Source organism: Flagellimonas lutimaris, from assembly GCF_051494225.1.
Lineage (GTDB): Bacteria > Bacteroidota > Bacteroidia > Flavobacteriales > Flavobacteriaceae > Flagellimonas > Flagellimonas lutimaris_A.
This window is the reverse complement of record NZ_JBNPYE010000001.1, coordinates 1-57,671: the sequence shown is the minus strand read 5'-3', so window position 1 is coordinate 57,671 and position 57,671 is coordinate 1. Positions and strand designations below refer to the sequence as shown.

Sequence of the window (57,671 nt, the reverse complement as noted above, 5' to 3'; positions counted from 1 at the left end):
ATCGGCCATGCCGAACACTTTGAATTCTTGACAACTAAAACGGATATCTCATGAAAAATCACTGGATATGGATGGTCCTGGGATGTGGACTACCACTGCTGTTCATTTTTTTGGCGCCTTCAATCGGGATGGGCGATGGCGCTTCCCTTTTCATTTTCATCCTGGTCATGTTCGCCATCCACCTGTTCATACCGCACGGTTCGCATGGACATGGTGGAAATGGCCACACCCATGACAGGGAAAACGAACAGGGTTGATCGGAACAATAGCACCCATGGACTCCAAGGAACGAAATATTTTAATACAACCTTAAATCAAGTATCATGCATTATTACGACGGACATTTTGGAGGTATGCACCTTATATGGTGGATTATCTGGATCATCTTTTTGGCTTGGATATTCTTTATCCCATCGGACATTCCCTATAAAAGGCACCAAGAGGATAGCCCACTGGAAATTTTAAAAAAAAGATTTGCGAAAGGCGAAATTTCCAAGGAGGAATTTGAGGAATCAAAAAAGGTCCTTCAAACTGACAATGAATCTAAAACAGAAAAACCATGAATCGATTTAATGTAAAAAAATTAGGCTTTGCCTTTGGTCTTACTGGGGCCATAATCTATTTGGGCTGTATGATCGTAATGGCAACGGCCGGCAAAGAGGGTACGATATCCTTTTTCAACAGTCTACTGCACGGATTGGACACCACCAGCATCATACGAATGGATGTGCCCCTGTCCGAGGCTTTTTTGGGGCTTGTACAGACCTTCATCATAGGTTGGCTCATCGGGGCGTGCATAGGTGGGCTTTACAATGCCCAGATCAAACATCGAAAATAGCCTTACGTTTCGAAGATCATGCAGTACGTTTGGTTCATATGGTCCCTTATCATCCTGGCACTCTGGGCACTCCTTTTTGTGTTGAAAAAAGGGTATAGGGAAGAAATGCTCAAGATGAGTCTTATCACCATGCCCTTTGGATTGACCGAGCCCCTGTTCGTGCCGGAATATTGGCTTCCCCCCTCTTTGTTCCAATTGGCCGAAAAAACGGGTTTTGACCTGGAAAGCTTGCTGTTTTCCTTTGCGATAGGTGGGATAGGCACCGTGCTCTACAATTTGATATTTGGAAGGGTCCTTTCCAAAATCCCTTTGATCGAGCGCCATCATAAAAGGCATAATCTGCACCTATATCTTCTTTTTGTGCCCGCATTGGTCTTTGTCCCCATGGCGTTGTTCACCAAGCTTAATCCCATTTATTGTGGTGTTTTGGCCCTGCTTGCGGGTGGGTTGGCCACCCTTTATTGCAGGCCCGATCTAAAGGGAAAGGTCTGGGTGGGCGGCTTCCTGTTCACCTTGTTGTATTTTTTGTATTTCGGGAGCATACTTCCCTTCTACCCCCAATACGTCGATCTGTACTGGAACCTGGACAATCTTACCGGTATCCTTGTTTTCGGCATTCCCATGGAAGAGCTATGGTTCGCTTTCACTTTTGGAATGTACTGGTCCGGTTTGTACGAACACCTATTCTGGAGAAAAACCGTGAAATCCGAAACCCTATCCATTGACCCAAACCCTAATTGAACATGGACACAACAAATTGCGACACATCAAAGATAATCTGTCTACCAGAGCCGGGTATGCCCCGGATAGTGGTCATTGGCGGTGGTTTTGCCGGACTGGCCTTGGCAAAGGAATTGAAAAACAAGAAGGTTCAAGTGGTCCTATTGGACAAAAACAACTTTCATGCGTTTCAGCCTTTATTGTACCAAGTGGCAACGAGTGCCCTGGAACCGGACAGCATAGTTTTCCCATTCAGAAAGCAGTTCAATGGCTTCAAAAACCTAGTGTTCCGATTGGCGGAAGTATCAGAAATCCAACCTTTGTCCAATACGGTAGTGACCGACAAGGGGGCCGTTTCCTATGATTACCTGGTTTTGGCCACTGGGACAACGACCAACTTTTTTGGTATGGAAAGCGTTGCTAGGAACAGTTTGGGCATGAAGGGCATACGTGATGCCCTCAACATCCGGCATTTGATGCTGCAAAATCTGGAGCAGGCCGCCATTACCTGTGATGGGGAGGAACGCGATGCCCTCACCAATTTTGTCATCGTGGGCGGCGGTCCGGCCGGGGTTGAAATGGCAGGGGCCTTGGCCGAATTTCGTAGATACATCCTGCCAAAGGACTATCCAGAGTACCCATCCTCCACCATGGAAATCTACTTGGTGGAAGCCCTTGACGAACTATTGGGCACCATGTCGGACAAGGCCTCCACCAAGACACTGGCCTATTTAAGGGAACTTGAGGTAAACGTACTGTTCAACGAATCGGTAAGTGGGTATGACGGTAGTGTGGTCACCACAAAAAGTGGAAAGGAGATCAAGGCAAAAAACCTCATATGGACCGCAGGGGTGCAGGGGCAGTTCCCCAAAGGCATTGCCCCTGATAAAGTGGTAAAGGGCAACCGGCTCAAGACCGATCCCCATTTACATGTTGAGGGGTATGGGAATATTTTTGCCATTGGGGACATAGCCGCCTTGATCGGGGAAACGACTCCCAAAGGGCATCCCCAAGTGGCGCAGGTAGCCATCCAACAAGGCAGGTACCTTGGGCGGTCTCTTTGGGCCACCCTTCATGGAAAACCAACAAAACCCTTTTCCTACAAAGACAAGGGATCATTGGCCACAGTGGGCAAGCGCAAGGCCGTCGCCGATTTGGGCAAATTCAGGTTTGGCGGGTATCCCGCCTGGCTATTGTGGTCCATCGTTCACCTTATGTCCATCAGTGGTTTTAGAAATAGAATCCTGGTCGGTTTGAACTGGGCCGCAAGTTATTTCACCTATGAAAAGGGCAACCGTTTGATTATAAGGAATTTTAGCCCTCCAGACCAAGGCCCACCTAAAAAATCCAGAACGGGAAACTTCGGGAACCATAAAGAAAAAGTCCAATGAAGCGGAAACCAATATCCTATGATGTGATCAAAGGGAGGCTGATTTTTGAAAGAAAGGCCTTCCATGGACCCTTCAGGGGTAGCATCCAATTTTTGAACAACGTCCAATGGATATATCTGGACGACACGACCACAATTGCAGAACACATAAAACCCTATGAGCCATGAACAATATTCTAGTACCCACCGACTTTTCCAAAAACTGTGAAAAAGCAGCACAATTGGCCTTGGAAATGGCCAAGGCATACCAATCCGAGATCCATTTTTTGCACCTTATGAAAACACCCGTGGATTGGATAAAGCTGGATAAGGAAAAGGAAAAGCGCTATCCGGAGACCCTTAAACAGATCGGCAAGGCCAAAGCCGCCTTACGGGAGTTGGAAAAAACGGCCGAACGGAAGGGACTGAAGTGCCGGACCTTTCTTCAGTTTGATGCCGGACAAGCAGATATCCTGGAGCATTCGGGACATTTTCACCATGACTTCATCATTACCGGGAGCAGCGGTACCAAAGGAGTCGTCCGCGAATTGACGGGAAGCAATGTGGAACAAATTGTACGAAAGGCCCATGTCCCCGTTATCGTTGTAAAGGATGAAAAGCTACACTTTCCCTTCAAGAACATCGTGTTCGTTTCGGACTTTGAGGAAGATTGCAGCCAAGCCTTCGAGAAGGTCATCTCCATTGCCAAAAAATGCAATGCCCGGATACACTTCTTGCGCATCAATACCGAAACCGACCACAACAGTATCCGATTGGGCCTGTCCCCCATTGAAAATTTGCTGAAGAAATTCCCGGGATTGGAAAACTATGCGCTGGCGGTCTATAATGAACCTTCCGTTGAAACGGGGATCAATACCTTTGTTGCACAGCATCCCATTGATCTTATCGCCATGGTCACCCACGGCAAAACAGGGTTTTTAAGCCTGTTCCGAACCAGTATTGCCGAGGGCGTCACCAACCATGCGTCCTTGCCCGTAATGACCTTACACCTCTAAGCCATGGCCAAATCCGTTAACCTTATCAAACATTCGGGCGATGTAGTCCCGTTCGATCGTAAAAAACTGATCCATTCCTTACAACGTGCCCGCGCAAGCGATGTACTCATACAACAAATTGTGGAGCAAGTCGAGCACCAGATCCAGGATGGCATGACCACAAAAAAAGTATATCAGCTGGCCTTTACAATGCTTCGGAAAAAGTCCCGTGTGAGTGCCTCTAGATACAAGCTCAAAAAAGCATTGATGGAATTGGGCCCCTCCGGTTTTCCCTTCGAGAAATTGGTCGGTGAACTCATGGGGCGCGAAGGATTCTCCACCCAGGTAGGTGTCATAGTAGCGGGCAATTGCGTACAGCACGAAGTGGATGTCATAGCCCAAAAGGAAAATGTACATTATATGATCGAATGCAAATACCACAGTGACCAAGGCCGGTTTTGCAATGTCAAGACCCCTTTGTATATCCATTCCCGCTTTCTGGATGTGGAAAAGCAATGGGTCCGCCAAAAGGGACATGGTGCCAAACTCCATAAAGGTGGGGTGTACACCAATACCCGGTTGACCACTGACGCCATCCAATATGGGAACTGTGTTGGATTGCTCCTGTGCAGTTGGGACCATCCGAACGGAAACGGACTCAAGGATAGAATAGACAAGGCGGGTCTTCATCCCTTGACCGCCTTGACGACCCTTACCAAAGGGGAAAAAACAAAATTACTGGATAAGGGCATCGTCCTTTGCAAGGACATCCACGAAAACCCAATGTTGTTGGATGACATGGGAATCTCCAGATCCCGGCAAAAAAACATCTTGAACGATTCAAGGGAATTATGCAAAACCCATAGTCATGGACCTAGATAAAACAAACATTCATTTTTTGGGGGCGTCAGGTACGGTCACCGGCTCAAAATATCTTTTGGACACAGGAGACAGAAAAATACTGGTGGATTGTGGACTGTTCCAGGGACTGAAGGAACTGCGCCTTAAAAACTGGGAATATCCACCCGTAACGGTTTCGGAAATAGATGTGGTATTGCTCACCCATGGCCATATGGACCATACGGGATATCTTCCCCGATTGGTGAAACAGGGATTCAATGGGTCCATTTATGGAACATATCCCACCTTGGACATCACAAAGATCATTTTAAACGACACTGCCAAAATACAAGAGCAGGAAGCCGAACGTGCGAATAAGGAGGGCTATTCGAAACACCGTCCTGCCCAACCTCTCTACGACCTAAAGGATGTGGAAAAGACCCTTCCGCATTTCAAGGGGGTTCCCCAATCCCAATGGATTACCCTATTCGATGGCATAAGGGTACGGTTCCAATACAACGGACACATCCTGGGAGCCACACATATCGACTTGGATATACACGGAAAGCGCTTTGTTTTTTCAGGGGATATTGGAAGAACCAAGGACCTATTGCTTTACCCACCCCTAAAACCGAGAAAGGCCGATGTGCTTTTCATTGAATCGACCTATGGTGGAAGGTTCCATCCCGATGAGGCGGAAGCCCTCCCCTTGATCGAAAAATTGGTCCAGGACACCATAGCCAGGGGCGGTAGCCTTTTTATCCCCAGCTTCTCGGTAGAACGGGCCCAGCTCATGATGCTCATTTTTTGGAGGTTGCTGAAGGAGGGCAAAATCCCCAAGGTCCAAATGATCATGGACAGTCCGATGGGTACCGATGTATTGGAGCTTTTCCATCGAACAAGGGATTGGCACAAGTTGGAAGACCATGAATGTGATGAGATGTGTTCCCACTTCAACGTGGTAAGCAGCTATCGTGAAACCATGGAGCTGCGTATGGACCATAGCCCCAAAATCGTCATTGCGGGAAGCGGGATGCTAACCGGGGGGAGAATGCTCAACTATTTAGAGACCCAGGCCCCAAACCCGAACAATACCTTGCTTTTTGTAGGGTATCAGGCCGAGGGTACCCGGGGCAGAAAGCTGTTGGAAGGTGAAAAAGAACTAAAAGTATATGGAAAATGGGTGCCTTTCAACATGCAGGTCTGCGAGGTCGAAGGCCTATCGGCACATGCGGACCATGAGGAACTCCTGGGCTGGATGGACAGGATGGCCAATGCACCGGAACGGATATTCATCGTCCATGGGGAAAAGGATGGTGCCATCGCCCTACAAAGGGGCATCAAGGAAACCTATGGTTGGGAGGCCGAGATCCCACAATTATATCAAATCGAAGAAATCGCATAGACCATGGAACCCAATTCAAACACCTTAACATACAAACACCTTGGCATATACACCCAAAATGAAAATGTGGTGTACATGCGGTATGATTGCCACGTCTGTAAATCGGAAGGATTCGAAGCCCTTGTCCGGATAAGGGTCTCCAAGGCACCCCGTTCCATTGTGGCAAGCCTGAACGTGGTAAGTTCGAACATGCTCTTACCCGGTGAGATCGGTCTGTCCGATGCTGCGGCCCAGAAACTGGACGTTTCCGAAAACGACCTGTTGCACGTCTCCCATTTGGAGCCCATAGCGTCCCTTGGCCATGTCAGGGCAAAGATCTACAACAACAAACTCGACCGTGAGGCCTATGGGCATATCATTACGGATATCCTTGCGGGGGACTATTCCAACATCCACCTGTCGGCCTTCATCACGGCCTGTGCCGGTGACCGTATGGACTTGGATGAGATCACCGACCTGACCAAGGTCATGATCACCTCGGGCAAAACCCTGGACTGGAACCAAAGCATCATCGTCGATAAGCATTGCATCGGTGGACTTCCCGGCAACCGCACGACTCCCTTGGTGGTGGCCATGGTCACCGCATATGGGCTAACGATGCCCAAAACATCCTCAAGGGCCATCACCTCCCCGGCAGGTACTGCGGACACCATGGAGGTCATGACCAACGTTACGCTTTCATCGGATGAAATAGAGCGGGTCGTAAACCAGGAAGGAGGCTGTTTTGTGTGGGGCGGAACAGCGCAACTGAGCCCTGCGGACGATGTGCTCATCAAAATTGAAAAGGCCTTGGATATCGATAGTGAAGGGCAACTTATCGCCTCGGTCCTATCCAAAAAAGCGGCCGCAGGCTCCACCCATGTGGTCATAGACATTCCTGTGGGCGAGACCGCCAAGGTTCGAAGCATGGAGATGGCCCAAAAACTTCAGAGGGATATGGAGGCGGTCGGCAGGGCCGTTGGCCTCACGGTAAAGATTGTGATAACGGACGGTACCCAACCTGTGGGAAGGGGCATAGGACCATCCCTGGAGGCCATGGATGTGCTCAGTGTGTTGAAAAATGAGGCCAAGGCCCCACAGGACCTAAAGGAACGTGCTGTTTTATTGGCAGGCGAACTGTTGGAACTTTCAGGAAAGGTGGTGTCAGGGGAAGGCAACAGAAGAGCACTTCAAGTATTGGAATCGGGAAAGGCCTACGATAAATTCATTTCCATTTGTGAAGCCCAGGGACGTTTCTCCCTCCCCGTCCCGGCACCCCATACCTTGGAGGTCAAAGCTGAAAGATCAGGTGTCCTACACCACATTGACAACAGAAAAATTGCCAAGCTCGCCAAGCTTTCAGGGGCGCCCCGGGCCAAATCCGCAGGGATTTCACTGTACGTCCGTTTGGGGGACCGTATAACAAAGGGCCAAACCCTTTATACCCTGCATGCGGTAACAGAGGGTGAACTACGATATGCACTGGACTATAAAAACGATCATGAAGACATCATAACCATCCTATAAAACTTAAACAACACCTATGGAAACCATTTTGTTCAGTCTACCCGGAAATGAAGAGCTCACTGCCCTTATGGCCAAGCAAATGAATGCCGAAGTGGGAAGGGCCATCTTGAGGAAATTCCCCGACGGGGAATCCTACACACGCATCCTTTCAAAGGTGGAAGGCAAGTGTGTTGTCCTGGTCTGTACCCTTCACGAACCGGATGAGAAACTGTTGCCCCTCTATTTTTTAAGCCACACCGCCAAGGCACTCGGGGCAAAGTGTACCTGTTTGGTGGCCCCCTATCTCGCCTATATGCGACAGGATACGATCTTTCAGGAAGGGGAAGGTGTGAGCGCTGCATTTTTCGGAAAGTTGGTTTCGGGCTTTGCCGATAGCATGGTCACGGTGGATCCCCATCTGCACAGGATCACCTCCTTGGGCAAGGTCTATACCATCCCCAACAAGGTCATCCCCGCGGCCGACAACATATCCAAGTGGATAACGGAACATATCAAAGATCCGGTATTGATCGGCCCCGATTCAGAAAGTGAGCAGTGGGTCTCGGAGGTCGCCAAGAATGCCGGTGCCCCATTTACCGTATTGCAAAAGATTCGCCACGGCGATCGGGACGTGGAAGTTTCGGTCCCCGAAATAGATACCTACAGGGATGCCACCCCGATCTTGGTGGATGATATCATATCCACGGCACGAACCATGATCGAGACTGTCGGCCATCTTAAAAATGCGGGCATGAAACCACCAGTTTGTATCGGTGTCCACGCGGTATTCTCGGGCAATGCCTATGGTGACCTATTGGCCGCCGGGGTCGGGAATGTGGTGACCTGCAATACCATCCCCCACCCATCGAATGCCATCGATTTGAGTGGTATATTGGCAAGTGAAGTACAAAAAATGATGCATCACTTATGAAAAAACAAGGTTTTTTGTTATTGTTCCCATTCCTGATGTTCGCTCTCACCGCGAACGGACAGACGGACATGCTTATCGGCCAAATTTCAGGCCGATCCATCGTACGGGAAAATTTTGATGGCCAAGGAGCATTGCTCAACAAACAAACGTTCAAAGTCGGCGCGATCATGGAGAAAAATGGCAATTATGCCATTAAGGTGGTCGCACAAATGTTCGATAGGGACAACGAACCGACCGACACCTACTCCACCCTCTATAGCTGCAAGCCCGATCAGGCCAGTATGATGGTCATGGCCTTCCCGTTTTCCGACCCAGGTTCAAAGGAGACCGAGATCAACGCCACATCCACGGGATTCAAGGGGCTGTATGACTTGGACCACCTTGGGGACATTGAGATGAAGTTGACCTTTGATTCGGGCCTTTTGAACTTTTTTGGATCCAAGAGCCTGATACGGATCTACGGGCGGACTTGGGACAACGGGCAAAATGAACTTGATTCAAAAATCGAGATCAAGGCCTATGCCCTGGGCATACGGATAAAACAACTCCACTATACCGTCAAGGAGGAATTGAACGAGGACGGTTTATTGAAATTTCAGAAATTTACCGAAGAGGACCAAAGTTATTTCACGATGACCTATAATTGAAAGCCCATGAAAAATTACGATACCCTTTCAGAAGCCATATCCGATTTACAGGCAAAGGGCTATACCTATGATTTTAACCTCAAGCCCCATTGCCTGGAATGCGCTTCCCTTAAAATCGAAATTCGACCGGAGGACTTTAAGGTCGACCAGACCCATCGTTTTGAGGGGATGAGCAGCACCGATGACAACAGCGTGCTGTACGCCATATCCTCCAAGGATGGCATCAGGGGCATCCTGGTGGATGCCTATGGCGTCTATGCCGAAAACATTTCTGAAAAAATGAGAAAAAAATTACGATAACCCATAAAAAGGACCGATCATGGAAAAGCACCAACACCACGACCATTCACAGATGAACCACGATAAGACCGACCACTCCAAAATGGACCATGGCCCCGGGGGCCATTCGGGGCACAACCCCGCACATGGCCAAATGGGCCACGACCACCACAAAATGATGATCGCCGACTTTCGAAAGCGATTTTGGGCAACGCTGGTACTCACCATACCCATCTTGTTCCTATCGCCGATGATCCAGGATTTCTTTGGATATGAATTCCTGCTTCCCGGTAACCCTTACTTTCTTTTCGGGCTTTCCACCATTGTATATTTCTATGGGGGATGGCCTTTTTTGAAAGGTTTTTGGTCAGAAATAAAACAGGGTGCACCGGGAATGATGACCTTGATCTCCATGGCCATTTCCGTAGCCTATTTCTATAGCACGGCCACCGTATTCGGACTGAAGGGCCAAGACTTTTTCTGGGAACTGTCCACCCTTATAGCCATCATGCTACTCGGGCATTGGATAGAGATGAAGAGCGTCCTTGGTGCCTCAAAAGCCTTACAGTTGTTGGTCAGCATGATGCCTGCCGAAGCACACCGTGTCAAAGGGGAAACCATAGAGGACATACCGTTGGAAGCGGTATTGAAAGATGACATCATACTGGTCAAGCCGGGGGAAAAGGTCCCAGCCGACGGTACCATCGTCGAAGGCAGCAGTTACCTGAACGAATCCATGCTCACGGGGGAATCGAAACCTGTAAAGAAAGAGGAAAAGGACAAGGTGATCGGCGGTTCGGTCAATGGCAACAGCACCTTAAAGGTCAAAGTGGAGCACACGGGCAAGGATAGTTACCTCAACAAAGTGATCACGATGGTGGAAGAGGCCCAAAAGACCAAGTCCAAAATGCAGAACCTTTCCGATAGGGCCGCCAAATGGTTAACCTATATCGCCTTGACCATTGGTTTTGGAACCCTGGCGGTATGGCTGGCCCTGGGTTTCCCCTTTGTTTATGCCCTGGAACGCATGGTGACCGTTATGGTCATTGCCTGTCCCCATGCCCTGGGTCTTGCCATCCCTTTGGTGGTGGCCATTTCCACCGCGGTATCCGCCCAAAACGGCCTATTGATCCGCAACAGGACCGCCTTTGAGGAATCCCGGAAGATATCGGCCTTGTTATTTGATAAAACGGGGACCCTGACCAAAGGTGATTTTGGCGTTACCCGAATCCAATCGGTCGATGACAACTATTCCCAGGATGAAGTCCTTCGCCTGGCAAGTGCCTTGGAACAAAGCTCGGAACACCCCATTGCCGTGGGTATCATCAAAAGGGCCCAAGAGAAAAAGGTCACCATTCCCAATCCCTTGAACTTTCATGCGATCACTGGAAAAGGGGTCGAGGCAACCGTGGAGGACAAACCGGTAAAAGTGGTCAGTCCCGGTTTTTTAAGGGACAACAACATTCCCATTCCCAAAGACGCCTATAGCGATGCCGCCGAAACCGTGGTATTTGTGTTGATCGAGGAAAAACTGGCCGGATACATTGCACTGGCCGATGAGATACGATCGGAATCCCAAGAGGCCATTCAGGTATTCAAGAAGAACGACATCAAGGTATTGATGGCCACTGGGGACAATGAAAAAACGGCCAGGGCCGTTAGCGAAAAACTCGGTTTGGATGGCTATTATGCCGAAGTGTTGCCCCACCAAAAAGTGGAAATAGTGGAAGAACTCCAACGTAAGGGCGAGTTCGTGGCCATGACCGGGGACGGTGTGAACGATGCCCCGGCCCTTGCAAAGGCCAATGTGGGCATTGCCGTTGGTTCCGGTACGGACGTTGCGGCGGAAACCGCCGACATCATCTTAGTCAACAGTAACCCCAAGGATATAGCCAATCTCATCCTGTTCGGCAAGGCCACCTACAACAAAATGATCCAGAACCTGATTTGGGCAACGGCCTATAATGTGGTCGCCATTCCGTTGGCCGCCGGTGTACTGTATTCCTCAGGGTTTGTCATGGGCCCTGCCGTCGGTGCGGTGTTCATGAGCCTGAGCACCATCATTGTGGCCATCAATGCGCAGCTGTTAAGACGTAAGATAGGAAGGTAATCGAAGGATGATAGGCAATTAGAGCAATTTAGCATATAAAAGGGTGCATTCCCAATAGCAATACGAATTTTCAGTGTTCCCGCAATCCTATTAGGCCACTACGAAGAGAATACTGGATTCTCGTATTAATACTGCTGGAAGCCAGTTCCATTTTTCCTGAGGTGTACCATTCCTAATTTATTTCCTTTCTTGGTAACCATTATAACCTTTGGTATGGCAAAATTTTGTTTTCATGTTAAAGTGTATACCCTATAAGGGATTCCACTTCTCTTTATCGATAGGTCAATAGTTGAGCTCCAACCTTCTGCCTCCACGACTTTCCAAGAGAATCAGTCTTAGATGCTCCTTATGGGATAGGACAAATTTGGGTAGCACAAGTACAAATCGTTGGGAAGTCCCGGTTTTAATAATTTTGGGTCGTTCAAAGATAAAGTGGGGTTCCAACCTGGTTTCTTGATACGAGGATCTCCGTTTCAAGCTGCCATTTATCCTTAGGGCCTCAAGGGTGCCTACTTCAAAATCAATGCCTGATCGGTTGCGCACCTCTACGACCATAAATACTTGAGCGTTTCGGTAGACCAACCTTTTCAACCGCAATCGGATTCCCTTTCTTCGTACCGATGCCAAGGCACCATTCCCATCACTTGATAGCAATCCACTTAAAAGAGGAAATCGAGCTGTGTGGGAAGCCAAGGAATCCCCTTTTTTACCAGGTAATTGCTGTACTTGGCCAATGCTATGCGCCTTGTCCACAAAAAAATGGGTTTGTGCCAAGTGTTCCCCATAGACCACCATGAAGTCGTACGCTTGTCCGTCCATGGTGACCACCAAAAGGTTGGTAATGGTGTTGGCTGTGGACTGCAATAGCCCAAAATATTGAGCTTCTTCCCGGTTATAGGTAAAGATCGCTTTAGTGTTTCCCGTTATAGCCTGTTTGATGGGACTGGGAAAAAAGAGGGCCACGTTCATTTGTGAATTGGCTTGGATGGTGTCCAAAACCTTTTGGCCCGATACGGTGTGCCCATAGGCCATTAGCATTACTGCAATGATGACGTTTAGTGTTTTCATGATCTAGGTATTAAGAAGAATTGATAATGATCGGAAATCTGAACCTTAACGGTACGTTGATCGCGCTGAAATATGCGTTTGATCCCATTGAACTGGGGCACACCCGGCACATTGATCTCTCCAAGGCCCTCATCCAAAGACCGATCCACCACTTCACCTCGCAGATGGTTCTTCACATAAATCCCTTCCTGTCCATCCTGGGCATCATAGGCTTGCATATCCATAAGGGTTGTCCCCAATCGGGTAAGTTCCACCATCACCCGGTTGGGCCTTATCTTTACAAAGCCATAGAGGCGGGTACCTCCTGGCACTCTGTTTCCATCCACAACATAGTCATGTGTGAGTCGCAAGTCCAAACGTTGTCCGTCCCGAAGGGTCTGGTCTCCATCCACATACACCTTGGCCGCAGCGGCAGTTGGTAAATTTCCATCGGGACGGTTCCTTTTTGGATTGGAGGCAAAGAACAGTTGATGTGCAAGTCCCAGATCCGTTTCCGTCCTTGGGGAACCTATTGCCATGTTTTGGTCATCTTCCCTTACCTTTTTTACAACCTCCAACTGGGGCATTTCATCTACATCCGATACAGAAACTTTTTTCGCAGTAAAGACATTGGTATCAAAGACACTGTCTATGATCCGCTGCTTTTCATATTCCATATAATTTGGATTGAAATACCCTTTATCATCCACCATGTGGTCGGGATATACTTGGGGTGCCGTGGATTGTTTTTCCACCTTGATGGCTTCCACGGCTTCCAGTTTGGATTCAAATTCCACCGAAGTGTCCTCCAGATCCGGCATGGGGATCCTTCCCACATCAAGGCTTTCCTTTTTTGGCTTTCCAAAAGTGACGATACTATATATGGTGATAAAGAGTACCATACATACCAGTACCAGAACAAAAACTATTTTATTCTTCTGTGTTTTCATGAGTTTCAAGTTTACGAAGTGAGTTTTCAAAAAAATCAGTGATCAACAATCCATGTGGATTATGGGGGAAATTCCGTTCCACTTGGATCAGATGTCCCGAGGTCACCAGTTCATAGGTATCGGTGACGGTTCCCCGATTGATCCGTATATGCAATTGGGACCTAAAGGCAAAGGAAGTCCCATCCCAATCCAGCTCTGCATCGATTCTGATGACCTCTTGCACAAGGGAATATTGCAACAACCGGTTATAGAAACCGTCTGCCTTTTTCTGTTGAAAGACAGCACCAACGGAGGCATTGCCCAACCAAAGGGCCTTCTCCATGTTCTTCTCATAACTGCCGGCATCCACCCCATAAAACCACCTATGAAACTGTTCCAAATGGGCCAGGGCCTCCACTTCCAGATGATCTCGTTGTTCGGCCCAGGAAAGCGGTATGACCTCCCCTTCCCCATTGACCACGAAGGCCCCGTTCAACGATTCACGGTATATCCTGCCCACTAGGACCATAGCAACCATACAGACCAAACCCGAGGCGATAACCACGGCAAGAACCACAAAACGGTTGAGCCGCAGCACATGAACAATACTTTTAAAAGGTGTTTTCATAGACTTCAATTTAACCGGTGAACAATCGAAGGGTAAAACTGGTCGCCCTTCGGTACAATTTAAATTTGAGCAAGACAATAAAGCCAATGGTCCCGAGTTCAATGATGGAGGCAAAGAATTCACTCCCAAAATCGAAACCAAAGAGGTTCCCCCAGAAGTTGGTAGTGATCTCCGTATAAAGGTTGTTGACGAAGACATTGACCAAAAAGAAGGCGGGAACCAGCATATATACTGCTGCATACAACTTAAAAAACTGATAGGCCAAGGGTCGAAACTTCTCAAAGACGGCCAAGCTGATGACCAAGGGAAAAAAGGCCTGTAGGATCCCCAATAGGAAATATCGCTCTGCAAGGAACAAAGGATAGATGAACAGGTCCATCAACCAAAGAATGACCCCGATGATAAAGGCCAAGACCTTTAATCCGTACAAAGGAGTGACCAAGGCCTCATACAACAGTGCCATGGCTTTCTTGGCGGCTTCCAAGGCACCCACATCCCGTTCCAGGTCCACATCCTGCAACTGTAATGGGAGGAGTGCCGGAGCCGTGTCCCGGTATTGGGCCTCAATGGCCACCAGGATCCCATCGAACACTCCCAATACCTCAGTGGAGAAAATGACCAAGAGCACCACCAAAAAATTCTTGGCCAGTTCCGTGGGGGTCAACCCCCAGGTATGGCCATCGGTGGAAGCTATTCCCTCATTGTATTTCTTCAAAATATTGATCAAAAAAAACAGTACGGCCAGGGTCTTCATCCCCACAATGGTATATTGGGAGAAATCACTGTCCTTGATGGTCTGGAAGACGGCATCCACATATTCCAATCCTATGCCCAAAAAGATTCCCGCCATCAGTATTCCGTTTCCCGATTATTGATGATGTCCTGCATCCTCCGAAAGGAAATGATCTCCCGATAGCGTCGGGTCTTGACCTCCAACTCGGCCACCATTTCCTGGGACTGCACTTTTTTTTCCATCAAAATGGCCGTGCGCTCCGCATCGGTCATTTTCAAAAAATCACTGGACAAAATCTGGTTCACAAAATCCAGATCATCGATGGCCGTATCCATGATCTGCTCAAAGGCTCTGGATACCTGTTCCACCTCCCCTGCCTTGATATAGGGTGAGTTCAGAATATCTCGAAGATCGTTCTGTACCGTTCGAAACAAAATCTCGTTGTTCCGTGCGAGTTCCCGCACCGCCTTCAATTGCTTGATGGTATTGTTGACCTTGACAATATTGTCTTTCTGCTCTTTCAAAAACTCCACGGTCTTCAACAGTTCCGTGGTCTGCTTGGCCGATTCCAACAGGGATTTGGTCATACTGATAAAGTTCGTATTGTCATACACCGGCATCCCTTGGCAGGCAGCGCCTGCGGGCAATAACAGGGCCAAGGACAGCGCTAAGATCCATAACCGGGGATTTTTCCATAAGGTTTGTTTCCAATCTATTCTCATATTATTTTCTTTTGTTGATTTATGAATTCCGTAATGGCCCGTTCCATATCCCCAAACTGGTCAAAGAGTTCCATGATCTGACCATGTTCCACCCCATCGGTGAGATAGGCCGCATAGACCTCTGGGGGCACCTCCAGGCGAAAGACATTGCTTTCCTTCCCGATCTTGATAAAGATTTCGGTGTATTTGCGTTCCCCTGTTAGGTTGTTCCGAATAGATCGGAGTTGGTTCAAATCATGGTCGGAGAGGTTCAATCGCCTTGCCAGCTCATCATAGCCCTTTTCATTTCGTAAACTGTACACGACCTGCGTGTTCTCCAGAATACTTGCCGAAGTGGCATTTTCAGGTAACTGGTTGATGGATTGAAGGATGATCCCAATGGCCCCGTTCTGTTTTCGGATGGCCTGGTAATAAAACTCCACACTCTCCAATACATGGGGAAACTTGAGCTGCTTGGCAAACTCATCGAACAGGATAATGCCCCTTTCCGAGCGGTTTCGCCAAATGGTGCGTTGGATAGCGGACTTGATCAATTTGAGCATTACGGACAGGATTTCCTTATTATCGCGCACCTCGTCCAGCTCAAAGACAATCAGGCGCTTGTCTTCTATTTTATAGGTCTGATCTTCTGCCATATGGAACAGAAAACTGTACAGTCCCCCGTCCACATATTCGGAAAGGATGTGCAAAAAAGTGTAGACATTGAAATCGGATTCCTGCACCCGGGTCTCTTCGATCAAGGTATCTTTGTTCCTATCAACAAACTGGTATAGTGAAGCTAGGGAATGCCCTTCCCTGACCTTGCCATAGTAGTACAACAACACTTTTTTCAAGGCCACTTCCTTGGATTTGGTCACCTGGCTTTCAGCCAAGAGCTCCAAAAGAAATAGGGCCAGATCTTCCAATCGTTCAGGGGTCAAATCGGACGGAACGGCGATATAAAAGGGATTAATGCCCAAGTTCTTGCCTTGCTCATAGCGAAGGACCACGTGATGATCGGGATACAATTGGGCAAATTTGGCATAGGAACCACCAAGGTCGATAATGACCAGTCGTACATCCGCCTCAAAGTATTGGCGCAGAATGTTATTGGCCAAGAAGGATTTCCCTTCCCCTGTCGGGGCGAATATGGCAAAGTTCCGGGCCTTGATACGCCGTTTCCCCTCGTCCCATACATCCTTGACCACAGGAATATTGTACTGTCTATCATTAAAAACGATTCCTGTTACATCAGAGCGATAATTGGTATTGTTAATGTACAGACAAAGGGCCGCCTTCAGGTCCATCACAAAAAGATCTTCATTGGAAAAGTTGGAGGCATAACTGGGATAGGAGTTCAAAAAATAATTTTTGCGCTCCTCCCCGTTGGGATAATAGGGTCGTATATCCAGTTCCTTCAATTGCGCCTTGATGTTGGAGGCAATGCGCTTTAACACTCCAACTTCCGTATGCCAAAAAACAATGTTCACATGGCCACGAACAATCCGTGCGGTATCATCCCCATTGATCTTGTCCAAGATATGTTGGACCTTTTTGCGAACCACTTTGTTCTGGGAACCAAAATTGGAGCTCTTGGAGAGTTCTTCTATTTTTTTGTCCAATCGTTTACGCCATTGATGGGTATCATCCAGATATAGTATTTGGTTGATGATGTGGTTCTCGCCCAACTCCAACCCGAGACCGTCCAAAAAACCCTTGTGAAAGCTGAACCCATCCGAACTGAATTTCCCTTTGGGCACACTGCTCTGTACGGTTTCACCAAAACAATCTTCATTATTGATGGCCATCACATCAAAATAATGGTCACCAATTTCTATGGGGCCTTTTCCTAGCTGGATATCCGTATCAAAACCTAGGTTGAACCCATTGAAATGATCATGGGTATGCTCCAATATTGCTTCAGGTTCCATGGGAACCATGGACATGCTTTTGGAATTGTTGACATAGGATACCGCATCATTGATTGTAGTAATAAATTCCGCTACCTGCACATCCAATTTGCGGTGCAATCCTTTCTCCACTTTCCGAAAGGGATTGACATATTTGGTGGCATTAAGGGCCTTATCAAGAGGAAGTACAAAAAAGAGATAACTCTGATGGTCCAAATGCTCCCTACCTACAAAATAATCATGGGTGGCCTTGGCCAAAAAGGTATCCCTTGGAAAGTTCCTAGCATCATATCCTTTCTTTTGGTACATATCCTGCTTATGGATAACCGTACCCACAGGCAAGGATTTAAAGGCTTGGAACCACATCCCGTGCAGCTCCTCAAAATCCGTTTCAGAAAGGGAGTAAATCTCCGGTTGTACCACCTGATAACACAACACCACATTACCATTGCTCCCAAAGACCACATGGTTCTGGATATCCATTATGGGATGATATGCATTGAAATTGAGCTTAGACATAGTCAATGGGGTTCATTTGTTTTAGGCTTATGGTCTTGGGAAAGGTTTGCACCACCTTCAATTGGAAAGGCTTCTTCACCCACTGCAACAATGCCCCATAGAGCAGGGCATTGAAGAGCAGTAGGCCCACGATGACACCAAAATGAAACGAAAAAATGATAATCAAAAGCGAACAGATGATAGACACCATCATCAGGGCAAACAGGGAAATGGACAGTCCCATGATCATGGCCCGCTTTCGTATATTTCTATAGACCTCGAACTGTTTCATCAGACCACGATTCCGATGAGATAGGTAAAGATGCCCACAACGGCCCCGGCAATCAGCACAAAGACTAAGACCCGGGTAATGCCCCTTTTTAGGTCAGCGTTCTCCCCAAAGAAATGTCCGGCATTAAAAAGGAAGCCCACCAAAAAGATGACCCCAAGAATGATAGGGAATATGGCCCGAATGGTATCGGAAATATCGTTGACCGAATCCTCGATGCCCCCGATCTGGGCCAAAAGAGCACTAGATGTAAAAAGTAAGAACAGGGTAATGAAGAAAGATTTTCGCATATCGTAAACGTTTAAGAATTAGACGATTATTGATATGTGAAAAGTACAGGAATATCCAATTCAAATAACTGATAATCAGCAATTTGTCAGTAAAATTAAATTTCGTTTTAGATATATTCTTTTGATGTCGATTTGCATCAAATTAAAAGGCAGGTTCACAAACTAATGTTGATAAAATTTAACCATGACCTACGAATTGAGTCAAAAACGTCAACTTATTACTGTGATTGACCTACAACTTGACGAATATCCAGTTCCATATTCATATATTTGACAGGTTTTGACAAGTTAATATTTGACAAATGGACAGCCTGTGTGATTTATTAAAAACCAACAGAGAGAAAAAAGGGCTACTGCTTAGACAAGTGGCTTCCAAAATTGATGTTGATACAGCTCTGATAAGTAAAATCGAAAATAATGATAGGAGACCCACAAAGAAACAACTTCAAAAACTATCTAAAGTTTTGGAGTTGGACTTCAATAAACTTTTAACCTTATGGTATGCTGAGAAATTTTATGAAGATTTAAAGAATGAGCCTAATGCCTTTGCTATCATAAAAATCCTATCAAAAAAAGTCAAGACGAGTAACATGTAGATATTAAGAACATATAACCATCCCCAAAGTGTAATGGAACCGGAGTATTTAGACAAACCACCGAATAGAGATTCTACCCTACCGATTCGCAAGAATCAAATGGAACTTCCCATACGGGATATGGGTTGGGAAGATTTTGAAAAACTCTGTTTGAGGATGGTCGAATTCGTTGAAGGCTTTCAAAGATCCGATTGTGAAATCCTAGGAAGGAAAGGTCAAAAACAAGATGGTATCGATATCTATGCTAGAAAAGAGCCGGAAAAGTATTATACATTTCAATGTAAAAGATATAGCTCAATAACCGTCACGGACCTAAACAAAGTTATATCAGCATTTAAGGAAGGGGAATGGTTTGATAAATCCATAAAATTCTATATCTGCACTACGGCCGATTTCATGGATGTAAAGCTTCAAACGAGGTTTGAGGAAATAAAAGATGAATTTGAAAAAAAGTATACTAAACAGATTGTAAAATGGGACAGCTCCTTCCTGAATAGCGCTCTCAAGACCCATCCACAAATTGTGTGTGATTTTTTTGGTGATGAGTGGTGCAAGGCTTTTTGTGGGGAAGAGGCCTATAATCAGATAGTATCAAAAATCGATTTTGAAGTTTTTGACAAATCGTTTACCAAAGCATCATACTTCCTATCAAATTTAAAAAACTACTTTGCAATAAATCCCAATACCCATATACACAGAAAAGAATCAAAGGAGATTATTGATTGGATAAACGCAGATTTAAAATCCCCCAAAAGAAATCTCCTTGTCCTCGAAGGAGAAAAAGGGATGGGAAAATCCGTAATTCTTAAGGACGTTTATGATCAATTGGTGAAGGACGGCCATTTGGTCTTAGGCATCAAAGCGGACAAATACTATGCCCTATCTCCTAAAGAATTGGAAAATAAAATCTTTTTGGATGATCGGATAAAATTTTCAAGTATCATAAGAGCATTAAATATCCATAAAAGGAAACTTACTATTATTATTGATCAATTGGATGCCCTGTCCCAAACGCTCTCTTCCAACAGGCAGTATATTCAAACCTATAGTAGGGTAATAAATGAGCTGTTGGATGAAAAAAATATTAAAATCATAATATCTTCCAGAACCTATGACCTGAAATATGATGCCGAATTAAGTATCTACAAATCAAACCAATTCCATAACATCAAGGCGTCTTTGTTAAATGAAAATGAGGTTTCCGAAATCCTTCAAAAGTTTAAAATCAATTGTTCCCAAAAAAAGGTCATTGAACTGTTAAGGACACCAAACCATTTGGAAATATTCTGCAAACTGCCCCATAAGGATAAAATTAATCTTAACACACTTTTCTCCCTAAAAGACTTGTATGACACGCTTTGGGAAGAATTGATAGCTAAGGAGCAAAATCCAAACCTATCCAAACTACTCTATGAAATTGCGACCAGGATGTATGATGAACAGCAGATAATTGTTAAAAATCAATTCTTTTCTGAGTATGGAAATGAGCTAAACTACCTTTTAAGCAACCAGTTAATAGTATCTGAAAACAAGAACATTCAATTTTTCCATCAAACATTTTATGACTATTGTTTTTCAAGGCAATTTGTTGAAAAAGGAAACAGCATCTATACATACCTTAATGAAAACGAACAAAATTTAGAGGTAAGGTCCATACTAAAAATGGTCTTTGAATATTTACGTGAATATGACCATAAAAAATATATCCTTCAGATTCAATCCATCCTAAAATCATCCAAATATCGTTTTCATATAAAATCCCTTATTATTAACAATTTAGGTATTTTGGAAAGCCCATCTTACCTAGAAAAAGAGGTTGTCAATTCTATTATTTTGAAAAACAAAATATATGAAGACATATTTCTTCATTCCATACTTTCCAAAGATTGGACAAACTATCTAATTGAATTGGGAATACCGACTAAGTTCCTGTTATGGGACAATGAGGTATTGACGAAGGTTTATACATTGTATAAGAGGCAAACCTTAATCCACTGGAACTTTTTGGAGCAAAAAAATCCTGATAAAATATTTGAATACAAGAGAAATGTTGCCTGGATCTTTTTAAGGAACAATGTAAACTATGCCCCCTTACAGGTAATGCAGTATTTGGAGGGGTTACCTGATTTTAAGGACAAGGATTATTTTATTGAAAGAATCCTGATGAATCTTGATGACTGGGAGGAAAAGGAATTACTCCCCTATTTTGAAAAATATATGTCTTTTCTTGAAGAATCCAAAGGGAGGGACAATTTTTGGTTTTATCAAAAACTTGAAAAAATATTTGAACACCATGAGCTGTATGTATTCAATTTACTCTTGCCAATTTTCAACAGTATCTTTTACTCTGATAGTTCATGGCATCATAATGAATTTTCTCACGACCAGGAAGAGTTGATCAAAAAGCTCTATGGACATAGTCCTGAGAAGACATTCAAATTTATATTCCAGTTATATGAAAAGGTACTCGATGATAATCAAGAGCCTTCCAATTATGAAGGAATAGATTGTCCGTTCTACAATTGTACAAAATTCATTGATGGTTTGAGTACCCAAAAGGATGCACATATTTTCCTGCAAGACTTTTTGGTCAAACATCTCAAATCAAAGTTATCCGACAAAAAGTATATCATCGACTTTTTTGATAAGTATAAGGATTCCAATGCAGTCTTTATTCTTAGAATTTTGGTTTTGGCCTTAAATGATGATAGTATTAGATACCCCAAACCAGTTTTTGAATTAATCAATATCATCCACCATAAAAGTGGATTGAATGGTTATGACGATAAATTCCAATTGTACATCAGACAGCTTATTGGAACTTACTTCTCCCATTTTTCCGATGAGAACAAAAAAAGAATCGCCCAAATTTTGTTGACCATTAAGAGCCCCTATGATTTAGGTTACCACAAATATGAAGATGAAGATGGAAAGCAGAAAATTCAATTCCGTGGTTTTGGCAAAAAGTGTTACTACTTTTTAAAACAACTCCCGAAAAATGAGCTTGACCAGATACCTGAATTGAAAAAGGCCTATCAGGAATTTTTTAGGAGATTTGGGGCCGTCAACAGTGATAAGGCCCATGATATTTCATCCTCTTCCGGGGCATATGCCGTTGGTCCCCCGTTATCTTCCAAAGCATATGAACATATGGATTTGGAAAACTGGAAGAAAAGTATGTCCAAATTCAATGATTCTTATCGCGAAGGCTACGGTCCTAAGGGAGGGAAGCATGAGCACTCAAGGGCATTTGGCGAAAATGTCAAAAATGATCCTGATAAATACTATGACTTTATCAAAGGATTGTTTGAGGAAAAAGGTATCTCCGCAGATTATATCTCCAAGGGGATAGATGGTCTAATTGATGCTAAATATTGCCCTAAACAAATAAAATGGCTTTTTGATTTGTTTGTTCAGCTCGATCTGGACATGAGCAACACTCTACATGCCATTTGGCAATCCGGCTATCTCATCCAAAATAATCAGGTAGATGAAGTTTTAGTCAACTTTTTGAGTGATAAGGCCAAAAACCATCCCAATCCCCAAAAGCCAATGAATGAAAATGACCCTTCATTTGACAGTTTAAATACAGTCAGAGGGGCTGCCATCCATAAACTGATGTGGTGCTATGAACATAGTGAATTTGAAGAAATCATTTTTGATACGGTGGAAAAAGCTGTCCACGATCCCCAGGTTTCTGTCAGGGTTGCCGTAATGCAGGAATTAGCATATTTGAATTATCTGGACTTACAAAGGAGCTTTACGGTTTTCATGAGCCTTATCCAGTCCGATGATATTCACATCCTTAGAAACTCCTTTAGTACCTCCCAGTACTTTAACGTTAAGTTTCATAAGGAAATGTATCCGTATTTCATGAAAATCATCAAAAACGAGGAGTTGCATAGTGAAGGTAATGTAATCGTACTTAGCTGGCTCGATGATAATATAGATGATGGTAAGCTTTACAGAAGATTTGTACGTTCAAGTGATAAAGCAAAACTCTGTGCCCTTAAAATTGCAGAGGCCAATTTATTCGAAAGGAACGGAATGCCTAATGAAAAGTCATTTAAAATCTTGCATCAATTTCTAAATCAGGATAATGAAGAGATAGCTTCCGCATATTCAGGATTGGTTTTACGGAAATTTAAAAATAATAATTTCAAGGAAACCTATTCTTTTCTTATTGCATACTCCAAAAGTAAGCTATGCCTTGCCCAACCTAGCTATTTCTTACAGTTGCTCATGGGTTGTACTAAAGAATATCCCGTAGAATGCCTCAAACTGGTTGGAAACATGAAATTTGATAGATTACCGGATATACAAAGAAGAGGATATTATAGGGATGAACCTGTCCAATTAATTTTATCGATTTATTCCAAACTTAACATGAATTTGAAAGAAAACAGAAAATTGGTCAATCGAACCCTGGATATTTTCGATTCTATGTTAAGGCACAATCATTTACGGGTTTCTGTTAATCAAGCAATTCGATTGACAACCTAGAGGGTTTTAAGAAAGTAAATAAAAGTTTTACTCTTTAAAGTATCCACTAGGATTTAGCAAAATCACCGTAGCTTTTAGGTATAAGTTGTTGTTGAAGCCAAATTCGAAAAAGAGCACAAACATATTGTAAATCAGACCTAACTTTATTTTTATGTGATATTTTAGTCTTTTCTTCACTTAAATAAAATATGGATAGATAAATACTAAAAATGAGCTGCTTTCATATATATTTTATTCAACAAAATAACAATTAATTCATGGACCATATCGCAACGCCTATTTGCTTTGTCTATACTTAGAGTGGAAAATCTGAAAAATATCCATCAAAAAATGTATCTCACCTAACCTTTAGATTAGATCCTAAATTAAAAACCATTGTTTATGATATTGAAAAGAGGGGGCATACTTCTTTTCTTATTTGGGAATCCTTCATTACTTCCTCTTATCCCCTGTCCCCTTATCAAAAGCAATCAAATTGAACAACTGTCGCATCCTTGAGCGAACTCGATTTCCATAGCGATCTTCAAGTTCTTGGGCATTCAGGTTGGTCGTGGTATGGGTCTTTAACTTATGCTCAGTGAACAGTTCGTATCGAGACAGCAGAATCTCCCCCATGACATTGCATTCCTTACCAAAATGGACGCCTTGAGGTTCTACTCCCAGGTCATCAAAACAAAAGGATTGAGAATTACCATAATCCCCAATGATTTTATATCCGAGATGATTGAATCCAAATACAATGTTTCGACTGGGGATGACCTCATAAGGCCTTTGGTGTGGGACCATGTACTTGAACAGTTTCATCAGACTGGTTTTCCCACAACCTACCGGACCAGAGAGAAGAAGACCCTTATCCACATCGATTCCAAACTGTTTACAACGGTCGCGGTCCCGGATAAAGTAGAGGCTAAGTTTATACAAAATCTCCCGGTCTTCTTTGTATATCTTGAATTTTCTGCCAAACAGGAGTTTTCCCTTTGCATCGAGATAGAACAGGATTTTTTCAAAATCATACCTTATCTCACGGCCCTTCAATGAACCCAGCTCATAGTTGATGGCACCTTCGGTGATGATATGTGGAGCCCTGTAATTCATAGAGGTTCATTGTAGTCCTTGTCCTTACCGGTCCTAAGGTTGTCTTCATTTGGGACAGTGCGAGTGCGTTTGCCATTGTTTTCATTAACCTGAAAGAATTTCTTTTTTAATTTTTCTTGTTTCTTCCTGTTTGTATTGTTTTTATTTGTTTGTTTATGTTTGTTTATAGGTACCAACGCTTGTCCATTGCTTGTCCCAATTTTGGTACGGTGCTGGTCCAATACTTGTCCATAGCTTGTCCCAAAATTGAACATCTTGATACGACTGCCTTTATAGGGATTGTGAGATGGGGAATACAGGATATATTTCCAATGGCTGAGCTCACGTATACAGCGATGATAGGTCGATTTTGAACCTATCTTGGCATAGGCCATTGCCTCTTCCCTGCTGATATAGAAATCAGCTACGAAATAATTTTGGTTCCATAATTGGAAGAGCCCAATATACAGGCTGATATGGGTCGGGTTCAAACGGTTGTCCTTTGCAATTTGAGCCAACACGCCGTTCAGGTGCTTGATATAATTGATTTCTTCCAAGATTTAGATTCGGTTTTGGATCTTGTTCTTTTCCAGTACTTCCATGATTTCATGGTATTCGTAGTACAATACACCACCGATCCTGGTATAGGGCAGTGTCCCATTGACTCTCAAGTTTTGCAGTGTTCCGGGTGAGATGCCCAATAGGTCCCTGACCTCATTGGATTTGAGCCACTTTTTTCCCGATTGGGTCTGGCTGTTCTGTAATAGTTCCTTGATGTCCTCCAGTAGTTCGATCTTGAACTCCATGAGGTCCTCTGACGTGATAATGGTCGCTCCCATACTTTTTACGTTTTAAAAAAGGACCACCGCCATGGGTTCATTCAATTTGGTGGCCCTTCCACTGATTTGACTTTCAGGAACAAAACTGAAAAAGCTTTTTGGAAAAAATTCCCAAGTTGTTACCAACTTGGTAAGGATTTTTTTTAATAAAATTTAGATTGTATTGATGCCAATTGGACTTTTGGAATCATTGAAATTTCTTGAAAATGGGCAAAATGATTCCTCGAAAGGTCTGAAAACAAAAATTCCCAAGTTGGTACCAACTTGGGAAAAACAAATCCTATTCTTCGAGGGATTCCATCCGCTCATTGAGCTTCTCGATAAGCCTTTCCAAAAACCTTGTGCGACTGCTCTTTCGAGATCGGATATCAATAAAAGTGTGATAGTAATTGCCCAGGTCCACATTGTAAAAGTGTTCAAAATGAGATGCCATTTCCTTAATGTCAACAGTCCCACTATTGATACATTTACTGGATTGAAGTGCATATAACAATTCAATGAGATCGGTCTTGCTACCGGTCCAAAATAATTTTGAAGGTTTTTCCATAAGTGTGTTCTTTTGGGGTTCCAAATTGTTTTGCAGGTCGTCCACTTCCTTTCTGAGGTACACAATAAGCATATCATAGGCCATGATGATGGCCACAGTCCCATCCTGACAGGTGGAGAACTGGTCATCGATAAGGAAATGAAATGATTCCAAGGGTAATCGTAGGTCTCTGTTGCCCCTTACAAAATATTGTTCATCAAGGGACATGGCCCCTCGACGGTAATAGTTATAAAATTCAAGGTTATCATTAAAAAAGGTCTGGAACTTATCGATTTGGTGCTGCAGGTATTTGATCTGGGCGGCATTGTTTCCCCTGGGCCGTTTGCTCTCGATGTTGAAGAGTCGAACATAATAAATCAACTTGCTAAAGATCTGGGGTTTGACATGCTTGAAAAAGTAAATTTCATCAGCTTGGGTCTCAAAAGATTTCCCCGTTATCTGTTTTTGAAGTTTACGGATGCTTTTTTCCACCAGGGCAATGCCTTTTTCCGCTTTGAAGAGCACGTCCCCGTTCCCACTCTCCAAGGTATCCAATTGTCCCTCAAATTCTGATAGCAGCTTTTGATATTTCATGGTATTCCATATTTATTACTGTCCTTCCATGACTCCCAATAGCTCCAGGATAAAATTATCACGTGTATGCAGATAGGCATATTTTTCATGAACCACAGCGCCTAGCTTCCGTTTCTCGAAAGAAGCGGTCATCCCAAAATCGATCTTAGGGATTTTCAAGGCAATGGCCCTGTCAATGGTTCTGTAGAGCAATTGCCTATAAGTAGAAAACGTTTCCAAACCATCATAGTCCATTCCGACAAAGGCAGGCACATAGACCTGGCCACCGTTGTTATAACAGAACATGACACCAACAATTCGATTTGGTCCATTTTTAGGACACAGAACAATGAATTCCCATAATGGGTTTTCGTTCATTCGTTCAAACAACCCTTCCGGGAATGAAAATGTATTGAGCCCCAAGTTTCTGGCCTGCACCTCCCCAAAAAGTGTCCTTACTTGTGCTAATTGTAAAGCGGAAAGATTTGAAGACACTCGACAATCCACCAAATCCAAAAAGGGTTGGATATCGGTCCTGAAATGCCGTCTGTTCCTCGCTGAGAGTTGCTCCACATAGGTTTCAATACTCTCCGATCCATTTAGATCCACGGTACAGGAATTGGGCATTTGAATACGAAGAAATCCCTGTCCATAGAGTTCATTGTTCCACAGTGACTCCTTTGGAAAATCCCGAAGTACGGTCATTTTAGCACCTAACGCCAGTTCCTGTTTTTCCATAAACTCCAAAAAGAAGTTCGTTGCTTTATCCACCAATGGATGTTCAGCATTCCAATACAGATGATCTCCTTCGGTGAACAGACATCCCATGGAAAGAACCATGGATGAAAGTTTATAAGGTGCCAACTTGCGCTCTTCCTCAATGGCTGCTGAAACCTTGGCATCCGCCAACATATCATCCTTCCAAAGCCCCAGTGCCATAAAGGTCATTAAAACAGGGATGTCATGATCATCCGAAATGACCACATATTGGAAGGTCCAATTATGTTCCTTTTGAATATTACCTTGGAATACCGTTTCCAGGAATTTGAGTCCATCCCAGTCATAAACCCCTTGCCCACCCATATAGGAGTTCCACACTTCCTTGTCCACCTGATCGATGGACTCCACCACCTTCATTGTCAATCCTTCAAAAGATTTCTGTGTCTGCTCTTTTTTGTATTCCAATTTAAAGGCATGGAATACCCGCTGGGCATCTGTACCGGTTTCTTCCAATGCTTTGGGAAAGTGATAAGCCATGGCCTCTACCAAGGCTTTAATTTCATCCTTTTGATTATGCCTGGAGATTGTAATACGCACCCCGGTGTTCTTTACCGGTACAGCAGGAAAAATACCGAGGTTCACATAAAACCCTTCCTGCATCAATCGGTTGACAAAGTTGTACCCTGTCTTGGGCATCCCGGTACCGATATAAAAAACAGGAGAAGTATTTTGATCAATCAAAGGTAGTTCCGTATCCAACAAACAGGCATTGAAATAATCGATCCGTTCCCGCAACTCCCCTTGCAAGTCATAGATCTCATCCGACAAATGAATCCCTGCGGAGGCAATGGCAGCGGCCACCGAGGCCGGTTCCAACTGTGCCGAAAAGGTCAATGGCCCACCAAAGGTCTTGATCTTGTCGTACATTTTGGCATTGGAGCAGGCCAATACGGCCCCACTGGCCCCAAAAGTCTTGCTCAAGGTCCCGAACAATAGCACATTTTCGGGAAGCTCCCCCAATTGATCCAACACATAGCCCGTCCCGTTTCGGCCCACCCAGCTCATCCCGTGCACATCATCGAAATAGAAATGCAATTGTGGGTATTTTTCAGAAAGCTTCATCAAATCCTTAACAGGAGCATAGTCCCCGTACATGGAATAAATACCATCGGCCATATACCAGATATGCCTTATGGAATGTCGGTACTTCTTAATCTTATCCTCTAACATCTCCAGATTATTGTGGCGTATCAGTTCAATGGGAATGCTGCGTGTTTTCAACATTTTGGCCGCATTTTGGACACTCCAATGGACTTGATGGTCCAAGATGATCACATCGTCGTCATCAACGGCACTGGGGATTACCCCCAAATGCCCTAAGGTACTGTTCTTGGTTATGATGATGGGATACCCATACATTTTCCCGATGGACGCTTCCAATTCCTCGTACAATGGATTGGAAATATAGGATTTGGAGAGTGGAAACTGGGTCCCATATTTAGCTATGGCATCCATTGCGGCTTTCTTTAACCTAGGATCTTGTTCCAATCCGAGGTAACCCGTTGTCCCAAAATGGTACAGTTCCCTCCCCTCGACTTCAATGGTCCTTCCCGAAAAGGAACTGCCCCCTGCATAGAGGTGCAATACCCCAGCCTGTTTTGCATCTGTGAACACTTCGTGTACGGTATTCAAAAAATTGTGGTGTTTGATCTTGGCCATAATGTTTGCTTTAAATTGTGATAAAAAGAAACGGTTTTTGTCAGTTAATAGATAGTTTATCTATTATTTAATCCTTTTTAGATAACATATACTCCTTTTCAGATAACTGAAATCCTTTTATTAAGGTCAATGGCGCCTAAACGAACAACTCAATTACAATAATTTTGTAAATTACTCGTACTAACCAGTTTTCAGCTATGAAAAAAACACATGAAAACACTTATACCGTTTATCTATTGACCGATCGCCTAATACATATCATTTACAAGAAAGCACCTTGTATAGACCTCAAGGCAGCCCAGGTCATTGTTATGGACAGGATGCAATTACAGGAAGGAAGAGAAATGCCCGTACTCTGTGACATCCGCGAGGTACGCAATATAAATAAAGCGGCCAGGGATTACCTAGCCTTGGAAGGATCTCTTTGGATAGAGAAACTGGCCTTTTTGATCGATCCCCCGGTTACGGACATGATCAGTTCCATTTATTTGGATACCCATGCCCAAAAGGTACCTACACAATCCTTTGACAATAAATCGGAGGCCTTGGCCTTTTTGGGCATAGAAGAAAAGGATGGAAACTAACCATTATATAAAGGAATATGCCGAACAGTGATGACTTTAGGGTGAAACGAATCCAAAAGATGCTCTTGGAAATGGCCAAGGGCAATTTCTTTTATTCCATTGAACCTTCAGATAAAAATGACAATATCGCTTCCTTGGTGGTCCTGCTGAACATGGTCAATGAGGAAATAGGTGCTGCCTTTATCCATCAGGGTTTTGCCAATGCGCACAACACCCCACAGTGTGTCATCCAACTGTCCCTTATCCTAGATGCGCAGGGTCAAATAGAATTGGTCACCAACGGAACCTGCTCTTTAATGTCTTATCTCCCAAAAGATCTTATCGGAAAACATATCACTGAATTCCTAAGTGAAAAGTCTGGAAAAAAATGGACCAAGAAGATGGCCAAACATCTGAAAAGGGAGCGATCAGAAACGGTATTGTTCTTGGAATTCGTTACGAACGATGGTCTTGTGCTCTCCAAGGATTGTCAACTATCGGTCTATCAAGCCTTGGATGGGAGCGGTCAAAAAATCCTTTTGGACTCGGTCTTCTTTTCCAAAGGGGAGCCTTTTGACACTGGACTTCCCAAAAAAACGCTCAAAGTGACCAAGGGAATCAAGGAACACAAGGTCACCTTGACCCCAGAGGATATCCAGATCATCAGGGATGTCCACGATATGATCATCAACAATCTGGAAAAGGACCTTCCAAGGTTGAATGACCTTGCACGACAGATGGGCACCAATGAGTACAAACTAAAATATGGTTTCAAACAGATCTACGGTACGACCATTTTTAGATTTCTGACCAGGGAACGTCTCAGAATGGCAAAGACCCTGATCAAGCACAGTACCTTGACCATAAAGCAGATCATCCAAATGACCGGGTTCAAGAGCAAGACCCATTTTTCAAGGGCATTCAAGGATAAATATGGAATGTCCCCAACTGATTTAAGGTCTTAAAAAACTCATAATCATGCATTTACTCCGTATCAGATAACAATTACTCCCTTAGAGATACTTCAAACTTCCGAAATTTGTCATATCAATCCAAAGGATATGAAAGGTTCAAAAAAAATATATGCCTGGTTCCCTTTTTCCATTAGTATGCTTTGTGCCATCCTATTCATCTATGCGGCTACCAGCAAACTTATGGATTTCCAACAATTCAAAATTCAGTTGGGACAATCCCCGATCTTGACTGCCTATGCGGATGGGTTAGTATGGATGGTTCCTATTACCGAATATGTTTTGGCATTGCTGCTTTTAAAGGATTCCTTTCGTTTGGTGGGTCTTTATGCTACAATTGCCTTGATGACCATGTTCACGACTTATATCATTTTGGTTCTCAACTTTAGCGATTACGTTCCGTGTTCCTGTGGTGGTGTTCTTGAAGAACTGGGTTGGACGGAACATATCATTTTCAATTTGGCCTTTATAGTTTTATCCATAATGGGCATTGTGTTATTGGAGTCCAAAACAAAACCTAAACCAACACAGCCATGAATCTAAAGAAGGTTTACATAAAATTATTGGGCACATTAAGTACTGCTGTTGGTGTTATGATTGTTCTCTTCCTCTCATCCGAACAACAAGTACACTATAACAATGCCTTCAGTAGGAGATATCCGCCACACCCTATTATCAAAAAATATTACATGGATCTGGGGTTTAATTCCTACTATATTGCCGGCGCAGATAAAAACAACCTTTACTTAGGTAATTCAACGGCGCCATGGCACTTGCTTCAAGTTGACTTGAACACCAAGGATACTTTTCATCTTAAATTGATTCCACAGAACAGGGACCTATCCTATCGTTCCCTGCAAATAAAGGTCCTTTCACCTTACTTCTTCGTCATGGACGGTACGATTCCATTCATACTGAGGGGGCGTCTTGGAGAATGGCGTGCTGACCCTTGGATGTATGGGCGTGCCTATTTCAGTAAGGCCCTTCCTATAGATAGCAATCGAATCATGATCAGAACCATTAGCACCCAAACACAGAGGGCTACATTGGGTATGATTACCAGGGAACAAGGAGTTTCAGTCCATTTGGACACTACGATTTTAAAACCAAGTATTGATGGCATCATGGATGTTGACGGGGAATTGAACTACGCTCATGATACCAACATGGCCGGCTATCTCCATTTTTATACCAATGAGTTCTTGGTAATGGACAACACCTTGAGCCAAATTATAAGACGTACTACAATAGATACCACAAAATGGGCTCAGATAAGGTTAGCAAAGAAAAGTAGGGAGCAAGGCGTGCAGATTAGTGCTCCACCAGTAATTATAAGCAATACTGGTGCGATTGCTGATGATTTAATGTTCATAAATTCTGATCGACTAGGTAAAAATGAGCCCAATAATAACTTGGAAGAAATAGCCATCATCGATGTTTATAACTGGAAGAAAGGCACATATGAATTCAGTTTTTCTTTAAACCATACCAAAAAAGAAAAACTAAGGGAATTTGACATTGTAGGAAATCGATTGGTAAGTATGCAGGGGAATAAACTTGGCATCTACCATATGGTAGAGAAATATTTTATTTCAAATAAGTAAGGAACACGAAATAGAAAGTAACCTACTGGCCAGTAGCGGGATGAAGATCGAAAACCCGTAATAAGAGTAGATCGCAGTAATAATTAAATTTTAGTACAATGAAAAGAATGAAAATTAAGTTTTTGATTCCAGTAGTGGCCATAGCATTGGCGTTTGCCACAAGTGCCTTTGGCACTGAGGACAGTGAGAAAGTGAACAAGGAGGGGCTAATGATCGGTTATGTATATCAATCGCAGGCCAATCCTTGTGATGAACAGTATGTCGATTGTAATATTGAGGGGGACTACACCTGTGAATATAACAATAGCCCTGTTTTTAAAGATCTGAGCCTTAACGGAACATCCTGTATCAATGAATTGAAAAGGGATTGATTCTGAGTGTTTTTAGAAAGGAAGGTTGGTCAATAGACCAACCTTTTTTGTGCCCCATCATTTTTTGATATGATTTAAGCACCACTTCAAATGGATTCTGGTCATCTCGTCTTCTGTGCTACGTAAACTTTTCTTGACATCCTTTTCCAAAGCAACGAGCTCGTTCTCAAATATGGCCTTTGTGTAATCCGCATGCAAATAGGAGTTTTCCTTTGATTCCGGGCGCCCGTAATTGAGGTTTTCTGAAATGGCCTTGGTCAACAATTCGATGAAAGCCTTTTGTAACTGTTGCCGCCGTTTTCCGATGCTGACATGAGTTGATTCCAATTCTTGAAATAGTTGAACTCGTACTGCTTGTATTAACTTTAGGGATATTAAATTGTATCCCATATTGTCCTCCATCCATTTCAAACGATGCCAACGAGAAGAATTTAACACATCTGACAAGAGTCTTAATTGGCTGTCCATCAAAAAGTCCTCATCTGATGAATATTGAATTCGATAAAGGAATGATGGATGCGAAAGCCAATCTGGAACTCTAAAGGCATGGGAACTTAAAAATTCCACTGCCTCCTGTTGACGTTCAGCACTGATAGGATTATAGAAATTGCCTTGCTGTCCACATGACATATTGTGTACGGTATAGCCCCCAATTAAGGATAGTACCTGCTGCATCTGATCATACCACAGATTTATGGTCTTTTGATATAACCGTTTTAAAAATGTAGGGTCCGATTGTTTTTGTTCGACTTTGGGAAGTAGTTCCAAAACTCGCTGAATATTTTTCAGTCCGAAATAAGTTGTTGTCATGGGCTCATTGTTGTCCATGACCTCGTTGGTCATATCGGGTCCAATAAGATTGAAAGCCCCTCTATTAAAACGGTACCAAGCTATTGAATCTTGTTGATGAATCCATTTTTGCAAGTGCTCTTGTTCAGAAGTAACCAAGCTTTCCAGTGCTGAATAACCCCATTGGATCTGATACACATCCATAGGTCCAACCTTCTGTAATAATAGGGACGGGGGAATGCTATCTTCAGGCTGTGCCATATAATTGTGCCTGGCATAGTTCATTATGCTGGGGGTATGGCCCATGGTTTCCAACCAATGTGTATCCCTCATTTTCTGGGCAGGATAACTGAATTCCCCAAAGTTTCCATCCTTTAGGCCAAGAGCGTGTCCCGCCTCATGGGCCGTTACGACCTGAATAAGCTGTCCCATAAGCCCATTTGGAAAAGGATATTGTTGGGCGCGAGGGTCCAATGGGGCGCACCGTACAAAATATTCATCAGCTAGGCTTTGGTATGAGCTGCCCAAGACAATGTCCGCTTTAAGGATTTCCCCAGTACGGAAATCCACATATTTTCTCACGGTAGACCCTTTTTTTGACTCACTGCCCCTTATCCCATCATAATTTTTCCAGCGAACGACAGAGAATTGCATACTCCGTGTAACCCACTGGTCAATGTCTTGGGGAAATTCCCTGACCACCAACGCATTTTTGAAGCCTGCCTTCTCAAAGGATTTGGTCCATTCTAGGATGCCTGCTTTGACATAGGGCTTCCATTTATCTGGAAGATTGGGTCCATAGTAAAATATTATGGGTCGTACAGGTTCACTGATTAAACTGTCCTTATGTTTTTTTTCCAATCGCCAACGCATGATACTGCCAATGCTTGGTGTAGTTTCATAAAGATCCTCAGTGGCAAATCCCATTCGATGATCGAACAACCTTGGCCTCATGGGGTCGGGCAAGGAAAGAAAACTATAATCAATGACAACCGTTTTTTGTTGCCTCTTGTATTCCACGGTTTTTTTTACACGAATCAAGGTCTCAAACTCTAAATGACCGACCGATTCTATAAATGATAATTGGGATACCGCTGGTTCGTCTACATAATTGGGATACCATGGAATATGGCCTCCCAACATAAAATCGGTGGCATCTATTACGGAGTTTTTGGGGCCACTTGGCCCCAATAGGATTGGAAATCGTCCTAAGATCATTTGTTCGTTTCTGTAATCCTGATTTATCGGAATAGTTGTTCCGGATAAGGAAACAATTGGAAATACTTGAAGCAGCAAGTGATCATTTTCTTTTGTCCATGTTACTTGGAGTTGGCCCACATCCTGCCTTATAAATAGTATGGGTTGCCCTAATATGCTATCCTCTACATATAGGAACAACCTGTTTTCGTTCAAATGTGCTTTGATTCCATTGTTGGCCTGCCCCACTACAGGGCAGACCGCTAATTCAAAAAACAATGAAAATAAAAAAATAAGACGGTTGGTTGGCCTGCTTATGGCCAACCCAATTGTCCTTCGCACCAAGTGTTTAATAGCCTTCATTCTGAGGGTTGAGATTGGGATTAATGGACAGTTCCGAATCTGGTACCGGCAATAATATGTCGGTGGGATCCCAGTTTAATTTTATTCTTGAAAGAATGGTATTGGCCATGTTTGTACGTTTTAGGTCAAAAAAACGATGGGCCTGTTCCGTGAAAAGCTCCACTCTTCGTTCTTGGGAAATAGCGTCTAACAGTTCTTCTTTGGGCATTGGGGAGAGGAAGGATAAGCCTGCCCTATCCCGAATGGGGTTTAGGTAGTCCAAAGAAGCTGTGGTATTTCCCAATTGGGCAAAACTTTCGGCAGCGATCAAATACTGCTCTGACAATCGAAATAATATAGAGCATTCCTGTGTGGTTTCCGTGCCGGAAACCTGTTTGTATTTGTAAGGGAAATGCCATTGGGTTTCCCCATCAATCACCGTACCTACCCATTGGCTTCTTCGTCGATCCCCGGTCTCAAAACTATCCAATAGATTTTCGGATAGCACACAGTTTGGAGGAGGACTGTTCACGATAAACGAAAAACCCTCATGGGTATTCCTTCCTTCCAAACCTGGACCCAATTGCCAAATGGTTTCCCCACTATCTTTTAAGAAAACTTGATCAAGTGTTGTGCGGAGTTCAAAACCACCTTGGGATATCAAATCGATTGCCTGCTTGTTGGCACTTTCCCAATTTTCTTGGTACAGATAGACCCTTGCCAACAAAGCCACAGCGGTCCAATGATCGGGCCTGAAATTATCATCGTTTATTTCAGTTGCCGAAAACAGATCTTTGGCCATGATCAAATCCTCCACTATGTGCTCATAGACCAACACTTCTGATTGTCGGGATACAGCTTGGTTTTCGGTATAATCTGTACTTGTGATGTAGGGAACCGGGCCAAAAAGGTTCACCAAATAAAAATGAAGGTATGCCCTCAAAAAATAGGCTTCACCCAAATAATTGTTTCTTTCTACTTCTGGGATGCCAGAATCAACCGTAAGACCTTCTATGATACTATTGGTCGCATAGATCAAATTGTATCCTTTGCTCCAGAAACCCAGTACAAAGTCGTCGGTGGGCAGTACGTTGTTTTCCTCGTAGTACAGGATATTGTTCAGGTTGGGATTGACCAAATGGAGTTCATCGGCATAGTGTCCCATCAGATAGGATACACCCAAACTTTTACCGCTGGTAAAGGCATTGTCCCTAAGCTCTGCATAAATATGCTGTAGTGAGGCCTGAACGGTTCCCGATTCTTCAAAGACGGCCTCACCTGTAATTTGATCTTGTGGAAGGTCCACTTCCACAAAGGATTCACAGGAAACCGTTATCATTAAAATCACGGATAAAACTTTGTAGATCCCTATTAAAGGATTTCTATAAATTGGTTGTTTATACTTTTTCATACCTATTGATTTAAAATTTAATGATTGTCCCTAAGCTTAATATCCGCAATGAGGGTACTGTTTGGGTACTCTGTGTTTCTGGGTCCAAGCCAAAGTAATCGGTCCATGTCCACAGGTTTTGTCCTCTAGCATATATTTCGCAGCCTATACCACCCTTTATTTTATCCATCAAAGTATAGGAGATGGACAATGTCTTTAATCTGAGGTAGGATGCATCGGACACCACGGCATCACTTTGCTGATGGTTGAAATAACCGATGAGTGGATCAAGGCTCCTGCCGACCGTCATCCGTTGCACAGGTGCCATATCACCTTCAGTTTGCCATCGTTGGAGTAGACGTTGGGGGAGGTTTCTGTTGCTCCCGGGAATGCTTCCGTTTCGCCAATAGTTGAATCCCATCTGTTTGCTGAACTGGAACAATACGTCCAAGTTGAATTTTCCCAAGGAAAGACTATTGTTTAAGCCACCAAAGAATTCCGGGTTCATATGCTTTATGACCTGTTTGTCATCAACGGAGGTGATTTCACCATCCCCATTGAAGTCCTCAAACTCATAGAGTCCAGTTTCTGGATCGACCCCATTTAATTGATAAAGTTTGATGCTATTCAACGGTTCCCCTATGACCAATTGATTGGCATAGGTAGAGCCTTCCAAGTCTGGAAAGGATACCAATTTGTTTTTGGGAATAGTGAGATTAAAGGAACTCGACCAACGAAAGTTTTTGTTTTGAATATTCACTGTGGCCAATTCCAATTCAATTCCCGTGTTTTCCACGGTAGCTTCCAAGTTCCCGATTATACTTCCGAAACCTGTAGTAGCCGGTAACGGTATCCCGACCAATTGATTGGAGGATCGGCTGCGGTAATAATTTCCTATAAAGCGAATACGATCTTTAAATAGGCCCAATTCCAAGGACACCTCCATTTTTTTGTTCAGTTCCCAACTAAAGTCAGGATTGAAAAGACGGGTCGGGTACAATCCAAGACTATTTTGGTACTGTAGGTTGCCAAAGGAATACGTATCCAAATATTGATAGTCCCCAATCTGGTCATTGCCCGATGTCCCATAACTTCCCTTGATCTTTGCAAAACTGAGAAAGGGAAATGTCTTTTGCATAAAGGGCTCTTCCGAGAATACCCAAGCCAATCCGGCAGCGCCAAAGTTTGAAAAGCGCTTGTTAGGTCCAAATCGACTTGACCCATCCCTTCTTCCGGTTAGGTTTACTATATATTTGCCTTGATAATTGAAGTTCAACCTTCCAAAAATGGCTTGATACCGATACTTTTGGTTTATATCCCCAAAGACGCTGAGGTCATTGGCCGCTGCTTTACTTTCAATTAAACTATTGCTACTGAACCCAAAGGCTTGAAGGGACAATTGTTCACTGGATTGTTCTTGAAAGGATAGGCCTACCAAGCTCTGCAGGCTCAACTTTCCGAAACCATGGTTCCATACGAGTTGGGGCTCAATGATCCAAGAATTCCTTTCCCCTGTGTTGTGCACCGCATAGGAATTTTCACTTCCTATGCCAAAAGCAGGGTCGATTCTTGTAGATGGAACCAATCTGATTTCTTTGATGTGGTTTTCGGTATATCCCAAATTGGCCATGAATTGAAGCTCGGGCATCAATGTATATGCAAGTCTCATATTCCCAATAAAGGTTGTGGTACGGGAATTGTAACTATCTTTCAAATGCCGCAAGGGGTTGTCCCAAGTGGAGTTTTCCCAATTCAAACTGCCATCTTCCTGGTAGAGTTCAGGGGCATTGGGGGGAAGAACGATACCTTGGGTAACCATGGAATTGGCATTGGGCAAATTGTTCACTGCGGACGAGTAGTTGGTTGAAAGCTGAACTGAAAAGCGGTCATCAAGTGTCCTATGGCTAATATTGGCCAACCCGGAGACCTTGCTACTTGTATAATCACCGGGCAATACATCGGTCTGGCCATGGTAATTGCCACTGACCAAAAATTGGGTGTGTTGGTCTCCTCCAGATATCGAACCTTGAAGGTTGGTCATAAAAGCTGTTTTGCCAAATAGCTCCTTTTGCCAATTAGTGTAACGATTGGGATTCCATGTGCCATTGACATCATAGGCATTGTCGGGAATGGGGTCCACACCATCATTGGCATAGGCCTCGTTACGCAGTTCAAGATATTCCGCCGTATTGAGCATATCCAAGGTATTGGTGACACTCCCAAGACCTGTAAAGACATTAAAGGATATTTGGGTAGGGCCGCCTTTTCCTTTTTTTGTGGTAATTAGGACAACGCCATTGGCACCGCGGGATCCATAAATGGCCGTGGCATCCGCATCCTTTAAGATCTCGATGCTCTCAATGGTATTGGGGTCCAGGTTATTCAAAGGACTGATGCCTGTGCCCGGCAAGGCAATGGAAGCTTGCTGTTCCCCTAGGCTGACCGAGGAAAATGGTACACCGTCAATAATATAGAGGGGATCATTGCCCACGGAGCGTATACTGTTCTGTCCTCGGATTTGGATATTGAAATTAGCACCTGGCAGACCCGAAGTCTGTTGGATTTGCACCCCTGTTGCCCTGCCTTGAAGACCGGCAATCGGATTGGAAATGGGTTGCTTTTCAAGGTCCATGGATTTTACCTTGACAATGCTACCGGTACGTTCCTTTTCTGAAACAGTATAATATCCTGCATTGAGTACTACTTCTCCCAAAGCGGTCACATCCTCCTGCATTTGGACAATTATTTCATCCCTTCCAAATATGGGAACGGACAAGTGTTTAAAACCTACCATGGAAAATACAAGGACATCGTTCGGACCAGCTTGGATACTAAAGGACCCATCCATGTCCGAGATGCTCCCAACATTCTTGGACTCTACCACAATATTGACCCCCGCAATGGGCAACCCGTCGCTATCGGTCACTTTTCCGGTGACTTTTGATTGAATGGAAAGACCAGCCACCATGGATGACGTTAGCAATGGTGCCAACAATAAGTGGAATAGTAAGAACAGGGTTTTCCTGTTTACATAAAAAGATAATTTCTTCATAATTTTGAGTTAGTTTAATTAAACAGCAAGTTTCAATTGAATCATGCCTCCAGCCAATTACTACCCTGTCTGGAGGTTTTTTGTATACACTGCCCCCAAGTCACCACAAAATTGTAACTTGATAAGGCCAAGGTTCGGACAAAGGCCATCCTGTCCAAGCAGCAAACGCTCTTGAAATGGGACTCCTAAATGAATTAGACTAGAAAAGTTTACTAGGGCCGGTTGCCCTAAAAGTGTAGTCGTCGGTTGTGAGGCAAAGAAATATCGTGAACCGGAAAATAGTGTAACGTGTATCCCACAACCCTAGTCTTGGAATTATACGGGGTTCTTTGGCTTCTTTTTAAATAGGATATCGAACACCGAGTGCGCTGCCCCAAAAACAGAACAATAACACGAGGTGAACCCTACAAAAAAATGTTGCCAAATGTTTCCCATAACCTAATTGGTTGGGCGATGCCCCGAAAGGACCAAAAGAAACCAAACGCCAAGAAACAAGTTGGGCGTGAAACTCAACTTATCGCACTGTGGTACTGGTATACCTTGCACCGATAAGAGAGCTCACGCCCGGGTCGTGAGCCAATCTGCTTATCATCTCAGTGCAAAAATTACCAGTTTTCAGTGTGAGATTCAAAGCGATAGCTTCAAATATGTTCTAAACGAAGAATCGCAAATTTATGTTATTGGGATAAATATAATAAACCTTTTTAAACTAACACATATATGTGTTGATAAAATATAAATGAATTGGCAATTTTTGATAGATGTCAAAGGAAGACCTCAATATAATTTTATCCAATATTGGTGCTATTGTCAAAAGGCACCGAAAAGAAAGAGGTTTATCACAACTTAACATGGGGTTAGATATTGATATGTCCGCTAATCAAATTGGCAGGATAGAAAGAGCTGAAAGTAATCCGACGGTCGAAACGCTTCACACAATTGCTAATTACTTTGGATTTGATATAATTGAATTCTTTAAAAAGCAATAATTACCCTACCTCCTATTTTTTTATCTTTTAACAACTTCCTTACAGAATTCCACATTTTCATTTTATAGAAAATTCTTACATTTAACGCCATCTCCCCCAAATTTTATTAAACGACAAAAACAGTGCCTTGTTTTTAAAATGCAAAGTTTTGGCAAAGTCAATCCTATTTAGAAGAAAGTTGGCCATATAAACAAGTCGTGAGTACTAATAAAAACCAATTGAATAAATGCCAAGAGAAATATTAAAATTCCACTTCTACTCATTAAAATTTACAGCTTATTCAAAGCTTGAAAGTGAATATAGTAGTACAACAATTTTAAAAGATGTAATTACTTTCTTAACAAACGAACTGCATAAAGGTCAAGGCTATTTGATTGATAAACATAGGAATCGAGAAAATGAAAGTCCACGTGAATTGTTTATGACGAGCGCAGTATTTATGCCAAAGGAAAGAAGAATTAGATGTACTCTTGCACTTCTACGTTCAGGACGAGTTCCAAAAATTAAACCTGCTGATGAATTTAAATTGGTGCCTATTAAAACACTTGGTTCAATTGCGGAAGAAACTCATTTTTTCATCGATTATAGCAGAAATTATGGAGTTGTTTGCATTGAGTACAACCATTATGGACCAAGAATGTCTGATGTTGAATATTACTTAAGGAACGTCGCAAGGGACAAATTAAAACTCTCAAAGGCTTTAGATGTCAATTTGTATATGAGTAATACAATTGACAAAACCTTGGAAAATCTTCAAAATGTTTTGAATATGCAAATTAAGATTCAGCCGAGTAAGATTGCTCAAATGGACAACGATATTAAAGGTCAGTATTTTACTGGTATCAATACTATTGGGAATAGGCTCAAACCAAATTATATAAGAGTTGAGACCTACTTTCAAACACCTGGAGGAAATATCACAAGTAAGGAGTTAAACAAAGAGGCAAACTCAATGGTAAAAACACTTCTTGGAAAATTTAAGGCAAGACCTTTTAACATCGATTGTTTTGAGGATTTTGTAATTAAATACGAGGACAAAGAAGGAAACGAAGAACTTTTCAATTTACTTCGAGAAAAAAAGGAGCTAGAATATGATGTGGAGATGTCAACTTTAAAAAAGAAAAGAAATTGGTACGAACTTATAGAAGAGGATTTTAACGAGTTTATGGTGAAATTTAATTGATGATGCTCGACAAATATTTCAGAAGACCGGTATTGTACGATTTTATTATTTCCATAATAATAGGAGTCATTTTGTTATTGACTTTTAATAATGGACTTTTTAATTTGCCAAAAGATGAACGTTCATTATCAATGACATCTGATTTAGCAAATGTTGGACTGACAAGTGCTGGCTTTATTCTTACTCTCTTAACTGTTTTAATAACTTTTAAGAGTAGCTCAAATATAAATAAGAATAACTATTCAGAGGATGAATCTTTATTTGATTTGTTCTTTGCATCTGAACTTTACTTTACAACAGTCCGAATTTTAAAAAACTGCATAAAATCGTTAATCTCAATTTCGGTCATTGGTTATGCATTAAAATTAGGGTTGCCAAAAGAATATTTGAAATTTGTATTCTTCTATAATGTGATTGGATTAATCATTATTGCTATGACACTTTACAGATGTTTACTGATTTTGACAAAGATTTTAAAAATGCAAAAATGAATACTAACAACAAGAATACCCAGTTATCAGCCTTTTGAACAGTGGATAAAAACCTTTTTTCAGCTACTAAAAGGTACTATCTCAAATCAGCCGGGCAGAGTTAAACATGTATTAAAGCGCCTTGGAAGCATGGAAAATGAATAACATCAAAATACCCACCATTTCCATATATTTGAGAATAATAAGATTTCACTTACCCAGAATTAAATACACTTCATGTCCGAAGAACAAAAGAAACTGCTGGAAACGCAATTGTGGAACATTGCCAATGAGTTGAGGGGCAAAATGGATGCCGACGAGTTCAGGGATTACATTCTAGGCTTTATTTTCTACAAATACCTCTCCGAAAAACAATATCTATACGCTAACTCTTTACTGGAAACCGAGGAAATTAAGGATTACCTTTTGGTTACCGATGCAGGCGATTTGGAAGCCATCAAGGAAGAATCCTTATTAAAATTGGGGTACTATCTAAAACCTGATGAACTCTTTAGCTCCATTGCCAAAAAGGGCAATGCTAATACCGAAAACGAGAGCAATTTTATCCTTGCTGACATGGAAAGCATTCTCAACGGTATTGAGCAAAGCACCATGGGTACGGAAAGTGAGGATGATTTCAACAAACTATTTGAGGATCTAGACCTCAACAGTACCAAACTGGGAAGAAGCACCGAAGCCCGAAACAGCCTTATCTCCAAGGTGATGTTCCATTTGGATAAAATAGACTTTGCCTTGGAGGATGCCGAGGCGGATGTGCTGGGCGATGCTTACGAATACCTGATTTCCCAGTTTGCCAGTGGAGCGGGTAAAAAGGCAGGAGAATTTTACACGCCTCAACAAGTCTCCAAAATATTGGCCAAGATAGTGACCACGGGTAAAAAACGCCTAAAGAGTGTATATGATCCCACTTGTGGCTCCGGCTCGCTGCTGTTGCGTGTGAGCAGGGAGGTGCCGGTTGATGATTTTTTCGGGCAGGAACTCAACCGCACCACCTACAATTTGGCTCGGATGAACATGATTTTGCACGATGTTCATTATAGGCATTTTGATATTAGGCAGGAGGACACGCTGGAACAACCCCAACATTTGGAAATGCGTTTTGAGGCCATAGTTGCCAATCCACCATTTTCGGCCAAATGGAAAGGGAAAAATAACCCTCTGAACGAAAACGACGAACGTTTTAGCCAATATGGGCGTTTAGCACCTAACAGTAAAGCCGATTTTGCTTTTGTACAGCACATGCTATTCCAATTGGCGGACAACGGCACCATGGCCTGTGTATTACCTCACGGTGTATTGTTTAGGGGAAGTGCCGAAGGTACGATTCGGGAATATCTGATAAAAGAATTGAATTATTTGGATGCAGTAATAGGCTTGCCAGCAAATGTCTTCTATGGCACCAGCATTCCCACCTGTATTTTGGTATTGAGCAAATGCAGGGTGCATAGCGATAATATTTTGTTTATTGATGCCTCCCAAGGTTTTGAGAAAGATGGTAATAAAAACAAATTGAACAATGAACATATTGATGCTATTATTACCACTTACCGCACCCGAGGCACAAAAGATAAATTTAGTTGCGTAGCGAGTTTGGACGAGGTAGCCAAAAACGATTACAACCTCAACATATCTCGCTACGTGGACACCTTTGAAGAAGAGGAACCTGTGGATTTGGACCAAGTGGCCGCCGATTTACAATCCCTACAGAAAGACTTGTCCGAAACCAATGCGATGATTGCCGACTTCTGCCAACAACTCAACCTTAAAACCCCGTTTTAACTATGGAAGAACAAAAACGGGTGCCGAAACTGCGGTTTACCGAGTTTTCAGAAAATTGGAATGGTGTATTATTTGGAGATATAGCCGCTTTTACAAAGGGTAAAAATATCTCAAAATCTGATATTGTTGATGATGGACAAACTGAGTGCATTAGGTATGGTGAATTATATACAGACTACAATGAAATCATCGAAGAGATTGTTTCAAAAACTAATTTACCCAAAGATGAATTAGTTCTAAGCAAAATAAATGATGTGATAATTCCATCTTCTGGAGAAACTCAATTGGATATTGCTACCGCTTCATGTGTTCTTAAAAATGATGTGGCATTAGGCGGAGATTTAAATATTGTTAGGACTAAGCAAGATGGTTTGTTTATTTCGTATTATCTAAATAGTGCAAAGAAAAAGGATATTGCTTCACTAGCGCAGGGCAACTCAGTAGTTCATTTATATAATCATCAATTAAAGGGTCTAAAGCTAAACCTACCGAACCTAGTAGAACAACAAAAAATAGCCACTTTCCTTGCAACGGTTGATAAAAAAATTGCGCAATTACATCAAAAGAAACGTTTGTTGGAAGACTACAGAAAAGGGGTGATGCAGCAAATCTTTTCTGGGGAATTGCGATTTACGAAAGAAGATGGAAGTGCTTATCCTGATTGGGAGGAGAAAAAATTCAAAGAAATATATTCATTCTATTCAACCAATTCTTTTTCCAGAGACAAATTAAACTATGAATCAGGTAAGGTGAGAAACGTTCATTATGGGGACATTCACACTAAATTTTCAACCCTATTTGATATTAATGAAGAATTGGTGCCTTATGTAAACAATGATGTTGATTTGAGTAAAGTCAAAAAAGAATCTTTTTTGCAATTAGGAGATTTATTAATCGCTGATGCATCTGAAGATTATGATGATATTGGAAAAACCATTGAGGTTGTAAACCTAAATAGTGAAAAAGTAATTTCTGGGTTACACACTTTTCATGCAAGACCAAATAAGCATAAAATGGCTTTAGGGTTTTCTGGATATTTGCTTCAAAACTGGATGATAAGGAAACAAGTGATGAAAATTGCACAAGGAACAAAAGTTTTGGGAATTTCGACTGGAAGACTAGGAGAAATAAAGTTCTTCATTCCTTCTTATCCAGAACAAACCCAAATCGCCAATTTTTTAATTGCCATCGATAAAAAAATAGCTGTGGTACAAACTCAAATAAGTCAAAACCAACAGTTTAAAAAAGGCTTGTTGCAGCAAATGTTTGTATAGTCCTATTGATGATGAAGTACACCAACGAAAAAAAACTGATCAAGGACGCCAAAAAAATCATTGCCCACCACAATGAGATATCGAGACTGAAAGGGGAAAACTTTAATATATTTTCCATTCTTAACATGGAACACAAAGAGAACGGTACCCATTCCGCTTTCTTGGGGGAATTACTCGATCCAAAAGGTTCGCATGCAAAAGGGAACTTGTTTTTACGATTGTTCTTGGAATCCGTGGACAATAACACCATCCATTTGGAGAAGGCTAGTGTTATCTTGGAAAAACATATTGGTAAACGAGATGATGCCAAGCTATTAGGAGGCAGAGTAGATATTTATATAACCGACCATGTCAACAGCATTTGCATAGAGAATAAAATCTATGCAGCCGACCAAAATGTTCAACTACAACGGTATTGCAACCACAATAAGGAAAACAACACGGTATATTACTTAACGCTCGGTGGTTCTGATGCTTCACCCGAGAGTAAAGGCAAACTGGTTTTGGATAAGGACTACCATTGTCTTGCATTTAAGACAGATATCATAGACTGGCTGGAAGCTTGTTTAAAGGAATCAGCAGAAGAACCGATTCTTAGGGAGTCCATACGGCAATACATTATTTTATTAAAGAGACTGACCAACCAATTAACCGATAAAGCCATGGAAAAAGAAATGCACAAGCTTGTCAAGGAAAATTACAATGCTGCCCAAAACATTGGCAATGCAATATCCGATGTAGAGCTGGAAACTACCAAACAGTTTGTGGATGAGATTGCTGAACGTCTTGAAAGGGAGTTGGATGACGATTGGAATATACAAGTGGACGATGATTTAAATGACCCATGGACGGGAATAACCATTACCAATGTTAAGTGGCCAGAAAATATTGCTATCAAACTCGAAGGGCAATCCAAAATACCTTGGCAAAAATCGATCTATGGTATAATAGCAGCTCAAGATAAAGTGGAAAGAGCCCCTATAAAATCAATCTTGGGGCAACTAGAATATTTTCAGTCAGGGTTTAGGGGAAGCCAAGTTTGGCCATTTAACAGGGATATTCTGTATTTTAATGAGGTAAGTGAGAGATCCAAGCTGTTTAATGCCAGCCAAAGGGAAGATTTGATTGCGTTTGTTGAAGAGAAATTATTGGAGATATGTAAGGTCAGTGAGGCTCCTTTGGCTTCTTTGAAATAGTGTAAGTATAAGGCTTACATCAGTTTATAGGAGATTTGTTGCAGCGTCGATTTGTATTGGGAATAAATGTTAAAAACGATAAATTATGGCAAATTATGGTAAAAAGTAGTATTTTTGCACTAACAGTACACACCACGCTACATCATAAGAACAGCGTCCCAGGGTGTGTCTTTTGCTTTATGGGCTTTAGTTTACTTACCTTAAACTATACAACAAATGTTTGAAAAGCCCGCATTTACCAAGGAACAACAATTAAAGCAATTAAAGGATAGGGGGCTCCACTTTTCCAATGATGCCATTGCGTTAAAGTATTTGTCGCATATCAGTTATTACCGTTTGGGGGAATATTGGTATGTCATGCAAGAGGATAAAGAAAACCATACATTTAAGGCTGACAGTAAATTTGATGATGTAGTTGCTCTATACAATTTCGATGCCGAATTAAGATTACTTTTGTTTGGAGTGATTGAAAAAATAGAGATCAGTCTTCGCACTAAATTAATTTATCACCTCTCCCATGAATTCGATCCATGGTGGTTTCAGAATTTTGAACTTTTTTCGGATAGTAGGGCTTTAGTCAAAACCCTATTCAATCTTGAGGAGGAAATCAGCAGGACAAAGGACAAGACGATAAAAAATCACTTAAAAAAGCACAAGGATGACCAAAGATTTCCCCCTTCATGGAAATCGTTGGAACACACCAGCTTTGGTTCATTGTCCAAGTTATATGGAAATTTAAAAAACACCATAAAATCAAAGGATACCATTGCGGAAGAGTTCGGGGCTGTAAACCATACCTACCTTCCCAGCTGGTTGCAATCCATAGCTCAAATACGCAATTTTTGCGCCCACCATTCCAGGCTATGGAACCGTAACCTGCCTGGCACCGTAAAATTATTGCCAAAACCGCCAAATCCTTGGATAAGCGATTTGGACAATGTGCCCAAACAACATGAATTTTCAAAACTATATGTGCATTTGTGTTTGATGAAATATTTATTGGACACCGTTCAGCCCAATAATAATTTTGGAGAAAAATTAGTTGAGTTATTCACAAAATTTCCGAATGTTGATCCTGATGCACTTGGAATGAAACCTGATTGGAAAAAAGAACCCCTTTGGAAATAGTATGACCACCCAACCCGAATACATTTTAGAAGAAAACCTAGTTGAACAGCTACAGGACTTAGGGTACGAAAAAGTCATCATTAAAGATGAAGATCAACTCGTTTCCAACTTAAAGGGTCAGTTGGAAAAACACAACTGGACCACCTTTTCGGATGCAGAGTTTAAGCAAATATTAAATCAGCTCTCCAAGGGCAACATTTATGAAAAGGCTAAAACCCTCCGTGACCGAATTACCTACCCCAAAGACAATGGGGAAACGGGATACGTGGAGTTGATCAACCAAGTGCATTGGTGTAAAAACCAGTATCAAGTTACCCATCAGGTCACCATGGAGGGCTCCTATAAAAACCGCTATGATGTCACCATACTCATTAACGGTCTGCCCTTAGTACAGGTTGAACTTAAAAAGCGGGGCTTGGAAATGAAAGAGGCTTTTAACCAAATCAATCGCTACGAAAGACATTCGTTTGGATCGGGAAGTGGATTGTTCCAATACGTGCAGCTCTTTGTCATCAGCAATGGCGTAAATACAAAGTATTTTGCAAACAACCCTGTAAAAGCACGTTCCTTTAAACAAACCTTCTTTTGGGCGGATAGGGAGAACAACATCATTACGCAGTTAAGTGAGTTTGCCAAAGAATTTTTGGAGCCTTGCCATCTCTCCAAAATGATCACCAAATACATCGTGCTGAACACCTCTAATATCCTAATGGTATTGCGCCCATATCAGTATTATGCTACTGAAGCCATCGTAGAGCGTGTGAAAAACAGTAACAAATTTGGTTATATATGGCACACCACTGGTTCGGGAAAGACATTGACCTCGTTTAAAGCCGCCCAGATACTAACCAATTTAGAAGATGTGCCCAAAGTGGTCTTTGTGGTAGACCGAAAGGATTTGGACTATCAGACCATCAAAGAGTTCAATAGCTTTAGCGAGGGCAGTATCGATGCCACGGACAATACAAGCACATTGGTCAAACAGCTCTCCGATGACACCAAGCTTATTGTAACCACCATACAAAAATTGAACACGGCCATCTCCAAGCCCAAACATATGGCGAAAGTGGATCAGCTAAAAAACGAGCGTATCGTGTTTATTTTCGATGAATGCCACCGCAGCCAGTTTGGCGATACCCATAATGCCATTAAAACCTATTTTGGCAATGCACAGATGTTCGGTTTTACGGGTACTCCCATTTTTGCCGACAATTCAACAAAGAACAAACTGGGTAGACGAACCACCAAGGATTTGTTCGAGGAGTGTTTGCATAAATACGTTATTACCGATGCCATACGGGATAGAAATGTGCTCAAGTTTTCCATTGAGTACATGAACACTGTAAAGCTTAAAGAAGAGGTTGTGGACTTAAAAGTGGAGGACATCAATACCGCAGAAGTGCTGGAGGCTCCTGAACGACTGGAGAACAACGTGGATTTCATCATCAACAACCACAACCGTAAAACGCACAACAAACGATATACGGCCATTTTCTGCGTCCAGAACGTTAAGACACTTATTACCTATTACGAGTTGTTCCAAGCTAAAAAAGTATCAGGAGAACACGATTTAAAAGTAGCTACCATTTACTCTTACCAGGCCAATCAGTTGGATGAGGATGCTATGGGTTTTATTCCTGACGAAGATTTTGAGGATCTTGAAAAAGATCCGTCGTCTAGATATGATACAAAGCATACAAGGGATAAATTGGACGAATATATTTCCGATTATAACCAAATGTTCAAAACCAATTATTCCACCAATGCGTTTTATTCCTATTACAAGGATATAGGGAAACGTGTTAAAAACAGAGAGGTGGATATTTTGTTGGTGGTCAATATGTTCTTGACAGGATTCGACAGTAAATTATTGAACACCATTTATGTCGATAAAAATTTAAAGTATCACGGCTTGATCCAAGCCTATTCCCGCACCAACCGCATATTGGACGAGGTCAAATCCCAGGGAAATGTCGTGGCCTTTAGGAATTTAAAAGAGGCCACTGATGAGGCAATTACCTTGTTTTCCAACAAAGAAGCCATTGAAGAAATTGTGGTTCAACCTTATGAGGACTACATTGAAAAGTTTGATGAAGCCGTGGAACGAGTAAAGGCCATTGCTCCAACCTTTGACAGTGTAAACGATTTGGTATCTGAAGCTGAAGAACTGGAGTTTGTAAAGGCCTTTAGGGAGTTGATGCGTGTGAAAAATGTATTGGGCACATTCACCGAGTTCAGTTTTGAGGATTTGGGCATGGACGAGCAAACCTTCGAGAACTACAAGAGCAAGTATTTGGATTTATATGATATCATAAAATCAGAGACCCAAAAGGAGAAAGTATCCATTTTGAACGACATCGATTTTGAACTGGAACTGATTCGTAGGGATGAAATAAATGTAACCTATATCTTGACCCTGTTGGCCAAACTCCACGATTCAGCGCCAAAGGAGCAAGAAGAACAGCGAAAAGCGATTTCAGACATATTGGCCTCAGAATCGCAATTAAGAAGCAAAAAAGAACTGATTGAGAAGTTTATTGCGGAAAATCTACCGTTGATAACGGACTCCGAACTAGTGGCCAATGAGTTTGAGTCCTTTTGGACTGTAGAGAAGAAAAAGGCCATAATGAACTTGGCAAAAGAGGAAAACTTGGATTATCAAAAGTTGGTCGACCTTGTAAGCAATTATCTTTTTACAGAGAAAGAACCATTACGTGATGAGATCATTGCCGTAATGAATGAGAGGCCTAGCCTAAGGGATAGAGCAACTTTATCTGAACGGATATTAGGGAAGGTAAAAGGCTTTGTAGAAACGTTTATTGATGGGATGGGGTAAACAGTACAGAGTAAGAAAGTCCTTTTATCATCGCCCTAGTACAGATGTCCCCAACCCTTTTTCGTAATTTTATCTCCTAGTTGCCACACCGCGGTTAAGGATGGGCCAGCACCTTGCGGGTGATGGGGGCACAGACGGCTGATAAAGACAGCGTGGTGTGGCAATGAACCCGCTTATTCAAACATAAACGACAGTGCACATAGAAAAAGTCATTCCCCTACCCCCTCAAAAGCACAATTTGTCCCAACTTCCCAACACCCTTTAAATCTCCGGTTTTCCCATAGGCACCGGAGAAACCCTAGATGGCTTTATGCCATTTCATAAACGGTCTGGAACAACTCCTTGTCTAAACGCTCCTGACGTGAAAAGCTTTTTTTGAGACTGCTATGGAGCACGGCATTAAAGGCATTGTAACCCAACCAAAGGTTCGGTGTGACACCTAGCTGAATGGCCTCATAATTAAGGATGTCAATAACCTCCCGAGCTCTTTTAGAGGGGTCATCATTGGTATCACTACACTCATAGCGGAAAAGCTTGGTCTGCTCCAGCACTTCTTTCACAAAGGCCTTGGTATCCAATAGTTCCACAGTCATCATTTGATGGAATCTATCGGATATGGTATAGAACTCATTATCCATGAACTTTTGAAAAAGCCCTTCCAGTTCAGGCATGATCAAATGGACACTGTTCTTATGATGCTTGATCGAAAAGCCTATTTCGGTCTTGGCCACATGCAGGCCATTGGAGCATACCTTGCGGTAGAACCCAAAATGTCCAGAGGTGCGTTCGCTCCCGTCATAGGAGTTGGTGAATCGGAGCATGGGCAGGATGGCATCCTCTCGGTTCCCCACGGAAAACTGGGTATTATCGGTCAGGATGAAGTCCATACTGAAACTTCTGTCAGAGCGGTTAATGGTCTGGCGAGAATATTCCAGACCGGTTTTGATGACCCGGTTCTCGGCTTTCCCAAAAAACAGTTCATTCGGGATATGCCCATAACGTTTTGAGACCACGTTCACAATCTTTCCATGGCTCACAACGGCCTGTTCCATACCCTTTCTAGTGGGTATTCCGGTCAATTCTTCCAAAGGTCTTAGTTCAGCTGGTACAAAGACCTCGTCCTGTTGCAATCTGTTCAAATACATAATTTATGGATTTAAGGTTAAACAATAAGTGCCGGACGCAGCAAACGGAAGACAGGCTGAGGAGTGGCAAGGAAACGGAATATAAAGGGACGCAAGGAACGGTTTATGCCGTCCCTTGTCCGACAACAGGCTGCGACGTTTACCTTTCGACACCTATTGATGGAACACTTATTCCGGACCGTCCTTTGTCAACCCATCAATTCTTTAGAAGTTCGTAATATTGCCGACCATTAAAAAACCAAACAAAACCAAATCCTTAGCATTGAAACGTACCAAAAATCACAATCCGTTTTATGTCATCACTGGAGGCCCGGGAGTGGGCAAGACTACGCTCCTAAAGGAACTACAGCAAAGAGGCATGGCAGTAGTCCCGGAAATCGCCCGCGAACTCATCAAGGAACAACAGGCCGTAGATGGCGATGCCCTACCTTGGAAAAACAAAAAGCTTTATATGGAAATGATGTTTCATCGTTCCCTTGCAAGTTTTGAAAAGGCCAAGAACGACCACAAGGAAACCACTCTCCTTTTTTTTGACCGTGGCTTTTTGGATGCCCTATGTTACGCCTCCTTGGAAGGTATTCCAATTGATCAAGAAATGAGGACCTACGTTGAAACGGCCAGATACAACGACCATGTTTTTATTTTACCCCCTTGGGAAGAAATTTATCAAACGGATGAACAGCGAAAACAAGACTGGAATGAGGCTGTATTTACCTACAACAAAATCATCCAGACCTATCGCAGCCATCTATACGACCTAATTGAAGTTCCCAAGACCTCTGTAAAAGAAAGGGCGGATTTCATTTTGAATCACATCCAGAACTCCTAATTTTCTTAAACCTAAAATTTAATTGCTTTGCTTTAAAATGGGATTTCTCAATCCAATTTACCATGGAAATTGTGGTGTTGTGTAGCCGTGAAATAGTCCCTAAATATTTGGTTCACTGTTTGACCTTCCGTGATTCCTCGAATGCCCAAAAAAGGAAATACTTCAATGATTGCTTTCGAAATAGTACCAATAGACCGAGAAGCCTCATGATGTATTTCATTGATAAAATCAATCGGTACAGATAGTCCAATCTCAATACTATATTCCAGCTGTTTTGCAAATATCATAACTTGATAATTAGCACCAATCAAAATATCTTGAAGTTTATTAAAAAAGGTATTTGACTTCTTAAACATTTGAGCCTCCTTCAAAAAGTGATCCGCCATCCCCAAATAATTGACCCATAAGGTCAAATCTGCAAATACCGAGAATGGAATTTTAAAGATGGGCTGAGGCAGATAAAATTCATCATATACGAAACTGTACTTGTTATCCACCCATTTGGATCGCACTGCAAAAGAGTCGGTAACCGTAGCCCTTAACCCCATGGCATTCCAATCCCGTATAATTTCGACATCATCTTTTTTGAGCACAAAAGATTGTATCATAGGGCTACCATCCTCTAAAAGGATATCCTCGCCTCCTTCCTGAATCTTTGCGTTCAAAGTGAAATGTGTCAGATAGGGTGCTCCTGTGGCATACTTCCAATGTCCATTGATTATATAGCCATCGTCCATTTTCTCAGCAGTCCCAAATGCACCTCCACTCCCCCCAAAGCGAACCGCTTTTTCGGATTCTAAAAAAATCTCGTCCGCAACGCCCTGCTTTAAATTCCCAATAAAGAAATTGGCTCCGCTGCACAAGGTCACGGTCCAGCCCAGACTACCATCGCATTGGGCAAGTGAATGTAAGGTTTTCAAGCCCTCGGACAAGGACATTTCCATTCCACCATATTCTTTTGGCACCCAAAGGTTCCACAAATTTTCGGCATCGATCCAATCCAGAACTTCTTTTGGAAACTCCTTTTTCCCAAAACAGCGTTGTTGAATGCTATGCTGCGGCTCCATCCAATTCCTTTTCAATGATTTTGGACCATTTGATATAACCCGATATGGCCACCAAGAATAAAAACGTTGTCAATCCCGCATATATGTATAGTTCTTTGTACACTAACAGTGGTATGGAAATCAAGTTGCTAATATTCAAATAAATCCAGTTTTCTATCTTTCGTTTGGCCATTAACCACATCCCTGCCCAAGCAAAGGCAACGACCATGGCGTCCCAATAGGGGACATCGGAATCCGTATGTTGTCCCAACCAATAGGCCATAATGAGAAAGCATCCTAATACAATGCCTACTGCAATCCCATGATCTCTACCATCAGAATAAGAAATGGGCGATTCTTTTTGTTGCTTTCCCATCTTCCAATAGAACCAACCATAGATACTCATGACCAAATAGTAAAGATTTAGAAGAATGTCGGCATATAATCGGGATTGGTACAACACCCAAATACTGATCAATATGGCAATGATTCCAAAAAGGTAATTATGTACGTTGTTCTGGCGTGCCATAAGGACCTGAACCACACCAAAGGCGGTTCCTACCCATTGTAAAACAACTAATTGTGAAAATATTTCCATTTTTTGGGTTTCTCTACTAATTATAATGACATCGGAATCCCAAAATGGAACAAAGGCCTGAATCGGCTTTTCCAAAATCCCTACGCCAGCATTATCTGGATCAGGTGCGAAGCAAAGTGCTTCCGGGTTTAATCTCAGCCCTTACGGACACCCCTTGTGTTATTGTATAAAGGTAGAATTGTTTTTTGGAAATACATATTTGAAATGCAAACATTCCTAAACTAGGTTATTTAAAAATCGTCCCAATATCATGGTGTACCTTTAAATAATGCTGTTCCAATTCCAGTTCAGTTACCTCTAAAGGTTTAGGTAATCCCTTTTGAATTTCTGGTTTGACAAACCGCACCTTCCGATCTTTTCCATCTGCGAACACCACAAACTCCCCTTGCCTTAACCGAAAGAACACCTCTGCCCTTCGTTTGGACACTTCCTTCTCCCCTTCCGTTATTCGACTTTCCAAGTTGAGCCCTGAACTCTTGCTCACACTTCGGGTCGGAATCTTGACCAGCTCAAAAAAGCGTTCATAGTATCTTGCTGTATCTGGGTCGTTCACCTTCCCAAAAAACTGATAGGATAGATTGGATAGGATTGCCTTACTCGCCTTTTCCCCATACATCATATCATTTTGGATCTTGTCCTGAAGGACATAGACACTCACAATATCATAGCTTCGTAAAGTAGCAGGTATTCGATGCATGTTTAATAACCGTAAGGTGGAAGCCTCTTCCAACAACATAAAGGAAGGTTTACGATTGCGCTGGGACATTTGTTTGGAGATGGTATGGATGATGGTGGCAATAACCGGAGATAAGGAAGCATCCTTTTGCGGATTGTTGACCAAGGCTATGACTGCAGGATTCTTTTCATTATTGATATCCAAGGGAATCTCATCCGCGGAAAGCACCATAAAAATCTTCCGTGTACTGATCTTTTTAATGGCATTGGCCAGGGTACTGAGTACTCCTGCTGTCTGTCGTTCAGAACCCACACCACTGATAAAGGCATCGGCCATGGCCCTTGCGGTAATGTTTCCTCGTAGAAATTTGATCAGGCTTTTGGTGGACAACTGTTGGAACAAAGCTATCAGATGGGGCAAGGTGCAATAATGCGGGTAGTCTTTTTTTAGACGCCATATCAGCCCGCTGACCAACCCTTCTGCAGCATCCTTAAAAAAGCGTGAGGTGCTATTCTCATCTGAGTCCTTATGTTCCATCAGATTTTCCAAAAGCACCCGTGATACCTCATGCACACTTTCTTCATCGGGCAAGTATCTTGGGGCTATTGGATTCACTCGATGATATATAGGTCCGAAAGAAACAATCCGAAAGGGAATCTTTTCATCTTGCCATAAGGGGTAGGCCATTTCCGTGATCTCAAAATCCTTGTAATCATGTATAATCCCGGAGAAATGCGCTTTCTGAAAATGCCTCAAAAAATTATAGATGACACTTTCGGTCTTTCCACTCCCTGCAGAGGCCATTACGGAAACTCCTCTTCGAATATTCTCCATAACCAAGGGTCTGCCACGCACTTTCATCTTTACTACAAAGGTTTTGGAAGGTTTCTTATCGTCCTTGAAATAGTCCACAAAACTATAAATGATGATGTGCAGGAACATCAAAGGCAACCATAGGGTCAATGTCCTTTTTATTAAATCATCCCATCCCAAAATCAAACCATTGGCCATGGCCAAAAGTACGATCCCCAAAGCCCAAATCACAAAGCCATATTCGAGATACCGATTCACCACAACCGAAATCCCTCCCCCAACCAACAGGCAACCTATAGTTCCAATCCATCCTAAATGCTCCATATCTTTATCTTTTACATACCAATCGATCCCGATTCCATAGCCTTCCCGATTCCTTTCTTCAGTTGCATCATGGCCTTATAGGCCAATTGGGCCTTGTTTGTGGGGATGCTCGGAACATGGACACCGGCCTTGAACAATAATTGTTTGGCCACTTGCTTCTCGTTTGTGGGCAAACCCAATAGCGCTGCAAAGAACTGTTTGGGATTCTTGTCCAACAAGTTTCGGGCATGGTAGGTTTCCACAAAATTTCTTCTATACCCAAACTGTCTATCAAAAGTTTTTTCAGAGGCACGATAGAATTTATCCCTATCAAAGCCCTGCTTTACTTTCTCCCCGTTCAATGTTGTCTCGGAGGTCCGAAATTTAGATCCAGGTGAAAGGCTATGGGAATTGGTCACATCCTTACGGCTGACAATGATATGGATATGGCTCTGGTGGCCTTCCTTGGCCATGCCTGGAACGATACGTTTGCCATGCTGTTTATGGGGCGCTTCTAGTTCCAATGCCTGTATTTTTTCTTTGAGTTTACCGATATCCCCATGCTCCCTACCTTGTTTGATGTCCCTAATCTTATGTTGTAGTGCCAGGATCTTACTGGCAATGGGTTGGTTTTCTTTAACTGCTTTATCTTTTTCGGAATAGGTTCGTTCCCGTTCCAACTTCGCGAAATACAATACCTCCTTTACGGTCACTTCCTTGTCTCGATAAAAGGAGGCAGCATAGGTCTTCATCAGTTCCCGGGTGTACTCTTTCAGTTTTTCGGAATCGTTCCCGATATGTTTCAGTTCTGCTTGTGAGGGACTTACCATAATGGAATAAAACTTAGGATCTCGCTTGGACAACTTGGAGGTATTGGCATCGATTTCGGCAATGACCCGTTGGGCATCAATGTCATTTTCCGTTTGATTGAAAAAAAGTTCCTGCTCTTCTGGAGCCTTCCCTTCGTTCTCCTTTTCCAAATACTTGATAAAATCACTGGCACTGCCATGATAGTTATCTCCCAAGTGTTGTCTTGTGATGGCGATGTACATACTTATAGATTTTTGAGTTTGGTACGGTACTGTTCAATGGCCCCAGGTTTGAGATCCACTTTGAGTTGATCCTTCCCAAAATGGTTTTTGGTTATGGCCACATGGTCCAGGACATGTGTAAAATCCTGCTTCAATTCTTCCATTTGTTCCCTCAACCGTTCATGCACGATCTTGGGCACCGTGGTCTCCTTGTCCAAGAGTTCAGGATTGGAGGGGGTATTGATCTCGGTCAGTTGTTTTTCAAAAAACTCAAAGTCCCCTTCCCATTCCTCGCCATCCCCAGATTCCAGTTCCTGCTGAAATAGGGCCTGTATCATACTGACCGTGGGCAGGGTCTGCTCTTTTTCGATACTGCGCATGATGGCCACCATGGCATTGAATCGCCTTTTGATCAAATATTTAAGGCTTGCAATGGTCTCGTGCATCCGTTCATCGGGCGATATACCATTATGATCAAAGAACTCCACCATGGCCAACAAGGTCATGGAATGGGACTTTCCTTGCCGTTTGGAAAAGCTCCGAAATTTCATGGCCACCGAGATTTTGATCCTCAGTCCCGCAAACGTCTCTTTTTCATATCCTTTATCCATTTTTTCAACAAAAATTCCTTGGTTTTACTGGGCCCGGCCCATTTTTTCAACAAAAACCAAATGCCCGAAATCTTCAAGATTCCCCGAAACCCCCATAAACAGGGCCTTGCGAAGCAACCATGATCGGTAGCGCTGCGCCAGCACGCTATCCTCTTGCTTCTCCCTTAGTTTAGCGCTGGCCATTTACATAGAGCTTTCTTTTAAGATTATAGTCATTTAAATGACTGTTGTCTTTAACTCGGGAATACCCTCGGTGACCGTAAGTGGCCA

The 57,671-nt window shown here is 42.7% G+C and carries 53 protein-coding genes; 29 read left to right on the top strand and 24 right to left on the bottom strand.

Annotated elements, in window-relative coordinates; all coding sequences use genetic code 11:
* Window positions 1-119: 119 nt before the first annotated feature.
* The gene (locus ACQQ5U_RS00265; protein WP_175443743.1) at window positions 120-266 is read right to left on the bottom strand and encodes a hypothetical protein; all 147 of its coding nucleotides are present in this window, start codon (window positions 264-266) and stop codon (window positions 120-122) included.
* Window positions 267-323: 57 nt separating this feature from the next.
* Here ACQQ5U_RS00265 and ACQQ5U_RS00260 point away from each other — a divergent pair, with 57 nt between their 5' ends.
* The 13 genes from ACQQ5U_RS00260 to ACQQ5U_RS00200 are packed head-to-tail and all read left to right on the top strand — an operon-like array spanning window position 324 to window position 11,619.
* Window positions 324-563: an SHOCT domain-containing protein gene (locus tag ACQQ5U_RS00260; RefSeq protein ID WP_090294886.1), complete on the top strand. Its 240-nt coding sequence runs from the start codon at window positions 324-326 to the stop codon at window positions 561-563.
* Window positions 560-838, top strand: coding sequence for a DUF5676 family membrane protein (locus ACQQ5U_RS00255; protein WP_090294883.1), 279 nt, complete (start codon window positions 560-562; stop codon window positions 836-838). Before ACQQ5U_RS00260 ends, ACQQ5U_RS00255 begins: the two co-directional genes overlap by 4 nt.
* Window positions 839-856: 18 nt before the next feature.
* Complete coding sequence (locus ACQQ5U_RS00250) at window positions 857-1,579, top strand: lycopene cyclase domain-containing protein (protein ID WP_090294881.1); 723 nt, start codon at window positions 857-859, stop codon at window positions 1,577-1,579.
* 2 nt (window positions 1,580-1,581) lie between these two features.
* Window positions 1,582-2,949, top strand: a complete 1,368-nt coding sequence (locus ACQQ5U_RS00245) for an NAD(P)/FAD-dependent oxidoreductase (RefSeq protein WP_090294879.1) — start codon at window positions 1,582-1,584, stop codon at window positions 2,947-2,949.
* A complete protein-coding gene (locus ACQQ5U_RS00240; RefSeq protein ID WP_275648311.1) occupies window positions 2,946-3,116 on the top strand; it encodes a hypothetical protein in 171 nt (56 codons plus the stop codon). Before ACQQ5U_RS00245 ends, ACQQ5U_RS00240 begins: the two co-directional genes overlap by 4 nt.
* On the top strand, window positions 3,113-3,943 hold the full coding sequence (locus ACQQ5U_RS00235; RefSeq protein ID WP_090294878.1) for a universal stress protein: 831 nt from the start codon (window positions 3,113-3,115) through the stop codon (window positions 3,941-3,943). The genes ACQQ5U_RS00240 and ACQQ5U_RS00235 overlap by 4 nt, the downstream gene beginning before the upstream one ends.
* Window positions 3,944-3,946: 3 nt before the next feature.
* Window positions 3,947-4,804 (top strand): ATP cone domain-containing protein, encoded by an 858-nt coding sequence (locus tag ACQQ5U_RS00230; RefSeq protein ID WP_090294876.1) that lies wholly within the window; start codon window positions 3,947-3,949, stop codon window positions 4,802-4,804.
* Window positions 4,791-6,167, top strand: coding sequence for an MBL fold metallo-hydrolase RNA specificity domain-containing protein (locus tag ACQQ5U_RS00225; RefSeq protein WP_275648312.1), 1,377 nt, complete (start codon window positions 4,791-4,793; stop codon window positions 6,165-6,167). The genes ACQQ5U_RS00230 and ACQQ5U_RS00225 overlap by 14 nt, the downstream gene beginning before the upstream one ends.
* 3 nt (window positions 6,168-6,170) lie before the next feature.
* Window positions 6,171-7,673 carry a thymidine phosphorylase family protein gene (locus ACQQ5U_RS00220; protein WP_090294871.1) on the top strand — a complete coding sequence of 501 codons (1,503 nt, stop codon included), beginning with the start codon at window positions 6,171-6,173 and terminating at the stop codon, window positions 7,671-7,673.
* 16 nt (window positions 7,674-7,689) lie between these two features.
* A complete protein-coding gene (locus ACQQ5U_RS00215) occupies window positions 7,690-8,583 on the top strand; it encodes a ribose-phosphate pyrophosphokinase (protein ID WP_090294868.1) in 894 nt (297 codons plus the stop codon).
* Window positions 8,580-9,230, top strand: a complete 651-nt coding sequence (locus ACQQ5U_RS00210) for a hypothetical protein (protein WP_090294866.1) — start codon at window positions 8,580-8,582, stop codon at window positions 9,228-9,230. Before ACQQ5U_RS00215 ends, ACQQ5U_RS00210 begins: the two co-directional genes overlap by 4 nt.
* 6 nt (window positions 9,231-9,236) lie before the next feature.
* A complete protein-coding gene (locus ACQQ5U_RS00205) occupies window positions 9,237-9,530 on the top strand; it encodes a phosphoribosylpyrophosphate synthetase (protein ID WP_090294862.1) in 294 nt (97 codons plus the stop codon).
* Between the two features lie 19 nt (window positions 9,531-9,549).
* Entirely contained in the window at window positions 9,550-11,619 is a 2,070-nt protein-coding gene (locus ACQQ5U_RS00200) for a copper-translocating P-type ATPase (protein ID WP_090294860.1), read from the top strand.
* Between the two features lie 282 nt (window positions 11,620-11,901).
* Here ACQQ5U_RS00200 and ACQQ5U_RS00195 read toward each other — a convergent pair whose 3' ends face one another.
* The 8 genes from ACQQ5U_RS00195 to ACQQ5U_RS00160 are packed head-to-tail and all read right to left on the bottom strand — an operon-like array spanning window position 11,902 to window position 18,644.
* Window positions 11,902-12,687: a DUF4138 domain-containing protein gene (locus tag ACQQ5U_RS00195; RefSeq protein ID WP_437394906.1), complete on the bottom strand. Its 786-nt coding sequence runs from the start codon at window positions 12,685-12,687 to the stop codon at window positions 11,902-11,904.
* Window positions 12,684-13,616, bottom strand: a complete 933-nt coding sequence (gene traM, locus ACQQ5U_RS00190) for a conjugative transposon protein TraM (protein WP_437394905.1) — start codon at window positions 13,614-13,616, stop codon at window positions 12,684-12,686. Before traM ends, ACQQ5U_RS00195 begins: the two co-directional genes overlap by 4 nt.
* On the bottom strand, window positions 13,597-14,223 hold the full coding sequence (locus ACQQ5U_RS00185; protein WP_437394903.1) for a conjugal transfer protein TraK: 627 nt from the start codon (window positions 14,221-14,223) through the stop codon (window positions 13,597-13,599). Before ACQQ5U_RS00185 ends, traM begins: the two co-directional genes overlap by 20 nt.
* Window positions 14,224-14,233: 10 nt before the next feature.
* Complete coding sequence (locus ACQQ5U_RS00180; protein WP_205791912.1) at window positions 14,234-15,073, bottom strand: hypothetical protein; 840 nt, start codon at window positions 15,071-15,073, stop codon at window positions 14,234-14,236.
* Complete coding sequence (locus ACQQ5U_RS00175) at window positions 15,073-15,678, bottom strand: conjugal transfer protein (protein ID WP_166248542.1); 606 nt, start codon at window positions 15,676-15,678, stop codon at window positions 15,073-15,075. Before ACQQ5U_RS00175 ends, ACQQ5U_RS00180 begins: the two co-directional genes overlap by 1 nt.
* Window positions 15,675-18,086: a TraG family conjugative transposon ATPase gene (locus ACQQ5U_RS00170; protein ID WP_090294846.1), complete on the bottom strand. Its 2,412-nt coding sequence runs from the start codon at window positions 18,084-18,086 to the stop codon at window positions 15,675-15,677. Before ACQQ5U_RS00170 ends, ACQQ5U_RS00175 begins: the two co-directional genes overlap by 4 nt.
* The gene (locus ACQQ5U_RS00165; protein ID WP_090294843.1) at window positions 18,079-18,357 is read right to left on the bottom strand and encodes a hypothetical protein; all 279 of its coding nucleotides are present in this window, start codon (window positions 18,355-18,357) and stop codon (window positions 18,079-18,081) included. The genes ACQQ5U_RS00170 and ACQQ5U_RS00165 overlap by 8 nt, the downstream gene beginning before the upstream one ends.
* Entirely contained in the window at window positions 18,357-18,644 is a 288-nt protein-coding gene (locus ACQQ5U_RS00160) for a hypothetical protein (protein ID WP_090294840.1), read from the bottom strand. Before ACQQ5U_RS00160 ends, ACQQ5U_RS00165 begins: the two co-directional genes overlap by 1 nt.
* Before the next feature lie 302 nt (window positions 18,645-18,946).
* Here ACQQ5U_RS00160 and ACQQ5U_RS00155 point away from each other — a divergent pair, with 302 nt between their 5' ends.
* A complete protein-coding gene (locus ACQQ5U_RS00155) occupies window positions 18,947-19,240 on the top strand; it encodes a helix-turn-helix domain-containing protein (protein WP_090294837.1) in 294 nt (97 codons plus the stop codon).
* A gap of 33 nt (window positions 19,241-19,273) precedes the next feature.
* Complete coding sequence (locus tag ACQQ5U_RS00150; protein ID WP_090294835.1) at window positions 19,274-23,743, top strand: restriction endonuclease; 4,470 nt, start codon at window positions 19,274-19,276, stop codon at window positions 23,741-23,743.
* Window positions 23,744-24,175: 432 nt separating this feature from the next.
* On the opposite strand, the gene ACQQ5U_RS00145 is transcribed toward ACQQ5U_RS00150, so the two are convergent.
* The 5 genes from ACQQ5U_RS00145 to ACQQ5U_RS00125 all read right to left on the bottom strand — a co-directional run bounded on the left by ACQQ5U_RS00145 (window position 24,176) and on the right by ACQQ5U_RS00125 (window position 29,194).
* Window positions 24,176-24,838 (bottom strand): ATPase, encoded by a 663-nt coding sequence (locus tag ACQQ5U_RS00145; protein ID WP_090294833.1) that lies wholly within the window; start codon window positions 24,836-24,838, stop codon window positions 24,176-24,178.
* A complete protein-coding gene (locus ACQQ5U_RS00140; protein ID WP_090294831.1) occupies window positions 24,835-25,374 on the bottom strand; it encodes a hypothetical protein in 540 nt (179 codons plus the stop codon). Before ACQQ5U_RS00140 ends, ACQQ5U_RS00145 begins: the two co-directional genes overlap by 4 nt.
* 3 nt (window positions 25,375-25,377) lie before the next feature.
* Complete coding sequence (locus ACQQ5U_RS00135; protein WP_090294828.1) at window positions 25,378-25,656, bottom strand: helix-turn-helix domain-containing protein; 279 nt, start codon at window positions 25,654-25,656, stop codon at window positions 25,378-25,380.
* Between the two features lie 280 nt (window positions 25,657-25,936).
* Window positions 25,937-26,776 (bottom strand): RteC domain-containing protein, encoded by an 840-nt coding sequence (locus ACQQ5U_RS00130; protein WP_090294826.1) that lies wholly within the window; start codon window positions 26,774-26,776, stop codon window positions 25,937-25,939.
* Window positions 26,777-26,791: 15 nt separating this feature from the next.
* Complete coding sequence (locus tag ACQQ5U_RS00125) at window positions 26,792-29,194, bottom strand: aminotransferase class I/II-fold pyridoxal phosphate-dependent enzyme (protein ID WP_090294825.1); 2,403 nt, start codon at window positions 29,192-29,194, stop codon at window positions 26,792-26,794.
* Between the two features lie 197 nt (window positions 29,195-29,391).
* Between ACQQ5U_RS00125 and ACQQ5U_RS00120 the strand changes: the two genes are divergently transcribed.
* From ACQQ5U_RS00120 to ACQQ5U_RS00100, 5 genes are all read left to right on the top strand, one after another.
* Entirely contained in the window at window positions 29,392-29,778 is a 387-nt protein-coding gene (locus ACQQ5U_RS00120; RefSeq protein WP_090294824.1) for a DUF7793 family protein, read from the top strand.
* Window positions 29,779-29,795: 17 nt separating this feature from the next.
* Window positions 29,796-30,722 carry a helix-turn-helix domain-containing protein gene (locus ACQQ5U_RS00115; RefSeq protein WP_090294821.1) on the top strand — a complete coding sequence of 309 codons (927 nt, stop codon included), beginning with the start codon at window positions 29,796-29,798 and terminating at the stop codon, window positions 30,720-30,722.
* A gap of 96 nt (window positions 30,723-30,818) precedes the next feature.
* On the top strand, window positions 30,819-31,265 hold the full coding sequence (locus ACQQ5U_RS00110) for a MauE/DoxX family redox-associated membrane protein (protein WP_090294819.1): 447 nt from the start codon (window positions 30,819-30,821) through the stop codon (window positions 31,263-31,265).
* Window positions 31,262-32,332: a hypothetical protein gene (locus ACQQ5U_RS00105; protein ID WP_090294817.1), complete on the top strand. Its 1,071-nt coding sequence runs from the start codon at window positions 31,262-31,264 to the stop codon at window positions 32,330-32,332. Before ACQQ5U_RS00110 ends, ACQQ5U_RS00105 begins: the two co-directional genes overlap by 4 nt.
* A 98-nt stretch (window positions 32,333-32,430) precedes the next feature.
* Window positions 32,431-32,703, top strand: coding sequence for a DUF6520 family protein (locus tag ACQQ5U_RS00100; RefSeq protein WP_090294815.1), 273 nt, complete (start codon window positions 32,431-32,433; stop codon window positions 32,701-32,703).
* A 57-nt stretch (window positions 32,704-32,760) separates the two neighbouring features.
* Here the strand turns inward: ACQQ5U_RS00100 and ACQQ5U_RS00095 are convergent, their stop codons facing one another.
* Genes ACQQ5U_RS00095 through ACQQ5U_RS00085 form a run of 3 tightly spaced genes read right to left on the bottom strand, consistent with a single transcriptional unit; the run spans window position 32,761 to window position 39,473 of the window.
* Complete coding sequence (locus tag ACQQ5U_RS00095; RefSeq protein WP_090294813.1) at window positions 32,761-35,052, bottom strand: zinc-dependent metalloprotease; 2,292 nt, start codon at window positions 35,050-35,052, stop codon at window positions 32,761-32,763.
* Window positions 35,039-36,442, bottom strand: a complete 1,404-nt coding sequence (locus tag ACQQ5U_RS00090) for a RagB/SusD family nutrient uptake outer membrane protein (RefSeq protein ID WP_090294810.1) — start codon at window positions 36,440-36,442, stop codon at window positions 35,039-35,041. The genes ACQQ5U_RS00095 and ACQQ5U_RS00090 overlap by 14 nt, the downstream gene beginning before the upstream one ends.
* Before the next feature lie 10 nt (window positions 36,443-36,452).
* Window positions 36,453-39,473, bottom strand: coding sequence for a SusC/RagA family TonB-linked outer membrane protein (locus tag ACQQ5U_RS00085; protein ID WP_437394899.1), 3,021 nt, complete (start codon window positions 39,471-39,473; stop codon window positions 36,453-36,455).
* A gap of 761 nt (window positions 39,474-40,234) precedes the next feature.
* Here ACQQ5U_RS00085 and ACQQ5U_RS00080 point away from each other — a divergent pair.
* The 8 genes from ACQQ5U_RS00080 to ACQQ5U_RS00045 all read left to right on the top strand — a co-directional run bounded on the left by ACQQ5U_RS00080 (window position 40,235) and on the right by ACQQ5U_RS00045 (window position 50,349).
* A complete protein-coding gene (locus tag ACQQ5U_RS00080; RefSeq protein ID WP_090294804.1) occupies window positions 40,235-40,462 on the top strand; it encodes a helix-turn-helix domain-containing protein in 228 nt (75 codons plus the stop codon).
* A 226-nt stretch (window positions 40,463-40,688) separates the two neighbouring features.
* A complete protein-coding gene (locus ACQQ5U_RS00075) occupies window positions 40,689-41,645 on the top strand; it encodes a hypothetical protein (protein WP_090294802.1) in 957 nt (318 codons plus the stop codon).
* On the top strand, window positions 41,645-42,136 hold the full coding sequence (locus ACQQ5U_RS00070; RefSeq protein ID WP_090294800.1) for a hypothetical protein: 492 nt from the start codon (window positions 41,645-41,647) through the stop codon (window positions 42,134-42,136). The genes ACQQ5U_RS00075 and ACQQ5U_RS00070 overlap by 1 nt, the downstream gene beginning before the upstream one ends.
* 216 nt (window positions 42,137-42,352) lie before the next feature.
* The gene (locus ACQQ5U_RS00065; RefSeq protein WP_090294798.1) at window positions 42,353-43,915 is read left to right on the top strand and encodes a type I restriction-modification system subunit M; all 1,563 of its coding nucleotides are present in this window, start codon (window positions 42,353-42,355) and stop codon (window positions 43,913-43,915) included.
* 2 nt (window positions 43,916-43,917) lie between these two features.
* Entirely contained in the window at window positions 43,918-45,189 is a 1,272-nt protein-coding gene (locus tag ACQQ5U_RS00060; protein ID WP_090294795.1) for a restriction endonuclease subunit S, read from the top strand.
* A gap of 8 nt (window positions 45,190-45,197) precedes the next feature.
* A complete protein-coding gene (locus tag ACQQ5U_RS00055; RefSeq protein ID WP_090294793.1) occupies window positions 45,198-46,385 on the top strand; it encodes a PD-(D/E)XK nuclease family protein in 1,188 nt (395 codons plus the stop codon).
* Window positions 46,386-46,601: 216 nt separating this feature from the next.
* Window positions 46,602-47,513: an Abi family protein gene (locus ACQQ5U_RS00050; RefSeq protein WP_090294790.1), complete on the top strand. Its 912-nt coding sequence runs from the start codon at window positions 46,602-46,604 to the stop codon at window positions 47,511-47,513.
* Window position 47,514: 1 nt separating this feature from the next.
* Window positions 47,515-50,349: a type I restriction endonuclease subunit R gene (locus ACQQ5U_RS00045; protein ID WP_437394898.1), complete on the top strand. Its 2,835-nt coding sequence runs from the start codon at window positions 47,515-47,517 to the stop codon at window positions 50,347-50,349.
* 308 nt (window positions 50,350-50,657) lie between these two features.
* On the opposite strand, the gene ACQQ5U_RS00040 is transcribed toward ACQQ5U_RS00045, so the two are convergent.
* Entirely contained in the window at window positions 50,658-51,494 is an 837-nt protein-coding gene (locus tag ACQQ5U_RS00040; RefSeq protein ID WP_090294785.1) for a DUF932 domain-containing protein, read from the bottom strand.
* A gap of 262 nt (window positions 51,495-51,756) precedes the next feature.
* On the opposite strand from ACQQ5U_RS00040, the gene ACQQ5U_RS00035 reads away from it, so the two are divergent.
* Window positions 51,757-52,323, top strand: a complete 567-nt coding sequence (locus ACQQ5U_RS00035; RefSeq protein ID WP_090297501.1) for an AAA family ATPase — start codon at window positions 51,757-51,759, stop codon at window positions 52,321-52,323.
* 47 nt (window positions 52,324-52,370) lie between these two features.
* Here ACQQ5U_RS00035 and ACQQ5U_RS00030 read toward each other — a convergent pair whose 3' ends face one another.
* The 6 genes from ACQQ5U_RS00030 to ACQQ5U_RS00005 form a co-directional block, all read right to left on the bottom strand.
* Complete coding sequence (locus tag ACQQ5U_RS00030; protein WP_275648320.1) at window positions 52,371-53,390, bottom strand: acyl-CoA dehydrogenase; 1,020 nt, start codon at window positions 53,388-53,390, stop codon at window positions 52,371-52,373.
* On the bottom strand, window positions 53,374-53,967 hold the full coding sequence (gene pnuC / locus ACQQ5U_RS00025; protein WP_090297496.1) for a nicotinamide riboside transporter PnuC: 594 nt from the start codon (window positions 53,965-53,967) through the stop codon (window positions 53,374-53,376). The genes ACQQ5U_RS00030 and pnuC overlap by 17 nt, the downstream gene beginning before the upstream one ends.
* 226 nt (window positions 53,968-54,193) lie before the next feature.
* On the bottom strand, window positions 54,194-55,780 hold the full coding sequence (locus tag ACQQ5U_RS00020; protein WP_090294780.1) for a type IV secretory system conjugative DNA transfer family protein: 1,587 nt from the start codon (window positions 55,778-55,780) through the stop codon (window positions 54,194-54,196).
* Between the two features lie 11 nt (window positions 55,781-55,791).
* A complete protein-coding gene (gene mobB / locus ACQQ5U_RS00015) occupies window positions 55,792-56,811 on the bottom strand; it encodes a MobB family relaxase (RefSeq protein WP_090294777.1) in 1,020 nt (339 codons plus the stop codon).
* A gap of 2 nt (window positions 56,812-56,813) precedes the next feature.
* Window positions 56,814-57,401 (bottom strand): BfmA/BtgA family mobilization protein, encoded by a 588-nt coding sequence (locus ACQQ5U_RS00010; RefSeq protein WP_090294774.1) that lies wholly within the window; start codon window positions 57,399-57,401, stop codon window positions 56,814-56,816.
* A 24-nt stretch (window positions 57,402-57,425) separates the two neighbouring features.
* Entirely contained in the window at window positions 57,426-57,584 is a 159-nt protein-coding gene (locus ACQQ5U_RS00005) for a hypothetical protein (protein ID WP_437394896.1), read from the bottom strand.
* Window positions 57,585-57,671: the final 87 nt, after the last annotated feature.

Bases quoted from the DNA above. Each gene is read 5' to 3' on its own strand.
- ACQQ5U_RS00055 (WP_090294793.1), top strand. From the start codon at position 45,198: ATGATGAAGTACACCAACGAAAAAAAACTGATCAAGGACGCCAAAAAA.
- ACQQ5U_RS00175 (WP_166248542.1), bottom strand. From the start codon at position 15,678: ATGAGAATAGATTGGAAACAAACCTTATGGAAAAATCCCCGGTTATGG.
- ACQQ5U_RS00130 (WP_090294826.1), bottom strand. From the start codon at position 26,776: ATGAAATATCAAAAGCTGCTATCAGAATTTGAGGGACAATTGGATACC.
- ACQQ5U_RS00085 (WP_437394899.1), bottom strand. From the start codon at position 39,473: ATGAAGAAATTATCTTTTTATGTAAACAGGAAAACCCTGTTCTTACTA.
- ACQQ5U_RS00095 (WP_090294813.1), bottom strand. From the start codon at position 35,052: ATGAAGGCTATTAAACACTTGGTGCGAAGGACAATTGGGTTGGCCATA.
- ACQQ5U_RS00215 (WP_090294868.1), top strand. From the start codon at position 7,690: ATGGAAACCATTTTGTTCAGTCTACCCGGAAATGAAGAGCTCACTGCC.
- ACQQ5U_RS00070 (WP_090294800.1), top strand. From the start codon at position 41,645: ATGATGCTCGACAAATATTTCAGAAGACCGGTATTGTACGATTTTATT.
- ACQQ5U_RS00165 (WP_090294843.1), bottom strand. From the start codon at position 18,357: ATGAAACAGTTCGAGGTCTATAGAAATATACGAAAGCGGGCCATGATC.
- ACQQ5U_RS00075 (WP_090294802.1), top strand. From the start codon at position 40,689: ATGCCAAGAGAAATATTAAAATTCCACTTCTACTCATTAAAATTTACA.
- ACQQ5U_RS00170 (WP_090294846.1), bottom strand. From the start codon at position 18,086: ATGTCTAAGCTCAATTTCAATGCATATCATCCCATAATGGATATCCAG.
- ACQQ5U_RS00005 (WP_437394896.1), bottom strand. From the start codon at position 57,584: ATGGCCAGCGCTAAACTAAGGGAGAAGCAAGAGGATAGCGTGCTGGCG.
- ACQQ5U_RS00245 (WP_090294879.1), top strand. From the start codon at position 1,582: ATGGACACAACAAATTGCGACACATCAAAGATAATCTGTCTACCAGAG.
- ACQQ5U_RS00155 (WP_090294837.1), top strand. From the start codon at position 18,947: ATGGACAGCCTGTGTGATTTATTAAAAACCAACAGAGAGAAAAAAGGG.
- traM (WP_437394905.1), bottom strand. From the start codon at position 13,616: ATGAAAACACAGAAGAATAAAATAGTTTTTGTTCTGGTACTGGTATGT.
- ACQQ5U_RS00220 (WP_090294871.1), top strand. From the start codon at position 6,171: ATGGAACCCAATTCAAACACCTTAACATACAAACACCTTGGCATATAC.
- ACQQ5U_RS00050 (WP_090294790.1), top strand. From the start codon at position 46,602: ATGTTTGAAAAGCCCGCATTTACCAAGGAACAACAATTAAAGCAATTA.
- ACQQ5U_RS00080 (WP_090294804.1), top strand. From the start codon at position 40,235: ATGTCAAAGGAAGACCTCAATATAATTTTATCCAATATTGGTGCTATT.
- ACQQ5U_RS00040 (WP_090294785.1), bottom strand. From the start codon at position 51,494: ATGTATTTGAACAGATTGCAACAGGACGAGGTCTTTGTACCAGCTGAA.
- pnuC (WP_090297496.1), bottom strand. From the start codon at position 53,967: ATGGAAATATTTTCACAATTAGTTGTTTTACAATGGGTAGGAACCGCC.
- mobB (WP_090294777.1), bottom strand. From the start codon at position 56,811: ATGTACATCGCCATCACAAGACAACACTTGGGAGATAACTATCATGGC.
- ACQQ5U_RS00010 (WP_090294774.1), bottom strand. From the start codon at position 57,401: ATGGATAAAGGATATGAAAAAGAGACGTTTGCGGGACTGAGGATCAAA.
- ACQQ5U_RS00100 (WP_090294815.1), top strand. From the start codon at position 32,431: ATGAAAAGAATGAAAATTAAGTTTTTGATTCCAGTAGTGGCCATAGCA.
- ACQQ5U_RS00020 (WP_090294780.1), bottom strand. From the start codon at position 55,780: ATGGAGCATTTAGGATGGATTGGAACTATAGGTTGCCTGTTGGTTGGG.
- ACQQ5U_RS00240 (WP_275648311.1), top strand. From the start codon at position 2,946: ATGAAGCGGAAACCAATATCCTATGATGTGATCAAAGGGAGGCTGATT.
- ACQQ5U_RS00125 (WP_090294825.1), bottom strand. From the start codon at position 29,194: ATGGCCAAGATCAAACACCACAATTTTTTGAATACCGTACACGAAGTG.
- ACQQ5U_RS00210 (WP_090294866.1), top strand. From the start codon at position 8,580: ATGAAAAAACAAGGTTTTTTGTTATTGTTCCCATTCCTGATGTTCGCT.
- ACQQ5U_RS00195 (WP_437394906.1), bottom strand. From the start codon at position 12,687: ATGAAAACACTAAACGTCATCATTGCAGTAATGCTAATGGCCTATGGG.
- ACQQ5U_RS00185 (WP_437394903.1), bottom strand. From the start codon at position 14,223: ATGAAAACACCTTTTAAAAGTATTGTTCATGTGCTGCGGCTCAACCGT.
- ACQQ5U_RS00030 (WP_275648320.1), bottom strand. From the start codon at position 53,390: ATGGAGCCGCAGCATAGCATTCAACAACGCTGTTTTGGGAAAAAGGAG.
- ACQQ5U_RS00150 (WP_090294835.1), top strand. From the start codon at position 19,274: ATGGAACCGGAGTATTTAGACAAACCACCGAATAGAGATTCTACCCTA.
- ACQQ5U_RS00260 (WP_090294886.1), top strand. From the start codon at position 324: ATGCATTATTACGACGGACATTTTGGAGGTATGCACCTTATATGGTGG.
- ACQQ5U_RS00065 (WP_090294798.1), top strand. From the start codon at position 42,353: ATGTCCGAAGAACAAAAGAAACTGCTGGAAACGCAATTGTGGAACATT.
- ACQQ5U_RS00255 (WP_090294883.1), top strand. From the start codon at position 560: ATGAATCGATTTAATGTAAAAAAATTAGGCTTTGCCTTTGGTCTTACT.
- ACQQ5U_RS00090 (WP_090294810.1), bottom strand. From the start codon at position 36,442: ATGAAAAAGTATAAACAACCAATTTATAGAAATCCTTTAATAGGGATC.
- ACQQ5U_RS00250 (WP_090294881.1), top strand. From the start codon at position 857: ATGCAGTACGTTTGGTTCATATGGTCCCTTATCATCCTGGCACTCTGG.
- ACQQ5U_RS00225 (WP_275648312.1), top strand. From the start codon at position 4,791: ATGGACCTAGATAAAACAAACATTCATTTTTTGGGGGCGTCAGGTACG.
- ACQQ5U_RS00205 (WP_090294862.1), top strand. From the start codon at position 9,237: ATGAAAAATTACGATACCCTTTCAGAAGCCATATCCGATTTACAGGCA.
- ACQQ5U_RS00160 (WP_090294840.1), bottom strand. From the start codon at position 18,644: ATGCGAAAATCTTTCTTCATTACCCTGTTCTTACTTTTTACATCTAGT.
- ACQQ5U_RS00180 (WP_205791912.1), bottom strand. From the start codon at position 15,073: ATGGCGGGAATCTTTTTGGGCATAGGATTGGAATATGTGGATGCCGTC.
- ACQQ5U_RS00135 (WP_090294828.1), bottom strand. From the start codon at position 25,656: ATGGGAGCGACCATTATCACGTCAGAGGACCTCATGGAGTTCAAGATC.
- ACQQ5U_RS00110 (WP_090294819.1), top strand. From the start codon at position 30,819: ATGAAAGGTTCAAAAAAAATATATGCCTGGTTCCCTTTTTCCATTAGT.
- ACQQ5U_RS00045 (WP_437394898.1), top strand. From the start codon at position 47,515: ATGACCACCCAACCCGAATACATTTTAGAAGAAAACCTAGTTGAACAG.
- ACQQ5U_RS00105 (WP_090294817.1), top strand. From the start codon at position 31,262: ATGAATCTAAAGAAGGTTTACATAAAATTATTGGGCACATTAAGTACT.
- ACQQ5U_RS00230 (WP_090294876.1), top strand. From the start codon at position 3,947: ATGGCCAAATCCGTTAACCTTATCAAACATTCGGGCGATGTAGTCCCG.
- ACQQ5U_RS00235 (WP_090294878.1), top strand. From the start codon at position 3,113: ATGAACAATATTCTAGTACCCACCGACTTTTCCAAAAACTGTGAAAAA.
- ACQQ5U_RS00060 (WP_090294795.1), top strand. From the start codon at position 43,918: ATGGAAGAACAAAAACGGGTGCCGAAACTGCGGTTTACCGAGTTTTCA.
- ACQQ5U_RS00115 (WP_090294821.1), top strand. From the start codon at position 29,796: ATGCCGAACAGTGATGACTTTAGGGTGAAACGAATCCAAAAGATGCTC.
- ACQQ5U_RS00145 (WP_090294833.1), bottom strand. From the start codon at position 24,838: ATGAATTACAGGGCTCCACATATCATCACCGAAGGTGCCATCAACTAT.
- ACQQ5U_RS00200 (WP_090294860.1), top strand. From the start codon at position 9,550: ATGGAAAAGCACCAACACCACGACCATTCACAGATGAACCACGATAAG.
- ACQQ5U_RS00120 (WP_090294824.1), top strand. From the start codon at position 29,392: ATGAAAAAAACACATGAAAACACTTATACCGTTTATCTATTGACCGAT.